At 47.6% G+C, this 54,140-nt stretch carries 30 protein-coding genes (1 of these 30 only partly in view); 12 read left to right on the top strand and 18 right to left on the bottom strand.

The features are described 5' to 3' along the window. Nucleotides 1–256: 256 nt before the first annotated feature. Together H511_RS0105845 and H511_RS22720 are read right to left on the bottom strand one after the other, a co-directional pair. Nucleotides 257–2,386, bottom strand: coding sequence for a UvrD-helicase domain-containing protein (locus H511_RS0105845; protein WP_027251456.1), 2,130 nt, complete (start codon nt 2,384–2,386; stop codon nt 257–259). Beyond that, nucleotides 2,387–4,627 carry an AAA family ATPase gene (locus H511_RS22720; RefSeq protein ID WP_081669205.1) on the bottom strand — a complete coding sequence of 747 codons (2,241 nt, stop codon included), beginning with the start codon at nt 4,625–4,627 and terminating at the stop codon, nt 2,387–2,389. It abuts the gene before it with no gap. A 1,091-nt stretch (nt 4,628–5,718) separates the two neighbouring features. Between H511_RS22720 and H511_RS0105835 the strand changes: the two genes are divergently transcribed. Next, nucleotides 5,719–6,906: a hypothetical protein gene (locus H511_RS0105835; protein WP_051287935.1), complete on the top strand. Its 1,188-nt coding sequence runs from the start codon at nt 5,719–5,721 to the stop codon at nt 6,904–6,906. Between the two features lie 12 nt (nt 6,907–6,918). Continuing rightward, nucleotides 6,919–7,716 (top strand): Imm49 family immunity protein, encoded by a 798-nt coding sequence (locus H511_RS0105830; protein WP_027251454.1) that lies wholly within the window; start codon nt 6,919–6,921, stop codon nt 7,714–7,716. Nucleotides 7,717–8,653: 937 nt separating this feature from the next. Here H511_RS0105830 and H511_RS0105820 read toward each other — a convergent pair. Beyond that, complete coding sequence (locus H511_RS0105820; RefSeq protein ID WP_036758919.1) at nt 8,654–9,343, bottom strand: helix-turn-helix transcriptional regulator; 690 nt, start codon at nt 9,341–9,343, stop codon at nt 8,654–8,656. Between the two features lie 79 nt (nt 9,344–9,422). Here H511_RS0105820 and H511_RS0105815 point away from each other — a divergent pair, with 79 nt between their 5' ends. After that, on the top strand, nt 9,423–9,788 hold the full coding sequence (locus H511_RS0105815) for a VOC family protein (protein WP_027251451.1): 366 nt from the start codon (nt 9,423–9,425) through the stop codon (nt 9,786–9,788). 81 nt (nt 9,789–9,869) lie between these two features. On the opposite strand, the gene H511_RS0105805 is transcribed toward H511_RS0105815, so the two are convergent. Genes H511_RS0105805 through bcsQ form a run of 5 tightly spaced genes read right to left on the bottom strand, consistent with a single transcriptional unit; the run spans nt 9,870 to nt 20,472 of the window. Next, nucleotides 9,870–13,673: a cellulose synthase subunit BcsC-related outer membrane protein gene (locus H511_RS0105805; protein WP_027251450.1), complete on the bottom strand. Its 3,804-nt coding sequence runs from the start codon at nt 13,671–13,673 to the stop codon at nt 9,870–9,872. Next, complete coding sequence (gene bcsZ, locus H511_RS0105800; RefSeq protein WP_027251449.1) at nt 13,664–14,773, bottom strand: cellulose synthase complex periplasmic endoglucanase BcsZ; 1,110 nt, start codon at nt 14,771–14,773, stop codon at nt 13,664–13,666. Before bcsZ ends, H511_RS0105805 begins: the two co-directional genes overlap by 10 nt. Then, nucleotides 14,770–17,058 (bottom strand): cellulose biosynthesis cyclic di-GMP-binding regulatory protein BcsB, encoded by a 2,289-nt coding sequence (gene bcsB, locus H511_RS0105795; RefSeq protein WP_027251448.1) that lies wholly within the window; start codon nt 17,056–17,058, stop codon nt 14,770–14,772. The genes bcsZ and bcsB overlap by 4 nt, the downstream gene beginning before the upstream one ends. Nucleotides 17,059–17,060: 2 nt before the next feature. After that, nucleotides 17,061–19,682: a UDP-forming cellulose synthase catalytic subunit gene (bcsA, locus tag H511_RS0105790; RefSeq protein WP_027251447.1), complete on the bottom strand. Its 2,622-nt coding sequence runs from the start codon at nt 19,680–19,682 to the stop codon at nt 17,061–17,063. Nucleotides 19,683–19,686: 4 nt separating this feature from the next. Continuing rightward, entirely contained in the window at nt 19,687–20,472 is a 786-nt protein-coding gene (gene bcsQ, locus H511_RS0105785; RefSeq protein ID WP_027251446.1) for a cellulose biosynthesis protein BcsQ, read from the bottom strand. Between the two features lie 669 nt (nt 20,473–21,141). Between bcsQ and bcsE the strand changes: the two genes are divergently transcribed. From bcsE to H511_RS0105755, 4 genes are all read left to right on the top strand, one after another. Continuing rightward, nucleotides 21,142–22,716 (top strand): cellulose biosynthesis protein BcsE, encoded by a 1,575-nt coding sequence (gene bcsE, locus H511_RS22710; protein ID WP_051287933.1) that lies wholly within the window; start codon nt 21,142–21,144, stop codon nt 22,714–22,716. Further along, entirely contained in the window at nt 22,713–22,859 is a 147-nt protein-coding gene (locus H511_RS24855; RefSeq protein WP_169449966.1) for a hypothetical protein, read from the top strand. Before bcsE ends, H511_RS24855 begins: the two co-directional genes overlap by 4 nt. Before the next feature lie 23 nt (nt 22,860–22,882). After that, entirely contained in the window at nt 22,883–24,520 is a 1,638-nt protein-coding gene (gene bcsG, locus H511_RS0105760) for a cellulose biosynthesis protein BcsG (protein ID WP_027251445.1), read from the top strand. A 434-nt stretch (nt 24,521–24,954) separates the two neighbouring features. After that, the gene (locus tag H511_RS0105755) at nt 24,955–25,815 is read left to right on the top strand and encodes a LysR family transcriptional regulator (protein WP_027251444.1); all 861 of its coding nucleotides are present in this window, start codon (nt 24,955–24,957) and stop codon (nt 25,813–25,815) included. 68 nt (nt 25,816–25,883) lie between these two features. On the opposite strand, the gene H511_RS0105750 is transcribed toward H511_RS0105755, so the two are convergent. Beyond that, on the bottom strand, nt 25,884–28,385 hold the full coding sequence (locus tag H511_RS0105750) for an AMP-binding protein (protein ID WP_027251443.1): 2,502 nt from the start codon (nt 28,383–28,385) through the stop codon (nt 25,884–25,886). A 1-nt stretch (nt 28,386) separates the two neighbouring features. After that, nucleotides 28,387–29,790, bottom strand: a complete 1,404-nt coding sequence (locus H511_RS0105745) for an aminotransferase class I/II-fold pyridoxal phosphate-dependent enzyme (RefSeq protein WP_027251442.1) — start codon at nt 29,788–29,790, stop codon at nt 28,387–28,389. 213 nt (nt 29,791–30,003) lie between these two features. On the opposite strand from H511_RS0105745, the gene H511_RS0105740 reads away from it, so the two are divergent. From H511_RS0105740 to H511_RS0105730, 3 genes are all read left to right on the top strand, one after another. Further along, complete coding sequence (locus tag H511_RS0105740) at nt 30,004–30,603, top strand: isochorismatase family protein (RefSeq protein WP_027251441.1); 600 nt, start codon at nt 30,004–30,006, stop codon at nt 30,601–30,603. Nucleotides 30,604–31,002: 399 nt separating this feature from the next. Continuing rightward, a complete protein-coding gene (locus H511_RS0105735; protein ID WP_027251440.1) occupies nt 31,003–33,597 on the top strand; it encodes an alpha-amylase family glycosyl hydrolase in 2,595 nt (864 codons plus the stop codon). A gap of 91 nt (nt 33,598–33,688) precedes the next feature. After that, nucleotides 33,689–35,713 carry an alpha-amylase family glycosyl hydrolase gene (locus H511_RS0105730; RefSeq protein WP_027251439.1) on the top strand — a complete coding sequence of 675 codons (2,025 nt, stop codon included), beginning with the start codon at nt 33,689–33,691 and terminating at the stop codon, nt 35,711–35,713. Nucleotides 35,714–35,862: 149 nt separating this feature from the next. Here the strand turns inward: H511_RS0105730 and H511_RS0105725 are convergent, their stop codons facing one another. The 3 genes from H511_RS0105725 to H511_RS0105715 form a co-directional block, all read right to left on the bottom strand. Further along, nucleotides 35,863–38,502: an alpha-amylase family glycosyl hydrolase gene (locus H511_RS0105725; protein WP_051287931.1), complete on the bottom strand. Its 2,640-nt coding sequence runs from the start codon at nt 38,500–38,502 to the stop codon at nt 35,863–35,865. A gap of 454 nt (nt 38,503–38,956) precedes the next feature. Beyond that, nucleotides 38,957–47,533, bottom strand: a complete 8,577-nt coding sequence (locus tag H511_RS22705) for a glycoside hydrolase family 94 protein (protein ID WP_081669204.1) — start codon at nt 47,531–47,533, stop codon at nt 38,957–38,959. 85 nt (nt 47,534–47,618) lie between these two features. After that, on the bottom strand, nt 47,619–48,956 hold the full coding sequence (locus H511_RS0105715) for a hypothetical protein (RefSeq protein WP_027251437.1): 1,338 nt from the start codon (nt 48,954–48,956) through the stop codon (nt 47,619–47,621). Between H511_RS0105715 and H511_RS24585 the strand changes: the two genes are divergently transcribed. Then, nucleotides 48,948–49,301, top strand: a complete 354-nt coding sequence (locus H511_RS24585) for a hypothetical protein (RefSeq protein WP_155804814.1) — start codon at nt 48,948–48,950, stop codon at nt 49,299–49,301. The two genes, H511_RS0105715 and H511_RS24585, sit on opposite strands and share 9 nt — an antisense overlap. A 73-nt stretch (nt 49,302–49,374) precedes the next feature. Here H511_RS24585 and H511_RS0105710 read toward each other — a convergent pair whose 3' ends face one another. The 3 genes from H511_RS0105710 to H511_RS24040 form a co-directional block, all read right to left on the bottom strand. Further along, the gene (locus H511_RS0105710) at nt 49,375–49,833 is read right to left on the bottom strand and encodes an SMI1/KNR4 family protein (RefSeq protein WP_027251436.1); all 459 of its coding nucleotides are present in this window, start codon (nt 49,831–49,833) and stop codon (nt 49,375–49,377) included. Between the two features lie 75 nt (nt 49,834–49,908). Next, nucleotides 49,909–50,349, bottom strand: coding sequence for an immunity protein YezG family protein (locus H511_RS0105705; protein WP_036758907.1), 441 nt, complete (start codon nt 50,347–50,349; stop codon nt 49,909–49,911). Nucleotides 50,350–50,353: 4 nt separating this feature from the next. Continuing rightward, nucleotides 50,354–52,261: a DNA/RNA non-specific endonuclease gene (locus H511_RS24040; RefSeq protein ID WP_155804813.1), complete on the bottom strand. Its 1,908-nt coding sequence runs from the start codon at nt 52,259–52,261 to the stop codon at nt 50,354–50,356. Between H511_RS24040 and H511_RS24980 the strand changes: the two genes are divergently transcribed. Continuing rightward, nucleotides 52,241–52,831 (top strand): hypothetical protein, encoded by a 591-nt coding sequence (locus H511_RS24980; protein ID WP_155804812.1) that lies wholly within the window; start codon nt 52,241–52,243, stop codon nt 52,829–52,831. The two genes, H511_RS24040 and H511_RS24980, sit on opposite strands and share 21 nt — an antisense overlap. 20 nt (nt 52,832–52,851) lie before the next feature. Here H511_RS24980 and H511_RS0105695 read toward each other — a convergent pair whose 3' ends face one another. Then, nucleotides 52,852–53,190, bottom strand: a complete 339-nt coding sequence (locus H511_RS0105695; protein WP_036758905.1) for a hypothetical protein — start codon at nt 53,188–53,190, stop codon at nt 52,852–52,854. Nucleotide 53,191: 1 nt separating this feature from the next. Next, nucleotides 53,192–54,140, bottom strand: partial view of a DUF6862 domain-containing protein gene (locus tag H511_RS0105690; protein ID WP_027251433.1) — the 3' portion only. 827 nt of this gene lie beyond the right edge of the window; 949 of the gene's 1,776 nt are visible here — the last part of the coding sequence; its start codon lies off the right edge, out of view; its stop codon occupies nt 53,192–53,194.

Here is a 54,140-nt window from a genome sequence, read left to right as displayed (position 1 = left end):
TTCTTTGCTGTGGGCCGGGACGGTTGTAGGCGCTCCCGGCGCCGACAACCTAAAAATTCGTCCTGAATTTTTCCCTGTGGAGGATGGAATATCCTAATTTTTAACTCATTTTTGGACAGAGACGAGCTAGATTATATAATCTAGCTCGTGAGGTTTTGATTAGAAAATATAAGTCAAATTATTTTATATAATTGTTAATGCAAACGCAGTACTAATAGTTAATGACGAGTAGGATACTATCCTATCGCCATTAACTTTAATCGACCTTATCCCACAACTCAATGTGACTGAAAATAGATTCAACTCCATTCTTTATATCAGATATATCATCCAAATATATCAGCCAGAGATTAGTTTCAGCCCTTGAGCATGCTACGTAGACCAAATTTTGAGTATTAATGATTTTGTCTCTTACATCTTCATCTTGTAGAGCTTCAATTCTAGCTTTTTCATCACTACCTCTAAACTCGAAGAATTTTTTAAATTTGTTTCGACCGTGATTTCCAGAACCAAAACTATGCTCCATTATTATAGCTACATTTTGATACTCTTCACCCTTTGTTCCGTGATAGGTATGGTATCGAATCTTTCCAGATTGCTCTTTTTTTATATACCTTACCCATTTTGACCAAACTTCGATTGAAATGTTTAAGACTTGATTTACCTTATCTATTTGTAAATCATTTAAGATATCGTCATCATGATCTCTAATAATCATCAAGTCTCTCAATCCACCTCTAACTAGTGAATCAATGCTTCCATAGTCAGAAATTTCATCTTGTTTTGCCCCTAGAAAACGTCTGACAAAGATATCTAAACAACTCGAATTTGGGTTTGATAAATGGTATTCTGATATTGCAGCCAAAAGCTCGCTAAGACTTGTTGGATTTATTTCTTTAAGAGTTTTTACAAAGCTGTGGGCATCATAAAAACTAATGGAACGCCCCTTTTCACCAAAAAGGTCGTAGAAAGTAGTACTGCTATTTTCTATTGACAAATAAGAACTAAGTAACTTGTAGATTATCCTTATTATAGGCTCTAATTTTTCTAACTCATGTGACAGTAATTTCGTATTTAGATCATCAAAGTATATATTTTCTGCTGCTCGAAATGACTCATATACCTCACCAAAACCATTCATTTCTGCCATCAGTCTATTCGTCAAAACTAGACAATCAATTTCAGAATCTTTACCTAAAGATGATTGAAACTCATTTACAAAGTTTTCTGCAATTAATATCCTGCAAGTATCTTCATTTATGTTATTTACATAGTAAAAACGAACATCACCATTCACCTTATCATCAAATATTGGCTCTTGTTCTATTTGATCTTTCCTAATAATGTTTGCAACATCTATGATTTGTTTCTGAGAGCGTCGGTTGTACTTTTTATAAATAACCTCTAAATTAGGGTGAAGTGTATCTATTTCAGAACCAACTCCATCATCATAGATTGTCTGAGCAGTATCTCCAAAATACCCAACCAACCATTTTCTATTATTTTCTTCAGAATAGTTATGAAGATTTTTCATTATCTTTATTACTAAAGGATGCGCATCCTGATATTCATCGACAAAAATGAATGGATATTTATCAATAATTAACCTTCGTAATATTGGATAATCACTAACCATTTTTTCAGAATACTCAATTAAAGTATCGTGACTGAATTTCATTTTGTCCAATCGGTCGGCATTAAATATACTATCATATGATACTTGTGTATATCCTTTTTCTTGACTATTTATTTTTTCAATTGCAGTTTCATATCGATCCTTTTTGTAAACTCTTTTCGCTACCTCTTTGAAATTACCATAATTTGCTTGCCATTTTTTAACAGCAGCCTCCCCATAATCTTCATAATACTCAGCATAAGCGGCCCTAAATTCTGCTGCTCTAGAATTTCTATTTCGGTAATACGTATTTTTACTCTCTTTAACTAGAGAAATATAACTAGCTTTCTCATCTGCTAATAATTTATTAAAAATACCAAACTTATTGTTAGGGTCATTTTCTAGTTCATTCTCAACTTTTTCTAGTTCATTTTTTAATTTATCTAAATGTATAGATACAAGCTCAGGCTGATACCTCTGTATAATATCCCATAACATTTCATGTATTGTTGAAACGATTACTAGTTCGGAGTTGCCAAGCCGCTCTTTGATCTCATTAACAGCTACATTTGTATATGTAATACAGATTATCTGTTGTTTATTTTTACTAAGCTTTGCAACTTGTGTTTTTAATAAGTACTTTAAACACTCAACCAATGCGTACGTCTTACCTGAGCCTGCACCAGCACTAAACCTGAAGCTCTTACCTATTTCTACTACATCAAATATTGATTGTAGTAGTTTCTTCTCTTCCTCAATTCTATTACTCATTTACTCATCTCCACTTTTCATTGATGTACTAGAGGTGAGTGTTTCCTTTATCCAATTAAATCCATCTTGAATGTACTGTGGTAATACTGGTGTAGCCTTTTCTTCAGAAATGATACATCTGTATAATAACTCACTTGAAAAATCGCTTTTACTCTTAGAGAGCTTTCTTTGAATTTCAAAAGATTTAGATTTTAAATTTTCCAAAGATTCAGATCCCTGCGATCCCACAATTGTTTTATAGGTCGTTGGTTTACAAGTCCTAAGAGTTTCGTTGAGAATTCCGTTATTATAATTTGTTAATATAAATGCCTCTTCCAAGCTTGTGGCATAAAAATCATTAATCTTATCTTTTTGGAAAACCACATGAAGATTTTCATCTGTATAGTAGATAAGATCTTCTAAAGAATCACTTGATTCAATCTCAGTCGTTTCCCCATCTTCCAAATCTTCTCCGTTTTGTAACTTTTTGAATGAAATTATAGTGGCATTTGTTGTTATAAGTTTATCCAAGTTTGATATTTGAGTGTACTCTTTCACACTCTGAGTATCACTTTCACCTTTTTTGTGCCCACAGTAATCACAATTATCATCATCTTTACTATGATTAATATTCTTTTGACAAGCTTTCCTTTTTATATCAAGGTCAGTAATAATCAAACAAGGTACTTTTAATGCTTTTGCTAGAGGTAAATAAACTTTACCATGAGCGCCATTTATGTTGAAAATTGATATATAAGAGTTCTTCAATGCGTCATCGTTATCTATATAGTATTGAAGTAACGCTTCTTCAGTAACTCCTTCAACAAATATTATCGCATCGGAGAAAAAAAGTTCAGAAACTTTATATTTTATGTGTTTCTTTATGAACTTTAATTCGTCACTTTCTTTACCATGATGACCAGAAACAATAGAGTCATTCAGGTTGATAACATTTGCCGCTTTACCCAACACAGTCAAATAGTTAATGTTGTCAAAAGAATTACTACTATGAATCTTGCTATTAACTATGTGTGATGAGTGTGTTGTTATGGCAATTTGACAGTTTAGCACCTTCTTGTCATCTGAGTTTTTATTCGCAATATCTAGTGCATGTAGAACTGCATTATCTATTCGATTGATAAAAAACTCCTGCATTTGAGGGTGCATAAAAGCTTCAGGTTCTTCAATAAACAAGAGGTTAATTGTACTATTGTAACTGTCTTTCTTATAGCTATCTACGTAATGAATTATTTCACCAATAATGTTTAGGAGGTTTATATAACCTAAACCAAATTGACTTTCAGGAATATAATCACCATTATCAGAAAAATTATACTTAATGAGATTTCTCACTAAACTATCATAAGTAACATTACCTTTCAGTTCTAAGTCAACATGACTTTTGTCTTCAATCTTTCTTAGCACAGATGATACATTATTGCTTTTACTTTCTATTGATGTTGTTAATGTTTCATTAATGTTATTTATTTCTTTTTCTAGGTTGTTCTTTCCAACTTCATCGCTCTCAAATTGAAACCCAACTATTTTATTAAATACATCTGTCAGAATCCCATCTTTCAAGTGTCTATTGGCTTTGATTTCTCGAAGGTTTATCAATTCCTTAAGAGAAAATCTCTTCGCTTCGAATCCGCGACTATCATAGTACTTGATTTTAAATAACTTACTCTCTTCATTTAGCTCAAGGAAGTCTGATGATTGCTCTAACAAATCATATAATAAAGTAATGCTTTCATTTCGTGGTAAATTGCCATCTTTCACATATTTAACGAATTTACTTATAGCGTCTTTAAATGCCGTTGCTTCCGAGACTTCAACTTTAATATTTATTTTTACACTACTTAATCCAGATCCTTTAACACTTGCAAACTCTAGTAAGTTTGTCATTAGGTCACTTTTATCCATATCAACTTTAGCTACAAGTTGAAATTTTAATTCTGGTAGGGGAATAGGTTTGACACTCTCAGAAAGGTATTTATCATGTAATTCTGATATGTAATCTACATTAAAGTCTGTTGACTTGAGCTGACTATTCTCACATAAAAGCCTTAAAGCATTGGCTATCGTGGTCTTTCCCGCATTGTTCTTCCCTATGATTAGCGTAGTAGAAGGCCCTATAACAGACTTGCTATCCTCTTCACTAGCTTCCATTGACTCTATGTTACTTGGCTCTACAAAGTTAATTACATTGTTTCTGTTTCGAAACTTTCTATAGTTTTCAATAGTCAGGCTTTCTAAGTACACGGTGTCTCCCTGTAATATTCGTAGTTCCACCTCCCATAAAGAGTAATGGAGTCAAAATTTATATTCACTCTGTAGCGTTTATATCGAAAAGTAAAGGAAAAGGCTTTGCTTTAGCACACAGTTCTCGTAGTTCATTTCAGTTGCTCGCATGCCATTCGACGCCATGGAGTCAAGTCATTACTTTTTGTATATCAAAACTAGCTGATTATCTGTAACGTATATAGAGACGTAACACGTTTTGGGGCAATAACGAGTTACAAGCCCAAACAGTGCCACTCGCGCAGGGAAAAATTCAGGACGAATTTTTAGGTTGTCGGCGCCGGGAGCGCCTACAACCGCCCCGGACCACACCAAAGAACCAAAAGGGCTTTTCTGGGCACTCTTTGGCCCCACAAAGAGTGTCTGGCGCGCATCGCACCATGTCGAAAGAACCACAGAACTCAAGCGCGACATACCTCACCCAGCCTTAGAAACCGCACTCGCTACATGGATTCCCGCCTGTCGCGGGAATGACAGAGTTGATGTCATTGATGCATGACTGAAATCGCTTCTGCCCAACAACAATATCTAAATTCAAGAAACCCCCCAGGGAAAAATTCAGGACGAATTTTTAGGTTGTCGGCGCCGGGAGCGCCTACAACCGCCCCGGACCACACCAAAGAACAAACAGGGCTTTCTGGGCACTCTTTGGCCCCACAAAGAGTGTCTGGCGCGCATCGCGCCATGCCAAGAGATTCACAGAACTCAAGCGCGACATACAATCGATCAAACATAGTAATCATCTGATTAAAAACTTCTTTTCATATCTTAGCTAGTGTGAAGAATCAGCCTATCACTTCTTTCGCTGCCGCATTACTGAATACATACAGAGAGATCTTAAAAAGTAATATCACTAGTGTGATTGAAATCTCAGCTTAACAAAAACAGGCTAATCGACAGCCCAGACCATCATAACCACAGCACCTACTGTCGTTTTGACATATGCATACTACCCAATAAGAATGTTAACTTAACGCCTTGTTTTATTTGATCTTAGTTCCTAGTTCACATCACAACAGGAGCCAAGCTATTGCACACGAGGCATCTGATTCATGAGTTATGAGATTATCGAAGCCAGACGACTGGCTATTAGTGACCTCAAACGGGTAATTAGCCCGCGACAAGCGTCGTGGGTATTACAAACCGCTCCTTATGTGACAAGCTTAAGCAATGTAATGGAACACGGTGGTGTCAGACGAAATCTGAGTAACATAATGAGAAAGATCGAGAGTGGTGAGCTGATCCTGCTAGGAAATAATGGCGATGTCTTCAATGGCAACGGCGAACTGGCTATGGGGCTACCCTATGGTTTTGCCTCTCGAATCCGTTATTTACAAGCAAACGCCAAACCGACCCGTTTCGTCAAAGCTAACTATGCACCGTTTGACCCAAACACTAACCTGTTTGATACAGTTATTGGTGGCGCCAAACAGTTAGCTAACGACTTTATCCGGGAGCAACGTTCAAGCCAGGCAGAATGGATGGCCGATAAAGGTATTGTCCAATTTACTGACACGACCACTGGACAAGTGATGACCTCAGATGAAGTGGCGCAGCGATATCTAGAACATGGTGAAGATATACTCACTTTCAGTAACGAAGCCGAACTAAACGGTGCAGAACTGTTAAAGGAGAATAGGCATTACAGTACAATTTTACCTGTAGTAAGCCTTGCTGCCAGTGGCTTTCGTAACCCAATCAAATACCGTGAACTGCTAGAGAAAAGTATACAGAACTCTCGCTCACTTCCAGAAGCATTAGGTAAATTAGGCATGGAGCACGCCAAGGAACGATTAGGGATCAAAGATCATCCCGATTACGTGGATCGTTATCATGGACCCGATAGTATGGGTTTTGATAAAGACAACCTGCTGGTTGAGATTGAGAGCAAAGGTACAGCTGGAGCCAGCCGGGCTGTTGGGGTAAATGTTGATAACATGAAACAAGGCTCTGCAGCTAAGAATCGTAAACGCGGTAGTCAAATGGTGAAGAAACGAACCAAAGTCGGAGTTCCTTCTAATCGCCAGGGTGGACCATACAAGCAGGCTGAGTTGGATATGTGGCAGTTGGTAACCGATTTACAGGGAAACAAGCGCCACCTGATGGTGAACACCGATACCGAAACTGGCAGAGTAAAAGTTTATGAACAAGATACAAACGGTGACATTATCGACCAACTTGATGATTTCATTATTGATGGTTACAAAGACACCAAAGCACATCTATCCAAATTGTTTTAAGGGCCAAACAACATGACACAACCTAAAGAGGCAACAATTCGCGAGTGGATTACAGAGTGTAACTACCAGCTGTCACGGATAGAACAACTGGCAAAAGAAGGGTTTCACCAAAAACACAATATACCGCAGGAAAGCGTATTCCACGGTCGTTCCGAGTATTACACAGAGCTGGCCATCTGCTACGCCTTACTTGGCGAACGGGCACAATCCATTGAGGACCTGACCCAAGCCATCATTAACGGTGTCATGCCATATCGTATAGCCTACGATAACCAGTGCGAACTACACCATTTGTCCGTCGGACCGGAGAAAAGCGGGTGCGTCAACCTTGCCTTGACCCATTCATTACTGCTTAAAATAGCCTCTCTTGACGATGATGCTCTTACCCGTGAATCTGTGCCTTTTGTCCAGTTAATGGAAAAGGATCTCAATGACTCAAAGTCGATGGAAATGGTTAATACCGTACAGGCTCTGCGTAACATATTGACACACGGTGACGATTCCCTCAGCAAGTCATTACTTCAATCAGCGCTGGATAATTCACTGACCCATCCCATTAAGGGAGGTTGGAGAGCACGCAGCTATACCCTCAATCTTTGCCTTTTCACTATAGTGACTCGTGATCAGCAAAGCTTTGAAAAAGCATTACAAATGAACCTCAAAGACTACGAAAAAGGTACGAAAGGAGAGATTCGTGGCACCCCAGAGGCTTATATCAGTTTGCCTGCTGTGGGGCTGGTAAAGCTGGCGAAACGCTATGGTTTGTCGTATGAGGGTAAACACACGTTGATCCCAGAGTCTTTACTTTAAGTCCAGTTTAGATATGGTCTGAACTAGTTAAAATCAGCCAGAATGAATAGTCGACATCAAAAATGCTGCCCAACAAGCAAAAGCCCCAAGAAACCCACTCCCACAGGGAAAAATTCAGGACGAATTTTTAGGTTGTCGGCGCCGGGAGCGCCTACAACCGACCCGGACCACACCAAAGAACAACAAGGGCTTTCTGGGCACTCTTTGGCCTAACAAAGAGTGTCTGGCGCGCATCGCACCATGCCAAAAGAACCACAGAACTCAAGCGCGACATACCTCACCCAGCCTGAAAAGTCGCACTCGCTGCACGGGAATGACAGCTTGAAAATGTACATTGATGGCACTCCCGCAGGGAAAAATTCAGGACGAATTTTTAGGTTGTCGGCGCCGGGAGCGCCTACAACCGTCCCGGCCCACACCAAAGAACAAAAGGGCTTTCTGGACACTCTTTGGCCCGACAAAGAGTGTCTGGCGCGCATCGCACCATGTCGAAAGAACCACCGAACTCAAGCGCGACATACCTCAGCCGTACCAAAATCCCCCAGCCACAACACCCAAAAAACCAAAAGAAACCCACTCCCCCAGGGAAAAATTCAGGACGAATTTTTAGGTTGTCGGCGCCGGGCGCGCCTACAACCGCCCCGGACCACACCAAAGAACAACAAGGGCTTTCTGGGCACTCTTTGGCCTAACAAAGAGTGTCTGGCGCGCATCGCACCATGCCAAGAGAACCACCAGACTCAAGCGCGACATACCTCAGCCGTGCCAAAATCCACCAGCCACAACGCATCAATAATCCCAAAGAACAAAAGGGCTTTCTGGGCACGCTTTGGCCCCACAAAGAGTGCCTGGCGCGCGTCACACCATGCCAAGAGAATCACAGAACTCAAGCGCGACATACCTCGGCGCTCAGCATAAGAAAAGCAGACAGACATCCCTACCGCCGCGATGAAAGCTCCTTCTCCCGCCACTCCTGAAACAACCCATGACGCCGCCTTGGATACGCCTGATCCATCATCATCGGAGCAGCAATCCACTCGGTGCGAAAGTGGCGAAAATCCTGCCGCAGTTCGCACCAGGCAGCGAGCACTCTGCCCTGAGCGAAATAGCCGATCGCAAACGGCCAGATCACCCGGGTGCTCTCTTGTCCGTCGGCCGCGCGATAGCGAATGGCGAGTTTTCTCTCCCGCCGGATGGCCGTTCTGAACAGGGTCAGATCTTCCGTGGCAAGCTCACCGGGCGGGCCGACGCGAAGTGGCACTTCATTGGCACCCTGCACCAGATCGGCGGGGAGCACGGCGGTGACTTTCGCCAGTGCAGTGTCGGCGGCGCTGGCCATCGGCACATCGCCAAAGGCCGAGACCCAGCGGACACCCAGCATGATGGCGCTGATTTCTGCTTCGGTGAGCATTAACGGCGGCAGGAAGAATCCGGGTTTCAGCACATAGCCCATACCGGGTTCGCCGTCGATCTGCGCCCCCTGGGCCTGCAGTGTGGCGATATCCCGGTACAGGGTACGGATACTGATATTCAGCTCATCAGCCAGCCGCTGTCCGCTGACGGGCAGCCGGTGCTGGCGAAGAATCTGCAGTAATTGGAGTAATCGTTCGGTACGCATAAGCAACATGATACTGCCACTTTCTGACAGTGTCACGGGGTAAGATCTGACTGGACTCAACGAGGATGAACACAAAAGGAAAGAGAAAATGATACCGAACCTATTGCTGCTATATGTGAAAAACCCGGAAACAAGCGCAGATTTCTATCGCCAACTGCTTGGCCGCGAGCCTGTGGCGGCGCACCCGACTTACGTGGCGTACGAGTTTGAAAACGGTTTTAATCTGAGCTTGTGGTCGGAACAGGCGCGCAATTTTGTTTCCGGCGGTGAGGGCCACCGCAGTGAATTCGCGTTTATGGTGCCGGATGACGATCAGGTCAAGGCGCTGTATGACCAATGGCAGACTGCCGGTGTCGTGATTGAGCAGCCTTTGCATGACGCGGTATTCGGCCTGACTTTTGTGGCGCTGGACCCCGACGGGCACAGAATCCGGGTCTGCACACCGGATGAGTAACGGGGAATCAACCCATGATCAACAGGCGCATTTTCATGCGCCTGTTTTTATTTGTTCCAATCTGCGTGAAGGCCGCAAATCTTAATCAAAATCGCTGTACAGGCTGGGCACAGTCGGCGGGTAATCGATCGGTTGCCAGCGATCATTGAAGGTAAACCGGGTATACAGCATAAAATGGTTTGGCTCGTAAAAGTCAGAGCGCTGCAAATCCATTGCAACCCCGACATACCAGCGGCTGCTGACCCGCTTTTCCAGCGCGCCTTCCAGCGAATAACCAAAACCGCCGCCTGTGTCTGATTCCCCGTCCGACTGATAGGGCGCATCTTCTCTCGACCACGAATTGGACACAGAAGCGCTAACCAGATAAGACCAGCTGCTGTTGTAGCGGCCGTAATAATTCACCGGCAGCGACAGCGACACATAGCGCTGCGGGCTGTAATAGCCGCCGCTGCCCAGTGTGTACTCACTCAGGTTTTTGTCGTAGTCAAAATACAGCAGATTGGTGCCGATGCTTAAACGCTGATCATCGGTGGCGATCAGTTTGTAATACCCGCCGCCCAGCAGGGCCAGCCGGGTGTTGTCGGCCACCTTTTCACCGGTGATCAGATGATGTTGCACACTGCTCCAGAACCCGTACGGGCCGCCAATGTCCCAGCTGGCATTGAGTTTGACACCTGTGCTGACCACACCGCCCCATTGTGTCCCGGCTGGATCGACAGAAGAACCAGCCGTAACTTGGGGCACACTCATCCCGGCATACGACAGCACACTGCTGGTCTCGGGCCGGCGTGACAAGGTGCCGGACACGCCGAAATCGCCGATGTCGCCCGCAAGCGTGACGCCGCCCACCCAGGTTGACTGGGCAAAACCCAGCGGTGTGGTGCCGATATCGGCCTGCCAGTTGTCCGCCTGCCAGCCGATGCCAAAGGCCAGCCCGGTGTCACGGGCGCGCAGCGTGTCGTACTGCGCATTGGAATCGGCAAACTTGTCGTAATAGTCCAGATCGCCGGAGTCGAGCGAGACATAATCGGCCCGCACGAGCAGATGGCCGTCCCATTGTTCGATGGGGATCCGCGCTTCAATCGGCACCTGACTGGCCTTGTTTTCCCCGTCCCGGGCGCTGTAATCCCAACCGATCATGATGTGGCCGTCGCTGCGATCACGCAGACGGTCGATGTCAGCTTTGACATTGCGGGTCAGCCAGTAATCGTCGGCCTCCTGATACAGCGTCCGTAAATCAGGTGATTGCGCCTTTGCGGCCTGTACATCCGCGCTTTTTTCGATGCGATCCGCATTCAGTGCCTGATAGCCACGCCGCCCGGCCAGCGACCACTGCTGACTATCCATCGCCAGCGCCATGCTGTTGCGGTAATCCATCGCATCCGCGTCTGGCCGCTGGCTCAGTAAACGGTTCAGTTCACGGGCTTTGTCGTATTCGCCCTGACGGTTCATCACAGGGGCGGCGGCCATTAATTGTCTGGCCGTCAGCTGGGCACGGCTGGCATAGAGCTGCTCAGACACCGGCTGATAGACAGCCGCATCGCCCAGTGCGGCACTGGTTTGTAACACCCCAAGCCGGGCATCGGTGCGGTAAGGCTCGGGGACGGGTTTAGCGTCGCTGAGCACATTCTGATAAAGCGCCTGCGCCCGGCGAAACTGCCGCTGTTCAGTCAGGATCGCCGCTTCTGCCAGCAAGCGCCGGTTATTAAGGGTATCCAGTTCGGTACGCGATACGACGTCCTGCTCCCCGTTGACACGCGCCTGTCCCTGCTGCTCCAGCCACAGATCAAAGGCGCTGAAGTGCGCCAGCTCAATCATCAGCTCACCATAGCCAAGCCGGGCGTTTTCCGGCCAGCTGTCACTCGGGGTTAACTGGCGGTAGATTTTCTCAGCCTGCTGACGTTCACCTAAACCGGACCAGCTCATGGCCAGCCGCGCCAGCACGGCCGGCTGACTGGCATACTGCTGCGCCAGCGCATGCAGTTGCTGGCGCACGGCATCCGGGTTGGCCTGATAGCGGGCAGGCAGATCAGCCAGTGACTGATCAAGGCGCAACCGCAGCAAATTACGCTGCATGGCTTCACTGCGTCGGGCAGCAGGCACGCGCGACATGACGGCAACGGCCTCATCATCGCGACCGGCCTGACTCAGGTATAACCCGTAGGCAAACTGCATCTCCGGATCGCGGCTGCTGGCGGTCCATTGCTGCATCAGGGCATCGGCCCGGCTGCGCTGCCCGGCGGCGACTAAGGCATCGGCGATATCGCGGCGCTGCCAGGGCGAGGAGGGATCCAGCTGGAGTAATTGTTTGGCGAACCGCTCTGCGGCCTGAGTGTCATTCTCAGCCAGCGCGCTGCTCAGCTGTTGCACCACTAACTGGGTTTTCATCTCCAGTAAGGTGTCGCGAATTTGCCGCCGCTGGGCCGGGGGCAATTGCTCAGCAAAGGTAATCGCCGCCGCCAGCCCCTGGCTTTCCAGAGTCAGATTCACCAGGCCGCGCACGATCTGCGCATTGCCGGGATCACGCTGCAAGGCTTGCCGGTAGGCCTGTCCGGCGGCAGCAAATTTCTGCTGCTGCTGATACAGTTCTGCCAGTTTGAGATAGGCATAAGGTTCAGCGGCGTTCACTGGCATGGCTTTCCGATACGCGCGCTCGGCCTGACTCAGTTGGCCTTTTTGTCTCAGCGCATCGCCTTCATCCAGATACGCCCAGTAAGAAGAGGCCTCCACCAACGACTGCCACTTACTGACATTGTCCGGATCATCATCGAGCTGCTGCGCCTGTCGGAAGTAATCCAGTGCTTTACCCTGCTGCCCTTGGCGCAGGTACACCATGCCGAGGCCGCCCAGGATGTCAGGATCGTCCGGGCGCGTGGTTAAAGCGTATTCCAGTTGTTTTTTGGCTTGCGGGTACGCCCCTTGCTCTATCAGCGCCAACCCCTGAAGCTTGGCCAGATAGGTGGGATCTTTGCGCAGGCTCTGCTCAGTTTCCCAGCGCGCCTGGGCATTGCGGTTGGCACGACTGATGGCAGTATCGGACGGAAAATAGCTGGCGACAATGGCGTACTGTTCGGCCACTTGCGCTGATATCGGCTGCTGATCCAGCGCGCGCAGCCAGGCATTGGCGGCCACGATGCCGATATCCGAACGCAGTGCCAGCTGGCGGTAGGTCGCCAGAATCCAGGGATCGGCGGCATCACGACGGCGAATATGGTTTGCCAGCGCCAGCTGAAAAGCAGGCACGCCGGGATACGCGGCATTAAGCTGCTCCAGCCCCTGCTTCACGCTTTCCCAGCGCTCACTGAGGCTGCCTTCAGCCTCCAGGTATTCCAGCTGCAATTCGGCCGAGGGCATACCATTGGGGAACAGTGCATCATAGGCTTTCAACGCTTGCTCATAACGACCGGCGCGCACCAGTAATCGGGCTTGCTGCAACTCGGCTTTTTTGCGGCCGTTAATGGCAATCAGATCATTCAGCGCCTTGAGCTGCACCGACTGCGGCGAGCCGGCTTTTAGCTGATTGCTGACTTCCTGCGCCTGCTGCAGCTGGTTTTGTTTGATCAGCAGCCGCGCCTGATAATACAGCCCGTCCGGGTGCTGGCTGTCAATCGCCAGTAACCGCTCCAGCGCACTTTCAACGATATCATCGCGACCTAACGCCGTGGCCAGCTCAATCTGATTGACCAGAAAATCCACCGAATTGCTATCCGACGGCACGGCGGAAAAGGTGGTCACCGAATCTACCGGCTGATAGACCTGCTCAAGCTGCTGAGCTGTCAGGGGGGTTGCCGGCACAATACCGGCGTAAGCGGACAGGCTGATTACCCCGGCGCTGAGACCCAGTGCAATCAGGATACTGGTGTTCAGCGAAACAGTTACTGACATCCCTTTTCCCATGCTGGCTCCAGTTCACCCTGTACGCCGAAGCGATAACGTTGCTGGTGCCAGCCTTCGCCAAACAGCGCCAGCACATTGTCGTAATAATGGTCGTCCTGGTTTCTGATCAGATGCCTGGCCGCCCGCCCGGCCTGCGCCTGCAACAGCGCGGTTTCACCTGACGCGGCCAGCAAAGGCAGCATGGCGGCAGAGAATCCGGCGCTGCCCTGCTCCTGGTACTGGCCCGTCTGAGTGTTCACCGTACGTGGCGGGGCCGACAAAGCCGCCGTAGCCGCCACCATGGGTTGCATTGCCTTCACCAGTGCTGCTTTATCTTTCGAATCGTCGCTGAGCATGCCTGCCCATAAGTAGGTACGAATGGCGTTATAGCTGCCCACCGGCCCGGTTTGCTGATCTGCGCTATAACGGCCGCTGGCCAGCGTGGCCCAGTCCGGGCTGAAACCGGCGGGCATGGTGTCCAGAATCATGGCAAGACTGGTGCGGTACAGGGATGTCCAGCGGTATTGCGGATACAGCTGTGCCATCCGGGCAATCAGCTGCAGCGGCAGGTAACTCGGATTGACCCGATACTGACCGTTCTCCAGCGCAAACCCCACCGATCCCGGCAGCAGCACAGTGCCCAGGCCGTCGACATCCACGGCTTCTTCACGCAATATCCGGCTGGCCATCAAATGGCCCAGCGATTGGTAATAATGGTTATTCCAGAGGCGGCCCGCTTCAGCCAGCGTGTAGGCAATCCAGAGATCGGAATCTGAGGCCGGATTATCATCCAGCACGCCCCAGCGTCCCGATGGCTGTTTGCCCCACAGCCAGGCCGGCAAGCGCGCCGTCAGATCGCCTTCAGCCAGCTGGCTTTGCGTCCAGTCCAGCAGGGCGGCAAAGGCCGGTTTGTCATTGGCTATCAGCGCAAAAAACAAGCCGTACGACTGACCTTCTGATGTGGTGATCCGGCGCTCGTCACTGCCGTCTATCACACGGCCATCGACCAGATAAGCCGATTTGAACGCCTGCCACTGCGGCCATTCACAGCGGTTTGCCAGGCTCTGAGCACTGAACAACAGGCTCAGCACAAAGATCAGGATTTTCATTCATCTTCCCCGCTTCGTGTCAGCCGTCTGGCGGCAATTTTCCGCAGCACCCGCCACAGGAAGACAGTGACAATCACCACCAGTAACACCGCCAGACTGGCGACAAGCACAGGATGATTGGAGAAGTGATACCAGATCAATTTCAGCACCGGCAACTGGCCGACAAAATAATGCTGGCCGACGTTATAACTGGCCACTTCCTGATCACGCAGGATCACCACAGAGCCTGACATGTGCTCCACTTTGCCCGAATCAATGATGGCATTATCCACCAGGCTGAATGCCTGCGGGCTGGCTGCCATGATCGCCACCAGGCTGCGCTTTTTGGTGAACGGGGATTCCATGCCAGTGATGGCGGCAAACCTGCCGCTGGCATTGACCGACACCAGATCGACAGCCTCCGGATTGTCAGACGCTCTGCCCAGCCAGTTCATGCCTGATGCGGTTTCATTGCGGCCCGGCAGACGGATCTGGCGCTGCCCGGATCGCAGAACCAGATTCACCTGATCCGGTTCGCCAATCGCCTGAGTCAGTTCCTGTGCCACACCTATGCTCAGGATATCCTTGCCTTTCAGCGTGGTGCTGTCCCACTGGTCTGTCACCGTGACCTGGATAGCCGGGTAACCGGTATCCGCACCCAACCGGCCCATGACATTCAAAAAGGTTTGCAGTGCTTCAGCTGACGAAGAGGCGGGCAGCACCACGGCCGTGTCCGACAAGTCTGCCATGCGGGTAAACGGGAACCCGGAGGTTGCAAAGGAGCGCAGGTTCGGCATCTGGATATAATGCGGGAAGCCACTGAAATCAATGGTCGAGTCGCCGTCAACCACAGCATACTGTTTGCTCGGCTGGGTGACCTGGCAGTTCCCTTCCGTGACAGAGGCAAAGCCGAATTCAAAATCGATGAAATTTTTACTGCCCACTTTAAACGCCGGAATCCGTACCCTGTCGCTGCCGCCCAGCAAACCGTCGTCCAGTAAGGGCACCCGGACACGCTTGGATTCACCGCCCTGACCGGCTGTCGTCAGGTTGAACGCTTCGACAAACTCATCATTGATCCCCAGCGTCAGCCGTGAGCCCGAGTTATCTGTCATTGGTGGCGAATAACGATACTGCAGATCCATCGGAATACCGCGGCTCTGCCAGGTAAACAGATCCGGCGGCAGCTGAAAACTCAGCCGCACTGGCGGCGGGGTGCGACCCTCCACCTGCAGCTGACTGCGCTGTTCCACCAGCTCAGTGAACGCCACGGGCCTTGAGGTATCGACCCAGTTGGGCGCGTCATAAGGGACGCGGGGTTTGACCTGAGCCACCTGATTGATCTTCGCCATCGGGCCGGTTAACAACTGGGTACCCAGTGCCAACCCCTGAACTGCGGTATTGAGATCCTGGCTGTCGCGGCCCTGCACCAGCAGCAGTTTGACATAAGGGTTGGTCGGATGGGTGATCACCTGCAAATACGGCCCGTCGGCGTCCGGGAAGTCACGCAGAAAATCGGGTTTATTGTCATTGGTCACCAACACCACCGCATGCTGCTCTGGCAATTGATTGAACAAGAGCGAAAATTGTGCTCCCCGCCACCCGGACAGCGCACCATAGTGGGACGCCAGCACGCCCGCTGCTTTTATTTCCGCCAGATCATAATCAGCTCCCATAATGACCGGCAGGGTTAACTTGCCAAAATCACGGGGATCAAAAAAGGGTGCCGGCAATAAACTCAAATCGCTTTCAAGCCGGGTTTTCTGCACAAACAGTTCGACCCGGCTGCTCTGGCTGATCTCCGCCCAGATACTGGCATCATTGGGGTTAGAGCAGGTTTTATGGGTGTTGCCAATCAGCTCAAAGCGGATCTGGTTATAGTTGCTGAAATAACGCGAGTCCAGCGGCATGGACACGCTGCTTTTTTTGCCCTGCTGGCCATCTGTAACCGGCACGACCCCCATCAGCTCATTGTTGAGGTACACCTTGATGTGAGACACCAGTGCCAGCAGCGCCGGTGAAGGCGTGACATCAAAATGCAGGCTGGCTTTGGCAATCACCTCATCCAGACGCGATCCAAAACCGACATTGGCGTTGGCTTCACTGCCGTAAATACCGATAGAGCCATTAAAGCCCAGTTGTGAGAATGGCAGATCTCGCTGGATAACGGGTGCGAGCTGATGCGAAGGTGTCGTGGCTCCCGCTGAATCGGCGTTCACTGCCGTGGCCTGCGCACTGGCCATTGCCGCCATACCCAGACTGCTGAGTATGGCAACCGCTGTTTTTATTGTTTTATTGATTTTCATTTTTAAGCCCTGTTGGGGACATTACGTGGTCTCAGTGACCAAATCAGGCCACCAAAGATTGAAACACCCTGCGCCAGCGCAGCGACTGGTGCCGGGCTGTGCTGCATCAGGCGGCGGTATCCGTTCCAGCCGACCTGCAGCACAGATTTCATACTCGACATCGGCTTATCAGACTGATAAGACTGCTGCCACTTCGCCCAGATGTCTGCTCTGGCAAACGTACATTGCACGTACTGAATTTGTTGCTGTGTGCTGAGTTCACTGAGCTGCAGCCCCAGCACACCGTTGCCGGTAAAGGCGATGGTCGCCGGAAACACATAGGATTGCTGACCACGACTCAGCACCACCTCCAGTTTCTGATTCACCTGGACATTCAGTCGCTCACTGTCCTGTTCGCCCAGTCGGACCCGCAAGCCACTGAGCGAGAAATCTTTCATCTCAGCCTGCAGCAGGTGTCCGGATCTGAGCCTGATCGCTACCGGCATAGAGACTTCAACCCGGTGATCACGGCGTATTTGTTTGGCTTCAACAGCCACCGCCACTGCCGCGCCGAGGATCAGCAGGTTGTACAGGGTCCAGACAATATTCACCAGCACGGTCGCCATTTCGTTCTCCGGCCCCCACCCCAAGCGGTAAATACCCATGCCGAGTCCAATCACATTCAGCAATACCAGCACCAGATAGGGCCGGGAGATCACCCAGTCATAATGGGATTCTTTGACCAGCCCGCCTTTGGCTGTCACATTGAACTGCCCTTTATGCGGGGCAAACAGTGCCACTGTGGTCGGGCGCGCGATATACCAGGCCAGAACGGTTTCATACACTTCGCCCCAGAATGAATAACGGAATTCCCCCTGCATCCGCGAGTTGGTCATACTGGCATGCACCATGTGCGGTAACACGTACAGAATGATCGCCAGTGCCGGTGCATAAATAATGAAGCTGTGCAGCAATAAGAAAGCCAGTGGCGCAATCAGGAAAATGATCCTGGGAATACCCGATAAAAAGTGCAGCATGGCATTGGCATAACACAGCCGCTGGGACAGCTTAAGCCCTTTGCCGGTCAGCGGATTATCCACCCGGAAAATCTGCGCCATGCCTCTGGCCCAGCGGATACGCTGGCCAACGTGGGCCGACAGCGTTTCCGTTGCCAGACCGGCTGAAATCGGTTGTTTCAGATACGCCGAGTGATAACCCAGACGGTGCATCCGCAGTGAGGTATGCGCATCTTCGGTGACGGTTTCCACCGCTATACCACCGACTTCTTCCAGTGGTCCGCGGCGCAAAATGGCGCATGAACCGCAGAAGAAAGTGGCATCCCACAGATCGTTACCGTCCTGAATCAGGCCGTAGAACAAGTTGCCCTCATTGGGCACATCGCGAAAATTGGCCAGATTACGCTCAAACGGATCCGGCGAGAAAAAGTGGTGCGGTGTCTGAATCAGCGCCAGTTTCGGATCTTTCAGGAACAGGCCCATTGTCAGCTGAAAAAAGGCTCTGGCCGGAATATGGTCACAGTCAAAAATGGCCACAAATTCTCCCTGAGAACGCTGCAGGGCATAGTTAATGTTGCCCGCTTTAGCGTGCTCGTTGGTTGGCCGTCGCAGATAGTGCACGCCAACTTCCCGGGCAAAATCGCGAAAACTGTCTCGCTTACCGTCATCCAAAATATAAATATTCAGCTTATCCTTTGGCCAGTCGACGCCCAGAGAGGCGTACACAGTGGCACGCACAACGTCCAGATCTTCGTTATATGTCGGTATCATTACGTCAATTGTAGGCCAAACTTTTGTCTCTGGCGGCAGTGCAACCGGTTTTCTGTTCAGCGGCCAGATATTCTGAAAATAACCTAAAATCAGCACGATCCAGGAGTAGGTTTCTGCCAGTAACAGTAAAATGCCCAGCATAAGCGCCAGAGGGTCGTCCCAGTTCAGCGTGGAAGAATAGCGCCACCACAGATAACGGCACGAAGCCGTGACCGACAGGATGATCAACAGCAAGGTCGGAAAATGGCCGGGCATTCGCCGGCACATCATCGCCAGCGCCCACAGCAATAAGACAAAAACCATCTGGGCTTCCAACCCGAACGGCACGGTAAAACAGATCAGGGCCAGCAAGACCACGGCTATCAGCAGCAGGATATTGATCATCCGCCCGGTTTTGGTTTCTCGTAATATTGTTTTGAGATCTTCCGTGTCGGCGTCGGTCGCTTTTTTTTCCAGCCATTGAACAAGGCCGGCAATGCGCCCAAAGGGTAAATAGAAGATGGCTTTCACGCGGCGGATCAGCTGTGTGGTTCCCGCTTGCAGCCGGGCTTTAAAGTGACCCGGCGATTGCGGCCTGACGCACAACAGCCACAGGCTCTGCAGCACAAAACGCGCAGGATCGAGCAATGTGGGGGAAGCAAAATTGATATGCGGGTAGTAAATCAGAGGCAGACGCCATGCCGGCACGCCGGCAACCTGCGGCTTGAGACACACAAACGCAAAGGTAAACCACAAGCCGAGTATCAGATTTCCCATTCGGGAGGCAGATGTATTTCGCTCGCGCTCATAAGCAAGCTTTTGCACTTTGAACTGCTCAATAACCCAGGATTGAAAAATCAGATTTAAGGTGTTGAACATACACTCAGGAAACACACTGGATGGTTGATAACTGCGACACGCACCAAAAGGCGAGTGACTGATAATCTTTCGTTGCCTGGCTGGTTGGAGCAAACTGCTGCACTGTGGTCAGATTTGCCACACTGTCCATCAGAGCGATATCCCGGTGTAACAGCACAGGTGACAATTCAGCGCCAAGCTCTTTTTTCATCACCAGCATGAAATCGCGGCTGATCTCGGTTTCTGGCTGATACTGGTTGAGCACATAGCGCACTTTGGCTGAGACAGGCGCATCGTTAAAAACAGTCTGGGTCTCAGAAACATCTTGCAACACGCAGTAACTGGCGGCATCAGGGGTTAACACCACCAGCACGACATCAAAAAAATACCCAAAGGCTTCATCTTCCAGTGTCGCCAGATCCGACGCTGCCAAATGAATCAGTTGCCAGTGATCCTGATTGTCACCCGCCTCAAACCGCCCGAGTGCTTCAAGGATCTCAGCAAGGTAAGGGCCGCGGTTCGCCTCAAACTGTCGGGCGCTCTGTAATGACAGTTGGCCAAAAGGCAAAAATGCCACACCATTCGGACTTTCAAAGCCCGCGGACTGCCAGTCAGTATTCGCACACATGTGACTGGCCCACCCTTCAACACTGGAGATAGGCAAGCCGAGGTGTAAACGCAGCAAGTTGGCGGGAGCCGTATCCACAACCAGCACATTTTTCTGCACTTGCACTAATGCCTGAGCCAGATTTGCTGTAACTGTTGTCGCCCCGGCACCACCGCGCAAGCTGAGAATCCCGATCCTTTTCATACCATATCGACCTGGCTACTGTTTTCAGTACTCGCTTGTTTAGTTCCGTGAAGTGACTTTTTACTTTTTAATATCAACCATTTATTTTTGACTTTTGAATAGGTTTCGCTTTCGTTTAATTCGACATAATCATGATTAGTCATGTTATAAGATGCGTAAATTGCATCAACATCTTTCGCAGGCATTACCACAATAATTCACCACTACTTAATAGAATATATCAATGCCATTAATACAAACTTTAATTTAAGTACATAATTCTTAAAGAAACAAACAGACACTCACTTTTATTACATTTTTGCCTGTTCCTTATTAACATTCGGTCCACAAAAAAATCAGACCTCCGTTTGATAAATTTAATACTAGCTGCTAAAACGCTAACTGATAAGACCAGAAACTAATGATAGTATTCCGTTTAATTATGTATGCCTTTCAGTTCATAATCAAATTTCGTGATCAGTACGCTGACCATATGCAAACCAAACAGTTCCTTGCACCTTTCAGTCAGTGCCAAGATAAACCAGATGAATGATTCGACTTTTTGCGCAAATTCTATATGATCTGACTATATTAGTAACACATTTTTCTGTCGTGTTCTTACTGTGATGGTGCCTCTGCAAGCTTAAATAAAGCGGGAAAAGTGCCGATGGCGAGCAACTGGTATTTTCTATGTCTATAAATCCAGACTTTACACACTTTGTCGGAATAAACAATTTCCCGTCGGTTTATGTTAATCTTTTTGACCACAAAACCATGGCAATCGATTATCTGACATCAATCATTAAACAGAATGAAAACAATAACTTCACCAGCCTTACCAACAAAGATAACTTTTACTCCGGCCTGACCGAACAGGAAGCTTATCAGCTCTCAGCGACGTTACAGGAAAAATGTAAGAAACTCTTTTTTCTGAATAAGAATAGAGCCCCAAACGGTATACATTTACTGCTGGATGACATCATCAAATTAAAAATCACCCAAAAATCGCTGTGCATCCTTTTTGTCCCGGATATATTTTTCGTCAATATTAATAACGATAATCTCACTATTGATTTAAAAAAACTTAACGATCACGCTACCAATAATAACCTGACCATCCAATTGCTGGTGTACGGCTCTGTCGCCTCAACGTCATTGAAACCGGCATTACTGGCACTGAACCGTCACCTGGCGGGGCTGGCTTCCATGAGCATGATCAGTGACGACAAATACAGCTACCATGTACATTTCTGGGCAAAACCGGACGGCGTTCAATCAGATAAAACCTTTATTGTGCAGAAAACGGCACTGGGTATGCTGGCTGCCGTGCCGGTTTCAACCCCCAATATAACGACACTTGGCAGCCAGGATGACACGACGCTGATTGTGATGAGCCATGCTGCTGCGGAGGAAGACATCCCACTTCCTGCACACGTCCAGCTGGCGGCAAACAATGCAGAGATCATCAGTGATTCAACAACCCCGCCTTCAGCGACAGTGATATTGTCCTGCCAGTCGCCGGAGGAGATCCGTCAACTGGCTGTCGATTGCCTGTATTTACGGCAAAAAGCCGGCCTGCGGCTCAAGATCATCATCAGAGAAGTCAGGCAGTGCCTGCGATATGCCGATGAAACCTTTCTGCTGCGCGCCGGTGTGAACCTGATTGTGCCTTATCATCTGCCATTTCTCAGAATGATGAGTCAGGTCGATGCGGTGCAAGGACAACGCATGACGCGCCCGCTGCCGGCCAATACTGAAGAGCTGTTGTTAAATGACCTGAACTATAATGCCAGGGGATATCTGGACAATCAGACATTTACCCAATATTGCCATACTGTGATGCAGCAATTTACCTCTCCGCAGCTGGACCTGGTGTTGGTTAAACTCAAGCTGCTGCCAGGAATGCAATCGGATGAGTGTCTGCGGCTGTGCCATATCCGGCGTGATGGCGATGTGATAACCGCTTGTCACCATGCGTTGTATGTTCTGTTCAGCGCCATTCGCCAAACGGATATCCACACGGCACTCAATAATATTTTTGATGCGCCAGTCCGGGATCTCTTCCGGGCCGTCCAGATCATCAGTGCACACCATGATATGGAAAAAGAGCTGGAAGTGGTCGACAAAGAAGCTCTGACGGTTTGTGCCGACATCAAAAAAATCATCACAGAACCGGCTATTTTTACAGAAAAAAGTAGCGCCGAAGAAGAGATGGCAGCCCTTTTTGCTGCGCCTAAACGCATTCGATTAAAAGGTGAATCATGAACATTGATGATTTTCTGCTCACCGCAGGGCTCAGCCTGTTAACAGGCATGGTACTGGGTTACTACCTGCATAACCTGATCACACTGGGCAAGCGTCTCTATCGCAAATTTTTCGGGCGCTCCCGCTACTTTGAACAAGACTGAATTTCTATCACTAAGCAGAGACTATGACGATTACACTCTCTTCTCATTCATCACAGCAGGTTAAAGGACTGGGGTGGTGGAATGTTTATTTCATAGCAAAGTTCGCCCTGTATCTGCAGGGCACGATTGATTTCCACCCGCTGGAAAACATAGCACTGGCCCTCTTTTTATTACTGCCGCTGCGTTCCCGGCTGCTGGCAGCCATCAAGCTCGTCATTGCTGTACCTGCTGCAGCCTGGTTGCTGCACTATGATTCTTTCCTGCCGCCTTTAGAGCGCCTGTGGGCGCAAATGAACCAATTGATGCATTTCGAATGGGGTTATTTGTTTGAACTGGCAGGCCGGTTTTTCTCTATCCAGGCGCTACTGGGCCTTTTTGCCGTCGGCATAGGTTACTACCTGCTCAATCGCTTTTTACGCGTATCGGTACTGGTGATGGCGGCGATGCTGTTTTTCAGCCTGCCATCCGGCCAGATAGCGCCTGTAATTGCAGATCAGGGAACAGCTGAGAACACTACCCCGGAAACCCGGCCCGCCGGTAATGCCAATGCTGCCAAAATGCCAGCAGAAACAGATGATGCATCCCTGAACCAATATGTGGCCGAGTTTTTTTCCCGTGAATCCAAACGGCAAGTCCTGCTGGATGACAACGCCGTTAACGCTGCGCCCTTCGATCTCTTATTCTTGAGCATCTGCTCAGTCGCCTGGGACGATATCCAGATCGCCGGACTGGAAGATCATCCCTTATTTAAAGAATTCGACATCCTCTTTGATCAGTTCAATGCGGCAACGTCCTACAGCGGGCCAGCCGTGATCCGTCTGCTGCGAGCCAGTTGCGGGCAGGAGAACCACAGCCAGCTCTTTGCAGGAGCACCGTCTGAGCAGTGCTACCTGTTCGAAAACCTGAAGCAATTAGGTTTTGAAGAAAATCTGGTGATGAACCACGACGGGATCTTCGACAATTTCCTTGAGTTAATTCAAACCGAAGGTAATGTGGCGGCAGATCTGATGCCGCAAACGGATTTTTCCCCGTACCAGAAGTCTTTCGACGGTGCACCGATTTACCGAGATAAAGACGTGTTGAATCACTGGTGGCAACATCGCCAGCAGGAAGGCAGCGACAAGGTTGTGGCGCTTTATAACACCATCTCCTTGCACGACGGTAACCGGATCATTCACGGCAACCAATCCACCGGGCTGATGAGCTACAAATTGCGTTTGAATAACCTGCTCGACGATCTGTACGCTTTCTTCCAGTCACTGGAACAATCGGGCCGGAATATCGTGGTGGTGCTGGTGCCCGAACATGGTGCGGGTATGAAAGGCGATCGGATGCAGATAACCGGGATGCGGGAAATCCCGTCGCCTTCGATTGTGCATACCCCTGTTGGCTTAAGAATCTTTGGCAAAAACATTGTCCGAACCGGCGAGACAGCCCGCGTAACATCACCGTCCAGCTATCTGGCGTTATCTCAGCTCATTGCCAATATCTTAGAGCAAAACCCGTACCTGAGTGGCAGCTTTGATCCGGCCTCTCTGATCGGTAACCTGCCTGCCACGCCTGTGGTCGCTCAAAACGAAGGATCTACTGTCATCAGAGTACAGGGAAAAAACTACATCACCCTGGATGGCAGCAACTGGTCTGAATACCCGGCGAAATAACCACAGTTATTCAATGGTATCCACGCCCCGGTACCGGTAGGAGCGTGGAAGTTACAACGACAGATTGAATGCCCGGTCATTTCGCCAATCAGGGTATAGACTTCATACGTGCATTATGCAAGCATAATAAACAATAAGCATATCATTTATGGTTTTTTATGGATCTGAAGAGGGTTAACCGAACATTTTCTGTCGCGATCCACCGGGGATTAATCCTATTCCGTACATGCTTCATGAACAGTGATTTGTTGGAGCAGACCATAAAAATGTTTAAAAAATAGATGCCAAGACATAAGAGAATGCAGGTTAAGGTTCATGGATAAGAACAGAGAAAAAACTGACTTCTCTTTATATGCACAGTTGATTCATACAGACAGCATAACTTCAGACTCAACCTTGGTAAAATCAATATAAATCATAAATTTAGGTTATTCATGAACAAATTAAACTGGGACGATTTAAAGTTTTTTCTCACGTTATATGAAACAAATACAGTCAGTGTGGCAGCCAATCGGCTAAATGTGAACTATGCAACAGTATCAAGAAGAATTGACCGGTTGGAAAATGCTTTAAAACTTAAGCTCTTTGATAGGACACAGGATGGATTCATTTCTACGATTGAAGGTCGATTGCTTTACGATAAATCCATCACAATGAGAGACAAGATCAACAGCCTCGAAGAAGAACTCTCGCCTGAATCAAAGTTCAATCAGAATACTAAAATATCAATGGTCCCATTTTTAGCAGAACATTTCGTCATAGAAAATTTGCATAACTTGCACCAAAGATTTCCTGAATTAAGATTTGAAATTGACACTTCAAGTCGAAATGTCAACATATCTAAACAGGAAGCTGATATCGCTTTACGGATGGAGTTGCCAGAAAAGGGCGAATCCATTTGTAAAAAATTAGGTGAGATAGAATATGTGCTCTATGGTAACGAGTATTGGCTGGATAAACTCGTAAAAAATGAAAACGTCAATATAATTACATACTCAAATCTGTATAGTCATCTGCCAGAATGTAAGTATCTCATCGAAAAATTTGGAACCAAATCAATACGAATTCAATCTGACTCTGTTTCAGCTCAAAAAAGAGCATCCGAAAGTGGTTATGGTATCTCGCTAATACCAAGAATTGTACTTCGAAATGACTCCCATCCATTTATTAAGCCTACAGAAGAAATATACCGTGAAATATGGATGTTAACTTCTAAGAAGACCTCATATTCCACACCCAAAAAACTTGTTATGGACGAGTTAGTCAGGATATTCAAAAATGCATTCAAAAAATAAAAATGAAGTGACAAACATAGATTATGCTTGCCACCTCTTTTCACCTTACTGGTTAAACAAATAAGTGACTAACTTTTTGACATCTGTATATTAAATGAACTTGGGGTATGTTTTTCTTTCTTTGCAGTTGACCATCGTGTATAGACATTATTCATTAGAAGCACTGCAATTGTTATGGCAGCCCCAAAAATTTCGGAATGACTGATAGCCTCACCTCTTGCCATACCAATAGCAAAGGCTGTAATTGGTACTAAGTTAATAAACAGAACACCATTTATCGGTCCTAAAGTGTTGATTCCATAGTTCCAGGAAAATACAGCAATCACACCAGCAAAAGTGATAAGGTACAGCAACTCCCATTTTACAGAGAATATCTGCTCCATACTTGGTGCATGTGTAATACTTAACGAATTCGTAATTAAAGCAATAATTAAGATAGTAAACGCCCCAAGTATAGAAGATAACGCTGTATATCTGAGTACAGAGAACCCCTCAACGTAACTTGCACCTAACGTGTACGTAACCCAGCAGAAAGCGCCTGAGAGTATGACAAGTGACGGTAATAAATTACCTCCTGAAAAAGCGCTCATATCACCTTTAGTTATCACGAGTACCACACCAAACAAAGCGAACACGATTGATATCAAGGTAAATTTAGCAGGTCTTACTTTTTTCAGTGTCCACATCATCATTGCAGAAATTAAAGGCATCAGTGCCATGATAATCGCACCATGCTGCGCTTTGGTATAGGCGAGCCCCGCAAATGCCAGAATGCTAAAGCCTGCGAATCCAAACGAACCAAACAACCATAATTTGAAAACGCTTCGGCCCGGCGATAATGAATGACTACCTTCTTTCATAAATAACATTAAAACCAATATCATAGAAGCCGCACCATAACGGATCAAACTGATATGAACTGCATCCATGGATTGTAAAGCATTCTTTGCAATCGGAAACATCCCTCCCCAAGACATTGCTGTACCCATCAGGCATAGAATTGCAACAATATATTTAGTCAAGCTTATTTTACTTTTATTTTCTGTATTTATTTTATCACCTGAAATATTTTTAACTTGATTGAAAACCAAACTTTTCAACTCTTCATTTCGTACTTTTCCTGAAGGTGAGTAAGGAATTGAATCAACACGGCCGACGCCTTCCAGTTTAACTTTCATTTTCTTGCAGATATATTTAATATTTCGAATAAGCTCAAAATCATCCACAACAAAGTCACTATTGGTAACGAACCCACAATGGACTGTATTCTTATTCGAAGGGATCATTGCGACATCTTTTATACCTGGCAGATGTCTGACTTCATTCTCTAACTCATAAATATTTAAAGCACTTTCACCCTGAGCTCTGTTCCTCAGGTAGATATTACCACTGGAATCCATTTCGCCAGTTTCAGCAGTGATCAGATATTTCGTATCACCAATAACAACGAATTCGGAATCTTGATTACCGTAGCTATCCATGTTCATATAACTGGCAATCGCTATACGGCCAACTTCATGGGCAGGAAGCACTTGCCCATCCTTACCGATAACAAGAATATTATTACCATCATATGCCCTGCCAACACTCGTAGGGTTGGTGATTAAATCACTAGGTTCAGCTAAGGCATTCACACCGGTTTCGGTTGTCCCATAGTATTCATATATGACAGGACCTAGAGAGTTGATAGCCTGAAGCTTGGCCTGAGGGTGAAAGTGCTTACCGCCAACAATAATAAATTTTAAATTATTCTCTTTCGCGGAATAACCACCATCCGTATAGTGCCTCACCACCTCATTCAATAAAGGAGGCGTCATCGCACTGGTTGAAATCCATTCACTTTTGAGAAGTTGAGCCATATGTTCAGTATCATGTGGTTTCGCAACAATAATAGTTGCTCCAAGTTGCATAAATAATCTAGACCACCCACTACCGGCTGCATGATATAAAGGCATTGCAAGCAAATGCCTGTCTTCTGATGAGAAACCATAGCGAGCAGTGAAAAATGAAAACCTTCGTCCATCAAATGACTTATTTCGAATTACAGGTTTAGGGATACCAGACGTTCCCGACGTAAATGAAATACTTTTAAAAGGTCTATGCTGCAATTGAAGGCTATCAATATTTTTGTCTGACTCACATGTCAATTCATCATAACAAATGCTATTTCTTACATTGTTATCGATATCAATAATATTTACCTGACTCGATAACCCCTGTATATTTATGTTATTTTCAATGCAATACGATGAGGAAACAACAAGAATTTTACAACCTGTAGCCTTCAACATAGGTTCTAATTTACTGGAGTCCTGTGTATAATCGATACCTGTACATGGTATTTTTAATGTGGCAGCTGCAGACATCAAATAAATGAGTTCTATACAATTAGGAGAAATATAACACATTGATAATTCTGAACTACAGTCAATTTTACTTGCTAAATTTAAAGTGATTTTATTAACATCCTTATAAAAATCATTCCAGGTAACTTTTCTTTCTTCATAGATTAATGCGTTCTTGTCACCACGAGCTGATGCAATCTCTTTAATTTTCCCTAGTGGTATCATCTTAATTTCCTTCAACAACTAAAAGTGATATATTGTTTATCAATGAATTATTTATTTTATCTAAGTCAAACTTACAAACCGTTTGTCCTGGTGTTAAAACCGGGGTTCCTGGGGGATATAAAATAAAGAATGATGATGATATATCACCTTCTCTTAAATTCATTTTATCTGTATTTGTTTTTACTTTCTTTTCCAGGCACTCTAGTCCAAGCAATAAATAATCAACTAACTCATCATTAACGCCACAGTGAAAATTTAATAAAATTGATCTTTCATTGTACCGACTAATGTATACACCTTGATTATTAAACAAATACTCTCTTATTTTTTCACCATTTAATAATGGAGAACAGCAAGTCACCCAAACCTTTGTGGGATCATTGATAAAGAAATCACTGTTCAATTCTAATTCTTCAATCTTGAAATGATTAAGGTTTTTTACTACAAAATTTTTTAATTTATCAATCAAGCTTAATGTTCTTTCGGTGTATTGATGTCCATAGTTTTTAGCATGTACTACAGCCAGTTCAGTACTGGCCAGGATTGGATAGCTTGGTGAGGTTGTATGATTTCTATAGTGACTACTAATAATTTTATTAATGCAATAATCTGAACCATAAACATTGATTAAACTTGCTTGTCTGAATGAAAATAGTGATTTATGTATAGAGTGTACTACGATAAAGTTTTTATCATACTTCTGTGAAAGGCGTTTTGAGTTGTAAATTCCACTCTTCTCTTTCATATAGGGATCAAATGCAGACCAAGCTCCCCACGCTTCATCAATAATAATATTTTCTAATCTTGTCGCAATCTGACAAACTTGATCAAGAAACCTACTTAAATCAAAACATACACCATCATATGACTGACTATTAATTATTAATGTTTTGTAAGGGTTATTAAACTCTTCAGCATTTTTTAATTCGTCTAATATTTTTTCAGCATTACCTCTGTAAATGCTAGACTCATTGTTGCATAAGATATCTTCTATGAAATTTACATCAATATTAGAGGATTTCAAAGTAAAATGGATAGATTGATGCACCCCTTTCTGACATATAACCTTATCATCATTCTTACATAATGCTTCAATGACAATGTTGTTTGCTATCGTTGAACCACAAGTTACAAATAAAGATAAATCTGAACCATATATATCAGAAATAATATTTGAGGATTCATCAATCACCCTGGAAGGGTCTGACAAACTGTCAAAAAAAGGTCCTGTTATTGATAATTCTAAATGCTTTATCTTTTCAAAAGCATTCAGAAAACCGTCTTCAAGTATTACATTTTTAATATTACCCACATTTTGAATCGGCAGAGCATGAAAGCTTCCATTCATTCTCTTCTTTGAACTTACTAATGATTCATATATTGGTAATCGAATCTTATCAACCATATAACCTCCTGTTAATTACAGCTCAATTTAAAATATTCTTATCATTATAACTATAAGAATTTTTGCACATAGGTCGTGCGTCAACAGTTGAAATGGAATAGCGGTAATAACGAATTGCTACAAGAATTTTTGCTCATCACGCATGCAAAATTGTTCGTTAACTATTCTGATTATTTTCCATAGACTAGACTTGAATTTAAAAAGGAGACTACAATGAATCATGTAAATACTTTGCGAAAAATATCAGGCTTATCCGATAGCACCGTTGATTGGAACAATATGGTTCTTCTATATATAGACTTTCAAAATGAATATACTGACGGAAAGTTGAAGTTAGGTGAAAATGGTTCACTTGCATTGGATAAGGCAAAGACGCTTCTTGATATAGCGCGTGATAAATCAACACCCGTCTTTCATGTATTGCATAAGGCAAGCTCTGCATCACCAGTGTTTAACTGTGAATCAAAAATGTCTGATGTGATTCAATTGGTAAAACCATCAGAGGACGAACAAATCGTACACAAAACCCTTCCAAACTCATTTTTTAATACGGAGTTAGAAGAGCTGATACGATTGACTGGACGCAAGCAAATTATTGTAGCTGGTTTCATGAGTCACATGTGCGTCACTGCAACAACTATCAAAGCTGTTGAGCTTGGATACGACGTTATTGTTTGTGAAGATGCTTGCGCAACTCGAAGTCTTCCGGATCAAAATAATAACGAGCTTGATGGGAAACTGGTCCATGATGTCTCCATCGCGGCATTGAGTGATCGATATGCCACTATCATGAAACTTTCTGATTTCGCATAACCCTCAGATCGGTGATCTTTTAACCCGATTCAGCGTCAGGAATAAAATTCAAAGCAGATTTAACCTCCTTCACTGTTGGAGGTTTTTTCTTTCTTACCACAATACTGATTATGGTATCCGGCAATAGCCTGTCCCCTTCAGGGCGTAGAAAAGGGGGCGTAGGAAGGGGCTGAGATAACAAGATCACAGTTCAATTTTTTCTTGCCATACAATGAGTTAATCTGTTCACATTTCAATTCAATTTCACCGGAAACGGCATTTTCAGCGTTATTTTTTGTGCTATTTACAACTCACCTGGCAGGATGAAATGTCCGCGTCAGGAGTGCGAATAACCATAAACAATAACTCGATCCGTTCGGGAGTTATCTCTCTTGCAAAGGACGGCAAAAGGAAATTGAAATGAGAACCTTACCTACGCTTATTGTTGGTGCGACGCTGATCAGCGCCCCCGCACTCGCCGACTGGCACTTCCGGGGCACCCCGAATCAGTGGAACGCGGCAGCAATGACACAAATAACGACCACTCACTATCAAACCTGCCAGAGTTTTCTGCAAGGGGACGCCACAGGTGGTCCGCGGTTTAAAATCGACCGCTACGGTGACTGGCAGGAAAGCTACCCCGCCGACGATTACACAGTTGCCGGTGATCAGAGCTATCGGATCGATTTTTACACCGACAGCCAGACGATTATCACCACGCCGGTGACCAGTTGCGACAGCCAGTCTCTGGCACAAAACTTCGCAGCGCTGCACTTTCGCGGCACGCCGAATCAATGGGCGGCAGAGGCAATGACCCTGGTCGATAACAACACCTGGTCGCTGTTGGTCCATTTTGACGGACAAACCAGTCAGCGTTTTAAGTTTGATCTGACCGGAGACTGGTCGCAAAACTATGGTGATAATCAGAATGACGGCGTGTTAGACGCATCCGGCGATGACATCTATACCCAGATCAACGGCGAATATCTGGTCACAGTTAACGACCAGACCCTGAACTATACCCTCACGCCCGTGACTCCATGTACCTCAGATTGCCCCCCGCTTCCCACCCTAGGTGCACAATATCAGCCGGATAAAACCACCTTTGCGATCTGGTCGCCGGATCACAGCGATGTCACGGTTACTGTGAACGGCACAGCATACCCGCTGGGCAAAGTGAGCGATGCCAACGGCTACACCGATATCTATCAGGTTGACGTCAGCGGTGATCTGCACCTTGCCGAGTACACCTTTAAGATCAATGGCATTCCGGTGCGCGACCCCTACGGAAAAATGGCAAAACCAGGCACAGGAGACAGTGAAGCCATCAACATTGTGATGGACATGTCCCGCACTGCCCCAGATGGCGGCTGGGCTGAACGTCCGGCATTAGTGAACCGCGAAGATGCCGTGATTTATGAAGTCCATGTCCGCGATTTCACCATCGATGCCAGCGCTGGTGTCAGCGCAGACAAGCGTGGTAAGTACCTGGGGATGGTCGAAAGCGGCACCCGTTACAACGGGCTGAAAACAGGGATTGATCATCTGGTCGATCTGGGCATCACTCACGTCCAGCTGCTGCCCGTCTATGACTTTGCCACCTGCGACGGACTTCCTGACAGCGATCCTTGTTACAACTGGGGCTATGATCCGCGTAATTACAACGTCCCGGAAGAACGCTATTCACAGGTGCCGACCGATTACGAGGCGCGTGCCAGCGAGTTTAAAACCATGGTGAACGAGTTTCACAAAGCCGGAATCCGGGTCATCATGGATGTGGTGTACAACCACACTTACGCCAAAGAGATGTTTGAAAACATCAGCAACAGCTATTACACCCCCACCGATCTGTCCGGCACAGGCAATTCCATTGATGCCGACCTGCCTATGGTCAGCCGCATGATTCAGGATTCGCTGGCCTACTGGGTCGATGAATACGGCATTGATGGTTTCCGTTTCGATCTGATTGGCATTTTCTCTTATCAGGAAGTGGAGAAATGGGGACGTGCGCTGAACCAGCAATTCCCGGATCGCAATCTGCTGCTTTACGGCGAACCCTGGAATGGTTACGCCAGCGATCCGAAAGAAGCACAACGTGTCCGCTACGGCACCACGCATCACATGGTGCAAGAACATGTCGGCGTCTTTAACGGCGCGTACCGTGAAGCCCTGAAAGGGTCGAACGACGATACCCGGACCGGCTATATGTTCAACAATCTGGACAGCGCCGATGCGGGCTGGTCCATCTATGATGGCATGCGCGGTTCTGCGTACGATCCCAATGACAGCCGCAACAGCACCTGGTTCAGAAACTTTGCCGCCGACCCGGAGCAAAGCATCAACTATATTTCAGCCCATGATAATTTCGGGCTGTGGGATAAGGTGTATTTAAGCCTGTCGGGCAATGTTGTCCAGAACAGCTCACACCAGATTCTCAGCCTGACGCCACCGGCCAGTCTCGATTACGCCAAACGCGTGGTGAATTTTGGCATGGGCATGGTGCTGACCAGCCAGGGGATCGGGTTTGTCCATGCCGGGGACGAGTTCTTACGGACAAAAACCGACAACGAGCAAATGAGTGATCCGGATGCCTGGAATTTCGGTGCGCACGGCGGTACCCACAATACCTACAATGCGCCGGACAGCTTTAACAGTATCAAGTGGCAGCGCCGTGCTGATAACGCCGCTACCTATGATTACTTCAAAGCTCTGATCGCGCTGCGCCGCAATCACGCTGGTTTACGCATGACCTCAAATCAGGACATCGCCAGTTACCTCACAGTCTCCCGGCCCGCTGAGTCTGGCGGCCAACTGGTCACAGGTTTAATCACTTACCCGCAAGACACGCATAACCTGTTTGTGGTGTACAACAGCGGCAGCAATCAGACCATCAGCCTGCCTGCGGGCGACTGGACGCTGGTTGCCGATGCATCAGGGGCCCGTCAGCAGACAGGGTTATCCGGCAGTGTTGTGGTTGAAGGCACTGCGGTGACTGTATTTACTCAGGCCCGGTAATCGCGCTTGCAGGTGCCCCTGGCTGTAAAGGGCACCTGGTCACAGGCGAACAGAGTTCAAAAACTCAAATAACAACAACAGGAAGTTAAACGTGAACAAAAAGATTTATCGCTCCACACTCTCAATACTGATAGCCGCCGCGCTGGCAGGATGCGGGAGCTCAGGTCCCTCTGCGGATGAGAAGCAAGCCAGTGCATCTTATGCCTGTAACCCAAGCGTTGCAGAGAAAAGTCACCAGTTACGCATTTACCAGGTGATGGTGGAAAGTTTTGTCGATGGTGACCCGAATATTGGGCATGGCACTGGCTATGGAACCAGCCACCATCAGGGCGATTTACAGGGAATCATCGATTCTCTGGACTATATCCAGTCGTTGGGTGTCAATGCGATCTGGCTGACGCCTGTGTTTGCGTCGGTACCCATCACTGGTCAGGATCACTGGGCAGACCGTTTGGATGCAACCGGCTATTATGCCACCGATTATTTTTCGATTGATCCGAAATTTGGCACCTTGGAAACCGCGAAAGCATTGGTCGAACAGGCCCATGCCCGGGGCTTGTATGTGTTCTTTGACGGTGTGTTTGGCCATCACAAAGACAATGTGGTGCCATCGCCCACCGGAAAGCTGCCCGCCGGCAGCAGCAATCCGGTCAGCTACCCGGAGAGTCTGCCTTTTTATCAGGAAGTAGCGGCTTACTGGATCAAAACACTCAAAATTGATGGCTGGCGGTTGGATCAGGCTTATCAGGTGCCACTGGAGGCCTGGCAGGACATTCGCCAGACGGTCGATGACGCATCGCAGTCGGTCACTTACGTCAATCACCTTGGCGAAACAGTTCACCCGCTGGGTTATATGGTGGCCGAAATATGGAATAACGAAAACGTGATCAACCAAACGGGTTACGGCCCGCAAGGCACACCGGGCTTGTGTTCAGCCTTTGATTTTCCGGTCCGCTACCGGTTAGTAGAAACCTTCGCCGTGAATGAAAACAGCAACGGTGGCAAAGGCGGCAGCTGGCTGGCAGAGGGCATGGATTTACATCGTCTGTATCCCGATCATGCCCAGCCCAATCTGATGCTGGGCAACCATGATCTCGTCCGCTTTGGTGATTTGCTGCAACGCGGCAATATTGCAGAGCCCACCGATGATCAATACTGGCAGCGCCATAAAGCAGCGTTATCCTTCCTCGCCGCTTATACCGGCCCAATCACCCTGTATTACGGTGATGAAATTGGTGATCAGGTTGAACATTTTGCCGATAAAGTGTCTGGCGATATCTGCGCCATCCAAGGTTTGTGTGATGATCATGTGGCCCGTTCCAGTGGCAAGATTGACGGCGTCAGTGCCACGCTGAATGCACGGCAAAGGGATCTCAAAGCCTATGTCACTGAGCTGATGACCATGCGATCAGCGCACCCGGCGTTATACCAAGGCGAGCGCCTTAATATTGTGGCCAATGACAAGGTGTATGTGGATCGCAAGCAACAAGATCAGGACGCCGTGGTTTATCTGGTCAGTACCACAGACGCTTCGCAACAACTGGCTTTGGAAGCGGAAACACTGGGCTCAGCCGGAGATTTGATGGACTTGCAAAGCGGTGAGCGCTTTCCCCTCAGCAGCGGACACTACACGGTTCCGCTCAATGGCTTTGAAGCACGCTTCCTGCGCATTGTCTCCCCCGTACAACCTGCTGTCGATCTGACGGCCAAAGCCCTGACCGTGACGGGCACAGGTATAATGGCGAAGTGCGATAACCCAACGGTAAATGAGCAAGGACCGGTGAGTAAGTCGCTGTATGTGGTCGGCGATTTCACCGATTCAGGATGGAAGCACAAAGACAACCGGCAATTTGCCTACAAAGGCCAGAACCTGTATCAGGTGGTAACCAATGAACAGGCCGGCAGCTTCCGTTTGCAGTACGCCAGTAAAGACTGGTCGCCACAGTATACGGCCGAAGGGCTTGAACTCAGGCCGGGTCAGAAAACGCCGCTCACTGCAGGCAGCTATGGCAAAGACACCGCTGCCATGCTCCCTGAAGCCGGACGTTATGTGTGGAGCCTGACCTTCCAGGATAACGGCTTACCCGACGCTGTGATGGTGTCGAAATGTGAGTAGATGGATAGACAGCGAGCGCTGTGCGCTCGCTGTCTATCCGGGTAAACGACCGTTGGTAAGGTTGAACCTGTGTTCTTTTTCAATCCTGTCGTTAGTTACCTATTTGTATTTCACAGCAAAGCCTGCCATCACTGGCAGGCTGTTTCGTTTTAACGCAGAAACTCACCGTCAGTACCGATTTTCCCGGGACCGTTCAAAACGTAAATCCCGGCACTGTACCCTTTCACGGTGAAACTGATACTACCGTTGGATACCGTCAGCTGGTTACCTGTCACGGCATCACGATAGGTCCCGTTACGCACACCTGTGACAGTCATGGTTTGCGGGTTAGCATTGCTTAATCCCACCACGGCATAGCTCTCACCATTGTTATAGTCCCGGATGTAGCTGATACCGGCGCCCCATTCATTCACCTGGCTGGTCGGCGCTTTCTGCAAGGCTGGCACCACCTTGCGGATCTGGTTCAGGCGTTTGATGTGCTGGTACAGCGGGTGTTGCGAAGTGGTCGCTTTATCATCCAGATAAGGGCCAAAATAAGCGCGCCCTGTCATGTCTATGGTGTCGGTGGCACCGGCAATATCCTGCGGAAGTCCTGCCTGGAACATGACTTCCTCACCGTAATAGAGTGCAGGGATACCCCGGTTGGTCCACATCAGGTTGTAGGTCATTGCGGCATGTCCCATGTTGCCGCCATAACGGTACTTAAAGTCATTGTCCGGGCCGACATCATGGTTCTGGAAGAAAGTGACCAGTTTGGTCGCGTCGCCATACACCCAGTCCCAGCCAAGCACGCCTCCGATGCCGCCAAAGTTGCCTTGCGTGACGTTATCGCGGAACGTCGAGAAGATTGAAAAGTCGAGCACCGAGAAGCCTGAATCGCCGCCTCCGTTAGGATTGGCCGGATCTTGCGTTGTACGGGTATACCACCAGGGACGAATGACCGCAGAGGCGTTGTCATTATCGAGTTCTGAACCAAAACCGGTTCCCTTGACCAGGTTTTCACCAAAGACAAACAAACCGGGTTTATGGGCTTTCCAGTTGTTGACATACTCCAGCAGCTCATCGCGTTCAATGTGCTTCACCGTATCCAGGCGGATAGCATCAACCCCCATATCCAGGTACTGACGGATCGCACCATTGATATAGTCTTTGACGTTCTGGTTTTCCGTTGCCAGGTCAATGCAGTCACCCGCCATGTGTTTATTCTGCAATGCTTGCGGATTCTCCCAGTCACCGCCGGACATAAAACCGTCCTGGTGGTACCAGGACGGGTCAAGCGTCTGGGCATCAATACCAAAAAAGCGATTGGGATCATAACCGGCCAGAGGCACAGTAGTGCCGGTTTTCGGATCAACCAGCGGGGTGATCCCATCCGGGTCGGAACTGTGACGTTCGCGGAACCAGGCAGGGGCAACACTGTTGTCGTTATCATCCCGGTAAGCCGACTGGTAATCGCCCAGATTGCCAAAGTAAGGATCATTGCTGATTTCACCCTGACTGCTGCCAGCCGGGACATAGTATTTAGTGGGCAGACGATCAATCCAGACGTGATCGCGCAAGCCGTACTGGCTTGAGTGGTTGATCACGACATCCTGAATCACTTTCAAACCTTTGGCATGAGCTGCATCGATAAAGTCCTGATAACTGGCATCAGGTGATTCAAGACGCGGGTCAACTGTATAAAAGTCATAGGCATGATAACCGTGATAATCCAGACCAGAGCGGTTTTCCACCGGCGGGGTCACCCAAATCGCGGTAAAACCGAGATCCTGAATATAGTCGAGCTGAGCTATCAGTCCTTTAAAATCGCCGCGCCATTGTGGATCCCCCGGTTTAATCCGGTCACGGTTGTAATAATTGTTGCTGCTGTCACCATCATAAAAACGGGCGGTCAAAAGAAAGTAAATGGTTTCTTCACGAAAATCTCCGCTGGCGGCTTGCTGACCGATAAAATAGCTGAAACTCTGCTCTTGCTGATTGCCCGTTGCATCAATGGCCAGCGTTTTCACCACCAGATCAGCACCCTCACCAAGATCACTGGCCGGCAGTATTTCCCCCTGGTAAAGGCTTGAGCCCGTATTGGGTGAACTGCCGTCTGTGGTGTAGTAGATTTTGGGCGCCGTATCCTGGTTGTCGTTCACGGCCAAAGTCACGGACTGACTGTTGGGATAAAAGCCCGCCGCAGGTGTGGCTGTGACCGCGGGTGGTTCACTGTTTGCCCCTTGGATCAGCTCAGTGGTGATTACTTTGGTTTGACTGTCGATGCAAATTTTATACTGCTGGTTATCCTCTACCCGATAGTCTGCTTGCGGGTAGGACTCAGCCCAGTCACCGAACCGATCGACTTTAAAACGGGGATCATTGTCAGCAAACGTCTGTTCAGTACAAAAAAGCATACCATCATGACTGGTCATTGCAGTCGCAGACCAGTCATTGGGTGTTCCCCGAAAAAACCACTCTTCAGACACTGCTCCGCAGTTCTCAATCGGTTCAGCGGTAATAGTATTGCTGTCGACGAAAAAGTTGATGAGATAGCTTTGATTGGACTCGACCCCAACATCCTGAACGGGATAGCTTTCATTCCAGTTGCCATCGCGATCGATTTTAAATCTTGGCCCGCCACTGGCATCACCTGAAGAGAAACTCTGGCAGGTCTGGTATTGGTTCGCACTGATCGCTTCCAGAGGCGTGGCAGCCCACTGATTGGGTGTCCCGCGAAAATACCAGTCGGCACTTGCCGGTATAGGGGCGAGCGAGGCTCCCGTAAGAACAAGCAGTAAAACTCTCATCCATTGCATTCCTTTTGCTGTTTGAAAAAGCTGACGTATTTGAGATATCGCAGCCGCTAAGGCGAAGCTGTCACTTCGCGGTATTCAGCTTATAAGCAATTGATGCGCACTACCCGAATGCCATACGGGAATTTCACGAACTGTGAACAAGTAAATACTATGTGTAACAAAGAGATAGGAGAAGCATGCACGCTTAGTGATCAGGGTTTATAACGGGGTAATCGGGCGTAAAACAAACGAATAAAGCGGGTGTTTGCACAAAAAGTGATCGCGCTTTAGGTCGGTGCAACGCCCAAACGGCAACGGATGCTGATGATGCCTTTCCCAGCCAAAATATCTCTGCATCTTTTCCAGTGAATAGAAAAGACATTACCCTTTGCACGTATGATTACAGGCGTGAGATGTAGGAACGAATACAGATAATAAGCCGTTAATACAACTCTTGGAATCTGATTTATGTACTATTGTTCCCTGAACTGCAATCACGGGTAATCGACACATCCACACGATGGGGTTGCCGATCATCCAGTAGTAACACGCCTTTTTCATCTACGGGCTGACCGTCAAGCTTAATCAGCACTTTTTCTTTTTCATCGATACATTGGTGCTGAACAATCACAATATTGTACTCAGTACTGCCGAAGTGGTAGCGTACCGTATACTCAGTCCAACCTGATGGTAAACAAGGCTTGATAAGCAGATAATTTCCATCTCGTTTGACCCCCAGCAAGGATTCCAAGATTAATCGATATAGCCAACCTGCCGATCCTGTATACCAACTCCATCCTCCCCGACCAATATGGGGAGAAACGGCATAGACGTCAGCAGCAACCACATAGGGCTCAGCTTTATACGCCTCAACAGCTTGAGTACTGCGGCCATGATTCACAGGATTAATCAACCCAAGTATTTCCCAGGCTCGGGTACTGTTTCCAAGCTCTGCAAATGCCATAGCTACCCAAATTGCCGCATGGGTATATTGCCCCCCGTTTTCGCGCACACCAGGTACATATCCTTTGATATAGCCTGGATTCAATGCCGACTTGTCAAATGGGGGGGCCAATAGTTGAACTAACCCTTCTTTACGCTGCACCAAATGTTCGTCCACTGCGTTCATAGCCAACTGCGAACGTTCTGGTGTGCCCGCGTTAGACAACACTGACCAACTTTGTGAAATAGAATCAATAGTACATTCAGTATTCTTTGCTGAACCAAGTGCTGTGCCATCATCAAAATAAGCACGCCGGTACCAGCCACCATCCCAGCCGTGTTTATTAAGATTTTGCTTCAGCTCAGCCGCTTGTTGCTGGCAACGTACAGCAAAGCTGCCATCTCCCCGCTGCAGGGCTAAGTCCGCGAAATCCAGCAATACTTTATGCAGGAAAAACCCTAGCCATACACTTTCGCCAGTACCATGAATGCCCACTAAGTTCATGCCGTCGTTCCAGTCACCCGATCCCATTAAAGGCAACCCGTACTCACCCATGTTCAGCCCATTTTCAATCGCACGTACACAATGTTCATAAAGGCTGGCTTCATCAGTGACACGTTCGGGTAAGCCGTAATAGGATTCTTCACCACAATTAAGCTGACGACCTTTAATAAAGGGCACATTAATATCAAGCACAGCCTTATCACCGGTGCTCTTCACATAATGGCAAGTGACCATTGGCAGCCACAAATAATCATCAGAACAACGAGTTCGTACACCGCTGCCTAGCGGTGGATGCCACCAGTGTTGTACGTCACCTTCTAGGTATTGACGGGCAGCAGCCCTTAACAAATGATCGCGCACCAAAGCAGGTTCAGCGTGTACCAACGCCATGACGTCCTGTAATTGATCGCGAAACCCGAAAGCCCCACCTGACTGATAAAAGCCGCTGCGAGCCCACAACCGGCAGGCCAATGTCTGATATAATAACCAGCCATTCGCCAACACATTGAGTGCCGGATCTGGCGTAACCACTTGCACTACACCCAGTGTTTTTTTCCAATACTGTTTTACGTTTTCCAAGACAGTGCTGGCCGTATCTGTTTTTCGAAGACGCAACGCCAGGTCGCGAGCCTGAGCCAAGTCGCGTCCCGCGCCCAGACGGAAAATAATAGCTCTCCCCTGGCCGGGCAAAAGATCAAAAGATACCTGAATAGCCCCACAGGGATCCAGAGCTGCCCCAACCCGTCCAGACAACCGCGCCCTTGTCAGTGCATCCGGCTGTGCCAGAGAGCCATTACGGCCTATGAATTCGGTTCTGTCTGCGGTTAAACTACGTGACATATCATCAACATCGAAGAATGCTACGCGCCCTGCGAAGTCAGTATTGTAACTATTACGGGCAAAGAGAGCTCCGCTATTGGGGTCAATTTCTGTGACAATATGAGGGCTAGATTTAGCACGCAAATCCCCTAATACCCATTCCACATAGCCCGTCGCAGAAATACGCCGTCTTCGGTCTGAGTCATTACGTACAGTTAATACTGAAAATTTTACAGTGTCATGCAGATGCACGTACACCATCAATGTCGAGTGGATGCCCCATTCAACGTGCTCGAAGGTGCTATACCCGAAGCCATGACGTGCTATATAGGCCTGTTGACCTTGACATGGTAACGGAGTGGGCGACCAAAATTTGCCGCTGTCTTCATCACGTAGATAAAATGCTTCGCCGCTACTTGCACCTATCGCATCATTGCTCCAAGGCGTGAGCCGAAATTCATGGGCATTTTCACTCCAAGTGTAGGCTAATCCGCTCTCGGTAATTACGCTGCCAAAGTTAGCGTTCGCTAAAACATTTACCCAGGGCAAAGGTGTCGTTTGCTTAGGTGTAGTCGTTATACAGTACTCATTACCATCTTCAGTAAAACCACCTAAAGCGTTAGACAAAATCAAATCAGGCTGTATCGTTTTCGCAACAGTATGACTTTCAGTGCTCAAATAACGACTGGATGCTAAGCGTTCAATTTGAATTCTCGCGGAGTCACGCCGGTTAACCTGCTCCTCAAAGGTGCCAGCCCGATCAGTAAGAATCGCGCACGAAACCGCCTGCAAAAGTATTTTGTCTTCATCTGAGATCTGTTCGGAGCCGCGGACAAAAATACCTCCAGGTCTATCAATTTCGTGAGCTTCAGTACACGTTGCAATTAACCCCAGAATCTGATCTTGAATTTGCTTACGATAGCCGACATTATCTTCATTCCAGATAACTAAATCGACGGCTAAACCTTTCAGACGCCAGTACGCGTGACACTGAATTAGCTGATTGACTAATTTCATGTTGCTGATGTCACTGATTCTCAACAGCACAATGGGCAGATCACCAGAAATACTATAGCCCCACAAGCCTGCCTGTCCGCGACGATTCTGTATCAGTATACTGGCGTCTGCTCTTAACGCCGGAGTGTTATATAAGACGGTATTAGCAAGGCGGCGATACAGTAGCGCATCCGTTTCGCTTGCATTGATCTGTCGTAACGTAATCGTACTATGTGTACTGGCAAGATCGAACACACGATCGGCAAAATGTCGATCCTGATACTTATCAACTAAGGCCAGACATCCTTTTCTATTTATAGCAACGCCAGTGACTAAATCGATGGTGGCAGATTCTTCGGACTCCAAGGTGATGCTGCACCGGATAGCCACTATTGGATCAAGCACAGAACCCTGGCTATTGGATAACGGCTGTTCACCGCTGATTGCCTGAGGCGCAACCAGTGTATTTCCCCGCCCAATAAATCGGGTACGATCGGTTTCATAAGAAACATCTCCGACTTTCGCTCCGTTAAAAGACAGTAGATGGAACATCCAGGGCGGTGACTCACTTCCGGATCGGGGCCGACGAGAGCATAAAATAGCGCAGCGTTCGCTGACAATTTCTGTTTGTATGAACAGATTATTAAACGCAGTCTGCCTTTCATCCGCTGCAGGGTCCGATAGTACAACTTCAGCATAACTCGTGATCTCTATCATTCTGCGCTCACTGCTTCGATTTGTAATACGCAAACGCCTGAGTTCAATATCATCTTCCGGGGAGACAACTATTTCGGAATATGTCTCAAAATCGTGATCGTTGCGGCGAAATTCTGCTCGGCCTTCTGAAAACATAGCCGCGTAACGATCGGCCTTTTTTAAGGTCGGTTGATAAGTTGCAGACCAAAAGTTCCCCGTTTCTGGATCACGCAAATACACAAATGCGCCCCAATTATCGCAAGTTGGATCTTCGCGCCAGCGAGTCACGGCGACCCCGTTGCAGCGGCTATAGCCTCCACCGACATTCGTTAACATTACATGATAACGACCATTTGAGAGTAACTGTACTTCAGGTGACCGCGTATCAAAATCGATGGGCCGGTACAAAGGCATCGCAGGTTCATCAAAAAATGCGCTACCTTCCGAATGCTCTGCAACATGGGTATGAACAATAGTGGACTTGGGAATTTTCTCTTGCAACAATAACAACGTTGCCTGAAATGAGAGATCTGATTCAAACCGTTTCTGCATGGGTTGGTCTAGCAGTACATAGCCCAAAGCAAGAAGTGACATGCCTTGATGATGAGCCATGAAAGAGCGGACAATAATGTGATTGCGACCGCGGGTCATTCGCGCAGGTGTATAGTCAATCGCTTCGTAGAAACCATATCGTCCTTCACAGCCCAGATCGGATAGACGTTGCAGATTTGCACAAGCAGCATGTGGATCAACCATTAAAGCCAAAGCAGAAGCATAGGGCGCTATCACAGAGTCTTCAGCAAGACCCCGTTTCAATCCCAGGCCTGGTACCCCAAAAGCGTGATATTGATAATTTTGATTGGCATCTATTGAACTAAAACCAGATTCCGACACACCCCAGGGAATCGAGCGTATATTGCCATACGCAATTTGTCTTTTTACTGCCGCATTATACGTTTGATCCAACAACGTACCGTGATAAGTGGGCATAACCAGTAACGGCATCAGATACTCAAACATCGAGCCGCTCCAGGAAATCAGAGTTGGCACTCCGCCCGAGGTCGTCAGAAGATGGCCTAAAGCGAACCAACTTTCCTGTGGTAATTTACCTTGAGCAATAGCAACAAAGGTGGCTAAGCGGGCCTCAGACGCCAGTAAATCGTAATAACTATTATCACGACGAAATTCATCAATGTTATAGCCGACCGAGAGTAAGTGGCGATACTTATCATATAAAAAATGGTACTCCATGGTCGCGAAATCGCAGGCTAATGAAGCCAAATTTTCACACAGTTCCATTCGCTCGTTCGCACGGGCTGTTGCCTGCATCAAGGTAGTATGCAAAATAGTCAATTCTTCTCGATTGGCACATTCCGGAGATCGGCTGAAACAGTCATCAATCACCGCAAGCCACTGCTTCAATGAAACAACAAGATCTCTGAGCGATTGTATGTTATTTAAATCGCTTAATTTTCCTGAACTGACTAAGTCATTGAGCAATGCTAATGACTTCAAGCTATCCATAGCCACGGGTTGTTTCAGCCAGGGACAAATCCACTGCAATTCATCGATAAAAGCCTGGCATTGATGCTGAAAAGTCATCGCCCAATAATGAATTTCTGACTCCGTACCGTCTTCAGAGATCTCTGAAGCATCAATATTTTGTTCAACATGCTTTTGCAACGTTATCAACAGCAGAATCTGAGTATGTAATTCCGTGTATTCCAGGCTGTCTGATGGCGCCTGACAGGCAGGGACCAAAAGATTTTTCATATCTTCCAGACATAGTTTCCATTGGGTTAGCTTATTTTCTTCCTGGGTATCGGCAGGTTTATATGCTGTCAATGCATCCTCTAATAATGCGAGGGTATCGGCCAATCCCTGAAAAACACGTGTGGGTATCAGCGGATTTTCTGGCAAGTTTTGTAGACCTGCTCGTAAGGTCAGTAAGTGGGCCGCCAGGTTACCGCTATCTACCGATGATATATAACGGGGTAGCAATGGCTGCAAAGTTTGGGTGTCGTACCAATTGCAAAAGTGGCCCTGATAACGTTCCAGCTTTGCCAGTGTGCGAAAGGTATTTTGAGTGCGCCGTAATAATTCCCCGCAGCCAATAAATCCAAAATCCATCGCCGTCAGGTTCGCCAGCAATGACAAGCCGATGTTGGTTGGTGACGTACGATGCGCGAGTATCGGACCTGGTCGTTCCTGGTAATTATCCGGTGGTAGCCAGTTATCATCGGCAGTCACGAATGTTTCAAAGAATGCCCATGTTTTACGGGCTATTTTCCCCAGAAAAATAGTCTGCTGTTGGCTGACCTGGACGTTAGTCTTCACTGCAGGGCGACTTAACCACCACGCAAAAGAAGGAGCAAGGAGCCACAGCAGCAGAATCGGGACCACCGCCCAAAACGCTGACGGTTGAAATAATAACAGAGCGATAAAACAGAGCATGGCCAGCAATGGTGCTATGGCCATCTTTCTGTATGATGCCATAAATCCAACATCAGCCGTCGTTGTATGCCGGCAAGAAACAACCCAGTCTAATAGCCGCTCTTTAGCAACAAGAAGGCGATAAATACTGCGTATAATTGCTCCAAAACTAAAACTTGCCTCATAAGGTAAACAGGCCAGTTTAAACCCGATTTCAATAAGACTTTGTCCCGCCGAGCGTAAAACGGTAAACAGGTGATAACCCAAGCGGATATCCTTACCGCAACGGAAGATATTCACTCCCGCCATCAGCCACCCTGGCAATATTAAAATACCCACTACAGTGAATGACCATAACCACGCATCAGGGGTGCCAAACCACCCTAACAGCAGTAACAATAACAATGACGATGGAATTAAACTGCGGCGCAGGTTATCAAAAATTTTCCAGCGTGATAGTGCCGACAAGGGATTTCTCTGGTAACCATGACGGTACACTGGCACCCAAGGTAACAACCATTGTGCAATTTGCCAGTCACCACGTATCCACCGCTCTTGGCGCTGAACATCCGCAAAGTAAGTGGCTGAATAATCATCATACAATTGTACGTCGCTGAGTAGGCCCGAGCGGATATAGCATCCTTCAAGCAGATCGTGGCTCAGAATCCGGTTTTCAGGAAAACGTTCTTTTAGCGCATACTCGAATGCATCAACATCATAGATTCCTTTACCGACAAAAGATCCCTCACCGTACAGATCTTGATAAACATCGGAAACCGCCCGCGTGTAAGGATCTATTCCGGCTTCAAGGCTAAACAACTGTGCATAACGTGACCGATAAGTGCCTAGCAGGCTCGCGGCCATGCGAGGCTGTAAGATACCGTAACCGTTACTGACTATGCGTTTATCTTTATTGTACTGCGGGCGGTTTAAAGGATGGGCCATCGTCGCCACAAGCTGGCGTGCTGAATCACGTGGTAATTGTGTATCTGCATCTAACGTAATGACATAGCGGACCGAAGGCAGTAATTCAATGTGACCAATTACGCGGGAGAAAGCCCCAATGCCGCCGCCTCGTAACACGAGATTCAGATCAGCTAATTTTCCCCGCTTACGCTCATACCCCATCCAACGCATGGCAACCGGATTCCATCGCCGAGGACGATGAAACAAAAAAAATCGGTCTTGAACATTCCCTTGGGTGTTTGCTGTAGAATAGCGGCTATTAAGCGCTTCAATGCCGGCCACTACTTTATTTAATAGTTCGTCGTCACTTTCCTCGGCTTCATTGTCAGCATCGGTAAAGTCAGTCAGCAGTGCAAAATATAAATGCGTATCTCTGTTACCCAGAAAATGTACCTCAAGTGTTTCAAGTAAGCTCTCAACACTTTGGCTAGAACACAACATACTCGGTATAACGACTAGCGTACGCATTTCCTGCGGCAGACCACTGGAGTAATCCATACGGGGCAGAGGGTGAGGTGGGACCAGTAACGTTGTAAGCCAATTGACAACTAAAGAGGATAGTTGACTCCCCGCCAGCAGCAATAATCCCCCCATGAGCCACACTTGCCAGCCATTAAAACCGGCCTTGTGTGCTTCGGATAGCAGCCCGAAACAAAATAGTAACGCCATGATGAAAATGGCCCCGACATGGGCCATCCCCACCAAAAGAATTTTGATTTTTTTATTGCCCGGAAGGGGGAATGATCTGGTGCGGGCTGATTTTTTAAGCAGTTCAAATCCATCACCAATAAGGTAGTATCCCACATGTGATTTTTCAGTTGAACTATCGGTATTCTGCGCCGCTTTCTGAGCAAGGTCCACGGCCAACTGCGCTACATTTGTTTCAGTCCATCCCCATCGTCTGGCAAGCTGTTCAACCACATGCCGATAACGATCACGGGTGGAAAAATCCATGGCACCATAGAACCCACCGCAATCCTTTAATAAGATTTGATTAACCAAGCTCATCTCTTCGACAAAATCGCGCCAATCATTGGCTTCAAGAAATCGCAGGCTACCAATGGTATGACTCGTTGAGACTTGATCCGCAGCTTGTTGTTGATTTTCGGAACGCACCATCTGGTCTATCGTCAGACTCAGTTCAGAAAGCCGCTGCTCAATCCAGGTTAGTGGCAAAGTGAGAGCCTGGCCATGCCCTTGAAGCTGCTTTGTCAGCTCTGCAATAAATGGACTGACCATAGGAGGGCTTGAACGCGCCATATCCGCAACCACAAGAATCAAATTTTTAGGATCAGTTTCAGCCGTCGTGATTAATTGGTTAGCCCAGCTTCGGGCTAGATGCAAATGCTGACATGAGACTGCCAGGCGAGCGCTGATCCTCCGCAGGTTTTCAATTAATGCCAGGCGCAGCATGATAGGAATGGCCCATAACTCTCCCAACGTAAGCGGACTTATGGTTTGATAGGCAGCTACAAAGCGGCGCAAGGACTCTTGATCAATCTGTCCATCACGATTAGCCACTATAGTAAGTGCGATATCATAGACTCTTGGTAACCCTTTAGATGGCCCATAGGCTAAGCGAGGCAATTCCCGGCTGTAGCCTTTGGAAAAATGCAATCGGGCGGTACTGATTTGCTCTTCGATTAAATATAAATTATCAAGTAACCACTCACTCGCGGGAGCCATATCATGCTTTCTTTTCGCTGCAACTCTCAGGGATCTGCACACATTTAATAAGACCTGTTCATTGTCGCTTAAGCGTTTCAATAAGCTATCTGAGCGTCTTGAAAAAGTGAGCGAATGTTGCCGCCTGTGCCTCTGAAAGATTCAAATTTTCTGCGATAACCAGCACTTGATGATTCATCGCCAGCGTTTCTGAATCGCTCAGTCGATCAATTGCCCCATAACCAAACTGGCCTTTGATGACAACAGTCTCTGCAACCGGGTAACTGTTACCCTGCTGTACATAGCTCTCGTGGTAGTTTTTCAGAACCGTTTGGGCATCGGTGTTCTGGGCTCCTTCCGCTTCCAGTGCCTGATAGTAAGCCCGCTCATCACTCCCATAAGCAAACTCTGCCGAACATTTGATCATCGCGCAGGCGGCGCTCAACAGTTCCCTTTGTTTCGCCGGGTCATCCCCGGCCAGTTTATTCAGGGCATGCTGCTCTTTTTCATTCGGCAAGCGGAAATCCATCTGCCCGTTTTGCCTGTCGTGGTCAAAACGACTTTGGTTTTGCGAAATCAGCTCGCTGCCCTGGGTGCCGTTCTGGGTATTCCAGCCGCCAAATTCGCCATGACCGGCATTGCTGTAGTTGAAGCTCAGGTAATCTTCTGTCGCTTCCCCCATCACCTCGGCATACTGCTCGCGGTTCTGTTCGTAAGTCTCACCGTCACCCTGATGCCCGCGCTGCGCGTCTATATGGTGCTGAGTTTCATGGCCGACTGTGTTGACCGCATCTTCAAGGCGAGAGTGTTCACTGTCGTTGATGTACAGGGTGCCGTTGGCATACGCCCCTTTGGTGACTTGATCACCATAGGTTTCAACCACGGCCAGCAGGGCTTCTGCCGGAGTAATGCCCAGTTCATCTGAGATGTATCCCGACAACGCACCGTAGGCTGCCTGTTTTTGCGCCGGGGTGGCGTGGCTGTCGTTCAGCACAGCGACCAGTGCCGCATTCTCTGGCCCGGTGACGAAGTTTTTGGTAGCGGTAAAGAATTTCTGTTTGTTGTCCTGATGGGCAAAGAAATTCTCTACGCCGTTTTCGGCATCACCCAGCAGGCCAATGCTTTCTTTCTGTGCCGCATCCATGACGGCATCAACAAAGATGCCATTCCGCTTCACATCCTCGGCAATGTTATTGCGGCCTTCTTCCGTCAGCAGGCGGTGGTCGAGGGTGACATCCACATTGCCCTGCTGGCGGTCGACTTCGAACAGATCCCGGCTGGTAGTACTGGTATCGCGGTTCAGCGCCGTGAGGTCGCTGTCATCACTCAGGATGATCTCGCCCTGCCCCAAGGTTGCGAGCGTTTTGTCTTTGCTGTAAGACGAGGTGTTGGTGTACTGCAGGTTGCTGCTGTTATAGGTGGAATCGATCCCCCCTTGCTGCACCCCGACACTGGTGGTGAGGCCTGCCGACTGGTCCTGACGGTAGTCGGTGTTGTTGAGATCGCTGTAGCTCAGGCTGCCGGTGTTGAGCGTCAGGCTGCCGAGATCCTTGCCGTTTTCATCGACAGTGGCAATGAGCGCGCCGGTGATGTCAGTGTTACCCGCAACTTTGATCTCGGCCGTAAGCTGAGCTTAGGTTTTGAGGGATGCGGGGATGTTGAAGGCCTCCGAGAAGTGGACGCATCCGGTACAGAACTGGAATTTGACGTTATCCCAGGTGAGCCTCCACTTCCCGAACAGGGTCGATCAATATGTGGATCTGTGACTTACGCGGACACAGAACTATGAACAGCCTCTTTGATAGATTATGCTGTCAGTAAAACTGATTTCCTTAAAATATCTGTATCTGTAATCACTGTACTCAAACTTCTAAATCATAAAATCCATTGATAAACTCAGTAAAGGAATTAGATATCAGTTTCATATTAAATTCATTTGGTATCGCGGGATCATATTCAGACTCAAATTCATGATCCAAAAAATATATTTTCCCTCTATTCTTTCCTCTAATCATCAAGCAAATTTGATTACCACCAGGGTCACAAGCTACGGGTATAGACTCTGAAGGGATACGATTACTATAGGTTTTTAGTTTTCTAACTAAATCATAATCATCGCTTCGGTTTAATCCATAAAAGCGCTGAATCGAAGAACCTTCATCTTCATTCATAAAACGAAAACAATCCGGTTGAGGATATCCCCCTCCTTTACTGGATAAAAAAACATAATAATCTTCAGGCAAGGAAGCCCCAATAAATGACTCCAAAACTTTTATTGCATCATCAGACACTTTCTCAGATGCATCAAAAAAGTCAAGCATCAACCCACCCAATAACTTTAACCTCAAAACCCTAATAAAAACACTTGAAGCCAAGAAACCATTCAAGGTGAAATCTCATTTTTCTTTATATTTTTCAATGCATTTATTCCACTCATTTTCGGGAATATAATAATTCTTTGCTTCCTCTAGAGTTAGATCACTTACCCTTCTCATAAAAACTCCAGGCCAAGAGTCATCCTGAGGAATATATGAAAATTCCATTTTAAACTTACCTTTCGGAAATAGCGTAAATTTAAAATGTGTCCAAGGCTCTCTCTTGTAAGGAGGAAGTTTTTGAAGACTAATCGCCAAATGACTTATTTTATCGCATATGTCAACTGGGTATTCATCAACGTTAAATCGATTCACTTTACCTTGCTTATCAATCCACTCAGGGCCAACCTGATGTGTCTCAGGATAAACCCTACCTAGGCAGTATATTACTGATGCATGGTGAGGCATTATACTCCATAATGCTTTTCCAATTTCGTTATATATTACTTGATCTTCATTCATTTTATTAATTACCTGTTGGTGTATTTTTTAAATCCATCGGAATCTGAACTACTCCATTGATGGAATAGTTTACTTTAAAACTTTCTGGCCGCTTACTATTACTTGAGTATTTAGGCTCAATTTTAACCTTTACTGTTCCTCCATTATCAAGCACGTTTCTCCACTGTGTTTCAAGCCTATACCACTCTCCGCCAGAGCCATTAAGTTTAGCATTCATTGGCACTAAGTTAATGCCTTCACCGGGTCCACCAAACATTGATGCAATCAAGTGACCTCCACAGTCACTCGTTTCTCTACAATCGCGACCAGACACTTTTTGCTGATAGTTATTCCTGTCCCACGGCTCAAGCTGCAGTTCAGCCTCAACCTCGTTTACTCGACCATTTGCGTCTGTCTTATAACTATAACCATTTTCAAATTCATAGCGTGTATTTGGCTCAGGATTATTTGCTAACTTATTCCAGTCGCCTGTTGTTCCTCGCTGAAGACTAACATCGTTGCCCCCAACATCACCAGCATGTCCCTCAACATCCTGCTTCGTCAGCGAGCTGTCCATTTCCGGTGATCCCAAACGCGTCCCCGAAACATCTAAATCCATAGACGGAGCTTTATCCAGATGGGGGGGGGCCGGCAGAGCCAGATCTGGCAGGTCAAAGTCCGCATCCACATGCTGGAGGTGCTCCTGCGCTTTACTCAGGAGTTTCTGTGCTTCGTCGACTTTACCCGCCTTCAATGCATCGGCTGCCATTTTCACTAAGTCACCAGCAACAGGAACGAGTCCGACCGTTGCCAGCAAGTAGTCCAGCTTCGTCTCCGCCTCTGCGAACCCTTTGGCATCGCCTACACCAGGCGAAAAGTCTGCCAATACGTTGAACGCTAAATCTAATTTCTCTTGCTGTGCCTGACGCGCTCTGCCCGATGGATCATTCAGCACCACCCGAATGCTTTCCTGCTCCTGTCCGAAACGGGTGTCGTCCCAGGGTGATACCCCTTCATCAAACGAATTCAGCGCGGCCTGTGCCTTCGCTATCTGTGCCCGGCAACCAGGGCTGCTCATGTCCTGGCAAGCCGCCTGAAGCTCTGCATCCCGCATGTGGTCAAGCTGATTGGTCTGATTCAGCTGCTGACAAACCGCAGAGCCTGCCCCTTGCTGGTTACAACTGGCAAGCAGAGACAGTTTATTCTGCACTTCTTCCTGATTCAGGTAGTACTCGATACTGCCTGCGGGCAATAGCGCTTCGTCCGCCAGATAGTTGGAACTGTTACGACTGATGAGCGCTGACTGATTCCCATGATGGCGGTTGATATCTCCTTCTCTAACCGTTCCCAGCCCGCTGTTTTCCAATACAAAGGCGTAGTTGTCCGCTGAATATCTGCCCATCAGGCTGGCATATTCTTCATTCAGCGTTTTATTTTCACGGCTGTCTAATCCGCCCTGCGCAACCTGACCATGCGTGACTTCATGACCTAACGTTGTCATGTAGTCCTTCGCATTCTTCATGGTTTCGTCATTGATAACGATTTGGCTGGCACCATTACCATTCATGTAATGTGCCCCGTGCGTCATCTTGGTGACCGCGACAACCAATGCCGACTCAATATTGACGCCATACACTTCGGCATAGGCGGCGGCATACGCGTTAATTGCAGCCTGCTTTTCTGAGGCTGTTGCTGTATCCAGATTATTTAATATGACCGCAAACTTGCCCTCTGCCTGCGATGCAACCAGCTTCTGAACATCCAGGTTTTTCTGAACGTTATCAACATGCTCAAAAGTATCACCGAGAGAGACGGAATCTTTGGTGACCACATCGGCAAGCGAGGACAAACCAAGCTCATTCCGCTTCACATCCTCGGCAATATTATTGCGCCCTTCTTCCGTCAGCAGGCGGTGGTCGAGGGTGACATCCACATTGCCCTGCTGGCGGTCGACTTCGAACAGATCCCGGCTGGTAGTGCTGGTATCGCGGTTCAGCGCCGTGAGGTCGCTGTCATCACTCAGGGTGATCTCGCCCTGCCCCAAGGTTGCGAGCGTTTTGTCTTTGCTGTAGGACGAGGTGTTGGTGTACTGCAGGTTGCTGCTGTTGTAGGTGGAATCGATTCCCCCTTGCTGCACGCCGACACTGGTGGTGATGCCTGCCGACTGATCCTGACGGTAGTCGGTGTTGTTGAGATCGCTGTAACTCAGGCTGCCGGTGTTGAGCGTCAGGTTGTTGAGGTCGTTGCCGTTTTCATCGACGGTGGCAATGAGCGCGCCGGTAATGTCGGTGTTCCCGGCGACTTTGATATCCGCCGTGCCGCCCGAGGTGAGAGTGGTGAGCTGGGTTTAGGTTTTGAGGGATGCGGGGATGTTGAAGGCCTCCGAGAAGTGGACGCATCCGGTACTCAACTGGAATCTGACGTTATCCCAGTTGAGTATCCACTTCCCGAACAGGGTCGATCAATATGTGGATCTGTGACTTACGCTGACACAGAACTATGAACAGCCTCAAGAGAGGGTTCTTAATCTGGATACTCGAATTTAGTTGTCACCGTTCCGTCTTCGTTGATGAACAACGTAAATGCATTCCAATCTCCCCCAGTATGCGCCTTCATCTTCGCATGAAGCTGAGGAACCAAATCCATAACCGGAAATGCTAACTCATGCTTCAAAACTGCCGAAACACTCTCGCCATTTTTTGTATAGTAGAAAGTTTCTCCAACGCTCTCACTGCCATCCTCATAACCATGATCATATTCGAACCGACACTTAGCCGAAGTAAAATCCTTTGGACAGCTCTCCTTCACGATTCGATACAACTGGTCGATTAATTGCCTTTGCTCTTCAATAATATTATCCACTTTAACCACCTGACTTATTTCTAAAGTTTTTGACCTTAATTTCGCCGTTAATACTGTACTCAATCCGAAGACTATCTGGCCTTGGATTGTTCGGGTCGGCCCTGTTCAATCTCACTTTTACACTGCCGACATTATCACCATTTTGTAAAGCGCGATTAATTTCATTTTCCCAACGTTTGTAGGCGCTATTATTGAAATTTTTATCTTGCGGAAAAAGATTATACCGGTCACAAGTTCCCCCATATCGGCACGCCTGAATATGCCCACCAACATCTGTATCTAAGCCTTCTCTTCCAACTGCTGTTTGACGACTATCTCTGGGCATCTTAACGTCAACTGGCGTAAAACTGATTTCATCCACGAAACCGCTTTCATTTGTTCTAAACGTAGTCCCATTATCGAGCTCATACTGAGTATTAGGTAACGGATTGTTTAATGCCTCGTATTCTGGCGTACCTTTAACAGCTTGTGATGAATCAACCTTAACAACAGGTATATCACCAAGCATCCTACCATCAACGTCCCCAACGTCACTACCCAAACGTGTCCCCGAAACATCTAAATCCATAGACGGGGCTTTATCCAGATGGGGGGCAGGCAGAGCCAGATCTGGCAAGTCAAAGTCCGCATCCATATGCTGGATGTGTTCCTGCGCTTTACCCAGTAAAGCTTTGGCTTCTTCGACCCGACCAGCACTGAACGCTTCTTTGGCTTTTTTCAGCAGATCACCGGCTACCGGTATCAGTCCAAGGCCCGCGACCAGATAGTCAATACCGCTTTCCGCGTCAACAAAACCCTTCACATCCCCGGCACCCGGGGTGAATTCAATTAAGCCGTCGAACAACGCATTCAGTTGTGCCTGCTGATTCTGCCGCTGCTCACCGGACGGATCATTCAGCACAGTACGGATGCTTTCCTGCTCCTGCCCAAGGCGGGTGTCGTCCCAGGGT

It is taken from the genome of Photobacterium halotolerans DSM 18316 (assembly GCF_000425165.1).
GTDB lineage: Bacteria > Pseudomonadota > Gammaproteobacteria > Enterobacterales > Vibrionaceae > Photobacterium > Photobacterium halotolerans.
This window is presented reverse-complemented; position numbering and strand designations above follow the sequence as displayed.

Bases quoted from the DNA above. Each gene is read 5' to 3' on its own strand.
- H511_RS0105845 (WP_027251456.1), bottom strand. From the start codon at position 2,386: ATGAGTAATAGAATTGAGGAAGAGAAGAAACTACTACAATCAATATTT.
- H511_RS0105835 (WP_051287935.1), top strand. From the start codon at position 5,719: ATGAGTTATGAGATTATCGAAGCCAGACGACTGGCTATTAGTGACCTC.
- H511_RS0105830 (WP_027251454.1), top strand. From the start codon at position 6,919: ATGACACAACCTAAAGAGGCAACAATTCGCGAGTGGATTACAGAGTGT.
- H511_RS0105820 (WP_036758919.1), bottom strand. From the start codon at position 9,343: ATGTTGCTTATGCGTACCGAACGATTACTCCAATTACTGCAGATTCTT.
- H511_RS0105815 (WP_027251451.1), top strand. From the start codon at position 9,423: ATGATACCGAACCTATTGCTGCTATATGTGAAAAACCCGGAAACAAGC.
- H511_RS0105805 (WP_027251450.1), bottom strand. From the start codon at position 13,673: ATGTCAGTAACTGTTTCGCTGAACACCAGTATCCTGATTGCACTGGGT.
- bcsZ (WP_027251449.1), bottom strand. From the start codon at position 14,773: ATGAAAATCCTGATCTTTGTGCTGAGCCTGTTGTTCAGTGCTCAGAGC.
- bcsB (WP_027251448.1), bottom strand. From the start codon at position 17,058: ATGAAAATCAATAAAACAATAAAAACAGCGGTTGCCATACTCAGCAGT.
- bcsA (WP_027251447.1), bottom strand. From the start codon at position 19,682: ATGTTCAACACCTTAAATCTGATTTTTCAATCCTGGGTTATTGAGCAG.
- bcsQ (WP_027251446.1), bottom strand. From the start codon at position 20,472: ATGAAAAGGATCGGGATTCTCAGCTTGCGCGGTGGTGCCGGGGCGACA.
- bcsE (WP_051287933.1), top strand. From the start codon at position 21,142: ATGTCTATAAATCCAGACTTTACACACTTTGTCGGAATAAACAATTTC.
- H511_RS24855 (WP_169449966.1), top strand. From the start codon at position 22,713: ATGAACATTGATGATTTTCTGCTCACCGCAGGGCTCAGCCTGTTAACA.
- bcsG (WP_027251445.1), top strand. From the start codon at position 22,883: ATGACGATTACACTCTCTTCTCATTCATCACAGCAGGTTAAAGGACTG.
- H511_RS0105755 (WP_027251444.1), top strand. From the start codon at position 24,955: ATGAACAAATTAAACTGGGACGATTTAAAGTTTTTTCTCACGTTATAT.
- H511_RS0105750 (WP_027251443.1), bottom strand. From the start codon at position 28,385: ATGATACCACTAGGGAAAATTAAAGAGATTGCATCAGCTCGTGGTGAC.
- H511_RS0105745 (WP_027251442.1), bottom strand. From the start codon at position 29,790: ATGGTTGATAAGATTCGATTACCAATATATGAATCATTAGTAAGTTCA.
- H511_RS0105740 (WP_027251441.1), top strand. From the start codon at position 30,004: ATGAATCATGTAAATACTTTGCGAAAAATATCAGGCTTATCCGATAGC.
- H511_RS0105735 (WP_027251440.1), top strand. From the start codon at position 31,003: ATGAGAACCTTACCTACGCTTATTGTTGGTGCGACGCTGATCAGCGCC.
- H511_RS0105725 (WP_051287931.1), bottom strand. From the start codon at position 38,502: ATGAGAGTTTTACTGCTTGTTCTTACGGGAGCCTCGCTCGCCCCTATA.
- H511_RS22705 (WP_081669204.1), bottom strand. From the start codon at position 47,533: ATGGCTCCCGCGAGTGAGTGGTTACTTGATAATTTATATTTAATCGAA.
- H511_RS0105710 (WP_027251436.1), bottom strand. From the start codon at position 49,833: ATGCTTGACTTTTTTGATGCATCTGAGAAAGTGTCTGATGATGCAATA.
- H511_RS0105705 (WP_036758907.1), bottom strand. From the start codon at position 50,349: ATGAATGAAGATCAAGTAATATATAACGAAATTGGAAAAGCATTATGG.